The organism is Micromonospora sp. NPDC049047 (assembly GCF_040649135.1).
GTDB lineage: Bacteria > Actinomycetota > Actinomycetes > Mycobacteriales > Micromonosporaceae > Micromonospora.
Window position 1 is genome coordinate 231,245 of the sequence record NZ_JBEZEY010000005.1, and the last position, 54,123, is coordinate 285,367.

Sequence of the window (54,123 nt, forward strand, 5' to 3'; positions counted from 1 at the left end):
ACGCGTCGAAGCGGCGTAGTCGGCGCAGTTGGATGTTGCGCTGGGCGAGTGCCCATTCGTGGTGTGGGTCGATGGTGAGGGCCTGTTCGAATGCCTCGAGCGCTCGTTGGTGGTCGTACCGGTCGTCGTGCACGTAGCCGAGTTCGAGGTACGGCTGGGGTGAGTCCGGCCGTGCCTCCATTGCCTGTCGGGCGGCCTGTTCCGCGTCGTCGAAGCGGCGTAGTTGGCGCAGTTCGGTGATGCGCTGGGCGAGTGCCCATTCGTGGTGTGGGTCGATGGTGAGGGCCTGCTCGAATGCCTCGAGCGCTCGTTGGTGGTCGTGCCGGCCGTCGTGCAGGTAGCCGAGTTCGAGGTATGGCTGGGCCAGGTCGGGGCGCTTTTCGGTGGCCTGTCGGATGGCCGCCTCGGCTTCGTCGAAACGTCGTCGATTTCGCAGTTTTCTGATGCGCCAGGCGAGCGCCAATCCGTCCGCCGGATCGATCACGAGGGCTTGGTCGACAGCCGCCAGAGAGCTTTCATGATCGTGCTGATCGTCGTGCACATAGGCCAGTTGACAGTAGAGGTCAGGTGAGTCGGGGCGTCGCTCGATCGCCTGACGCGCGGCCTCCTCGGCTTCATCGATACGGTGTAACCGCCGTAGGAGGCTCACGTGCGAGGAGAGTGCCCACTCGTGCCCGGGATCGATATCGAGTGCCCGACCGAACGCCGCCTGGGCGCGTACGAGGTCGTGCTGGTCTTCGTACACGAAACCCAGTTCAACCTGCATCTGCGGCAGTAGAGGCGCTCGGGTGACCGCCTCCAGGGCGCTCCGCTCGGCCTCGGCCCACCGCCGGAGATTTCGCAGTTCGGTGGTACGCCACTCAAGCGCGTCGGTGTTGAACGGGTCGATCGTGAGGGCCTGTTCGAAGCCGGCCAGGGACTCCTCGAACTTGTAGCTCTCGTCGAGGACGTGCGCCAGCCCTACCCAGAGGCGTGGGTCCGCGGGGTTGCGGGCAAGCGCGGCCTCCGCGAGCCCCTGTGCCTCCTCGGCCCTGCCCAGAGCGGACAGCGCCTCGAGCCGCAACGGCAGGGCCGGCGGCTCCTCGTCAGTCGCTGTGCCGAGTTGTGTGATCACCGCCTCGAACTGGTAGCGATCGAGAAGGCTCCGGGCGTATTCGACCCGTACGGCGTCGGCGATCATCCCGGCTGTGGCGACCAGCGTGTCGATGTCGTCGAACCTGCGTACACAGCGCAGACCGTGCAGCAGCCACCTGAACGGCCGCGGGTCGTCCCGATCGAGCGCGTGGGCTTCGCGGAAGTACGGTAACGACTCCTCGAACCGGTACTGATCGACGAGCAGCCGTCCGGACGCGACGCGCACCAGTGGGCTCGCCGGAAACGCCGCAGCGGCCTCGGTCGCCACCGTCGCGGCGTCATCGTGGTGCCGGCCACGGCTCAGACTGGCGACCAGCCAGGCAGACAGCTCGGCTGAAGCGCCATGCCGCTCGTGGGCCTGACGGAGCACCTCGGCCGCATCGTCGGGTCGGTGCACGGCGAGTAGTACCCGCGCGCGGGCGATCGCCAGCGCGGCGGGTTCCGCGTCCCCGGTCGGCGCGGCTTCGAGCATTCGCAGCGCTTCGCTCGTCCGCCCGGAACGCCGGAGCTCGTCGACACGCCGCGGTAGGTCGTCGTCGCGCCACAGCGGGCTGTCGGTCGAGCCTGGTGCCTGCGCCGCCGCGTCGACGGGGCGTGGCTGGCGGGGCACAGCCCGGTCGAGCGGCTTCTCGGACATCAAGCAACTCCTCCGCCTGTCCCGTGCGAGGCAACGGCTAATGATTCATGCCGCCTGATCGCAGTGCTGTCGGTTACGCGACCCATCGCGGCCGGTCGCCACCGGCCACCTGCGGTCGAGGAACTACATGCGGAGCAGCGGGGTGGTTAGCTACCTGGGTGACTACCCCTGTTTCCCTCGGCACGTGGCCGACACCGGTGGAGGCCGCGCCCCGCCTCGCCGCCCGGCTGGGGCTGGCCGAACTCTGGTTCAAGCGCGACGACCTCAACGGCCTCGGCGGCGGTGGCAACAAGATCCGCAAACTGGAGTACACCTGCGCCGAGGCTCTCGCTGCCGGTGCCAGCACGGTCATCACCTCGGGTGCGCCGCAGAGCAACCACGCCCGGCTCACCGCTGCCGCCGCCGCCCGGCTCGGTCTCGGCTGCGTACTGGTGCTCGCCGGCCCGCCCGCCGAGCAGCGGCGGGGCAACCTGCTTCTCGACGGGCTCGCCGGCGCGGAGGTCGTCTGGGGTGGGGATCGCCCGCTCGCCGAGGTGGTGGCGGCCGAGGCGGAGCGGCGGTCGGCGTGGGTGATCCCGTTCGGCGGCACCGCACCCGGGTCGGTCGCTGGTTACGTGAATTGCGGCCGGGAGTTGCGGGCCCAGGTGCCGGAGATCGACGGGACCGACGTCGTGGTGGCGCTCGGCTCGGGCGGCATGATGGCCGGGTTGGTACGCGAGTTGGGGGCCGCGCGAGTGGTCGGCGTGGATGTCGGTGCCCTGCCGGACGCGCGGGCGACAGTCGCCAAGTTGCTCGACGGCGAGGTCGAGCCGGACGCGCTGCGGATCGACGGCTCCCAGGTGGGCGCCGGCTACCGCACTCTCACCGACGGCGCTCGGGCCGCGATGGAGACGACCGCACGCGAGGAGGGCGTCTTCCTGGACCCGACGTACACCGGCCGGGCGATGGCGGGGCTGCTGGCCGGCAGCTTCCCGCACGGCGACCGGGTGGTCTTCCTGCACAGCGGGGGACTGCCGGGGCTCTTCGGGCACCCCGAGGTCTAGCCGAGTAGTTCCCCATCCTGGTCCGGGCCGTGGCCGGCGCTGACTGTCGGTCACCTCGGTCGGGGACGGATGCGGTAACGGGTGGTATAACCCAGAGTCATATTCATGCCGCTGAGGTATACCGCCCGGCTACCCGCGTCAGGCGTTGGTCAGGTGCTCGGGGTGGTCGTGGACGAACTCGGCGAAGGTCCGCGGCTGCCGACCGACGATCCGGGCGACGTGGTCGTTAGTGAAATCGCCCCACCCGGAACCGTAGGCAACCCGGTACTCGGCGAGAACCTCGGCCGACCACTCGTCGAGACCCGCCTGGAGCAGGCCGTCGCGTGTCTGTTCCGGGCTCTGCGGTACGTACGTGACCGGCTGTCCGAGCGTCCGGGTGATGTCCTCGGCGGCCTGGCCCAGGTGATGCTCTCCGGCCCGGTCGGCGTGTAGATGGTGCCCTCGTGCCGCTCGGGGTTCCTGAGGATCGCCGCCCCGGCCGCGGCGATGTCCCGGACGTCGATCAGACCGACCCGGGCATCGCCGAAGACCCCGTAGAGGTGCTCTCCGGCCTTGGAGAAGAGCTGGTTCTGCTCGGCGCCGAGCTGTACCGCACCTTCCGCAGCGCACTGGGCCGGAGCGTGGCGAGCCTGCCGGCCACCGGTCACGACACCGAGGGCTGATCCGGAGTCGCCCGCCGCGCCCGCATGTGACGGCGCAGAGCGGGTACCCGGCCGTCGCGCACCAGGAGATCTCCGGTTTCACAGTCGTCACCGCAGCCGAGGAGCACCGACATGCCGACCGCCGGGAGGCCCCGACTCTCGCCGAGCGTCTCCCTGGTGCTGTTGGCGTCGATCCTGGTGTCGTTCCTGGCCGCGTCGGCCGCGCCGACCCCGCTCTACGGCACCTACCAGGAACGCTGGCACTTCTCAGCGGTCACGACCACTGTGGTGTTCGCCGTCTACGCGCTCGCCGTGCTGGCGTCGCTGCTCACGTTCGGCAAGTTGTCGGACCATGTGGGTCGTCGACCGGTCCTGGCGGTGGCGATCGCGGTGCAGATGCTCTCGCTCGTCGTCTTCATCTTCGCCAACGGCGTACCCGCGCTGCTTGTCGCCCGGCTGCTCCAGGGCCTGGCCGCCGGTGCCGCCACCGGCGCCGTCGGGGCCGGGATGCTCGACATCGACCGGGCGCGCGGCACGCTCGCGAACTCCATCGCCCCCGGCCTCGGCACCGGGAGCGGCGCCCTGCTCTCGGCGCTGCTCATCGACTTCCTGCCCGCGCCGACGCGGCTGGTGTACGTCGTCCTCCTGGTGATCCTCCTGGTCCAACTCGTCGGGGTCGCGCTGATGCCGGAGACGGTCACGCCGATGGCGGGAGCGCGCCGAAGCCTGCGCCCGGAGATCACCCTGCCGCGCGCCGTACGCGGACCGTTGCTCGCCGTCGTTCCGGTGCTGTTCGCGGTCTGGGCGCTGGCCGGCTTCTTCGGGGCGCTCGGACCGGCCCTGGTGCGCAGCCTCATGAACACGTCGATAGTGGTCGGCGGGCTGGTCCTCTTCGTCTTCGCGGTCTTCGGGTCGATCGCCGTCGTGCTGCTGCGCAACGCCGCCGCCCGGACGGTGATCGTGACCGGGATCGTCGCCCTCGTGCTTGGCATGATCGTCACGTTGGTGTCGGTGATGGCGGAGTCCGTTCCGGGATTCTTCGTCGGTCTCGCGCTCGGCGGCGTCGGCTTCGGTGGCGGATTCCAGGGCAGCCTCAAGACGATCACGCCGCTGGTGGAGGCGCACGAGCGCTCCAGCGTGCTGTCGCTGCTCTACGTCGTCTGCTACGTCGGATTCGGCCTCCCGACGGTGATCGCCGGCTTCCTGGTGGTCTACGCGGGCGGCCTGCCGCAGACCGCCGACGAGTACTCAGTGGCCGTCATCCTCCTTGCCGTGGTCGCCCTGTTCGGGGTGCGCAGGGCCAGGAGGGCCGGCTGACCGCAGGTTCAGCGATCGGGAGGGGAACGCGATGAGCCCGAAAAGCGCCATGGGCGACACGAGCATCGAGAACGTCGACGTCAAACTTGAGGTGATCGTCATCCCGGTGGCGGATGTCGACCGCGCGAAGGCGTTCTACAGGCGCCTCGGGTGGCGGCTCGACCAGACCCCGCCCGGCATCGTCCAGTTGACGCCGCACGGTTCCGGATGTTCTGTCCAGTTCGGCCCGGGGCTCACTCCGGCGGCGCCCGGGTCGGCCATGGCGTACCTGGTCGTCGCCGACCTTGCGGCGGCCCGTGACGCCCTGGTCGCCGCCGGCGTCGAGGTGGGTGGGCTCTTCCACGTCGGCCCGGACGGACCTGTCGACGGGCTCGACCCGGAGCGGCGCAGCTACGTCTCACGGGCCACGTTCCACGACCCGGACGGCAACACCTGGCTCATGCAGGAGATCACCACCAGGCTGCCGGGGCGCATCGAGGGCGGGCTGACGTCGTTCGGTTCCGCCAGCGACCTGGCGAGCGCGCTGCGCCGCGCGGCTGCCGCCCACGGCGAGCACGAGGAGCGCACCGGTAAGCGGGACGACAACTGGCCCGACTGGTACGCGACGTATCTGGTCAGCGAGCAGTCCGGGGCCAAACCGCCCGAGTGAGCCCGGAACCGGACGTCGTGTCACCCGCGTCCCCGCGACCGCCGATTCGTCAGCGCAGTCCGCGGATCAGGTTGTCGACAAGGGTGCGGGCGAAGTCCTCGGTAAGCGGCAGGTCGGGGACCAGGAGCCGGTGGTAGCAGGCACCCCAGAGTTGGTCGACGACGGATTCCCTGTCGATGTCGGCGCGCAACTGCCCACGGGACACGGCTCTGCCGAGGGTTTCCACAGCGAGTGCGCGGCGGGGGCCGGAGTAACGCTCCCGGTAGGCGGCGGCCAGGTCCGGGTCGGTCTGCGCCTGGCCGATGAGTTGGCTGATGACCCGCCCGGCGGAGGTGTCCCGGACCAGGTCGACGAAGGCGACGAGTTGGTCGGTCAGGTCGGCGACGATGTCGCCGGTGTCGGGGAAGGCCAGGGTGGGTGCGACGACTGTGAAGTAGCCGTCCAGGGCGAGCGCTCCCCGCGACGGCCACCACTTGTAGATCGTCATCCGGCTGGCCCCCGCCTGGGCCGCGACCTTCTCGATGGTGAAGCCGGCCATGCCCTCGGCCAGCAGGAGTGCTCCGGCTGCCGTGAGGATCTCCGCGCGTACCTGCTCGGCGGGGCGACGGCCACGACCACGGCGCGGTGGGGTGTGGGCGTCCGGCGTGAGTTGGGCCACTGGTCCTCCGCAATAAATGGACGCTGTGTCCACAGGATGGTTATATGGACACAGCGTACACAGCGGTGCTCGACCTCAGGGACGCGCCGCGACGGCGACCGAAGGAGACGAGAAACATGACGGCTCTACCACGGCGACGGCTGGGTGCCTCCGGGCCGGAGGTGTCGATCATCGGGCTGGGCGCGATGGGCATGTCCGATCTGTACGGGCCCGCCGACGAGGCCGAGAGCGTGGCGACGCTGCACGCCGCCATCGACGCCGGCGTGAACCTGGTCGACACCGGGGACTTCTACGGCTCGGGCCACAACGAGATGCTGATCGGCCGGGTGCTGCGCGAGCGGCGTCGGGACGAGGTGGTGCTCAGCGTGAAGTTCGGCGCACGCCGGACACCGGACGGCGGGTTCCAGGCCGCACCGTACGACGTGTCGGCGGCGGCGGTGAAGGACCGGCTGGCGTACTCATTGCGCCGGTTGGGCACCGACCACATCGACATCTACCGCCCGTCCCGGCTGAACCCGCAGGTGCCGATCGAGGAGACCGTCGGCGCGCTGCTGGAGATGCAGCAGGCCGGCTACATCCGGCACATCGGGCTCTCCGAGGTGGGCGCGGACACCATCCGCAGGGCGGCGGCCGTCGCGCCGATCAGCGACCTCCAGATCGAGTACTCGCTGCTGTCCCGGGGCCCCGAGGCCACGATCCTGCCGACGCTGCGGGAGCTGGGCATCGGGCTGACCGCCTACGGGGTGCTGTCCCGAGGGCTGCTGAGCGGGCACTGGTCGGCCCAGCGTGAGCTGCCCGGCACTGACTTCCGGGCGAACAGCCCCCGGTTCCAGGGCGAGCACCTGGCCGCGAACCTGCGCCTGGTGGAGGCGCTGGGCCGGGTCGCGCAGCGGCTGGGGGCGACCACCAGCCAGGTGGCGATCGCCTGGGTGGCCGCGCAGGGCGGGCAGATCGTGCCGCTCGTCGGCGCGCGGCGACGCGACCGGCTGACCGAGTCGCTGGCCGCGGCCGATCTGGTGCTGGACCGGGAGGCACTCGACGAGATCGAGCGGGCCGTGCCGGCCGGTGCCGCCTCCGGCGAGCGGTACGCGGCGCAGATGATGGGCATGCTCGACAGCGAGAAGTGACGGGAAGGTCAGCCGATTTTCGCCCTGTACCGGTCCCAGGCGCGGACCAACTGCATCCGGTTGTGGATGCCCAGCTTGTGATAGATGGAGCGGAGCTGCGTGTCCACGGTGTGGAAGGAGACGAAGAGGGTGTCGGCCGCCTCCTTCTTCGTGGCGCCGGCCGCCAGCACCTCGGCCACCCGTTCCTCGGCCGGGGTGAGCGTGCCGAAACCGGTCCGCTGCGGCTCGTCGGTCGACGGCCGGTGCCGTGGGGTGGCGGCGAGTGCCACGCACCGCCGGTCGGCTGTCGCCTGGTCGCCCGGTGCACCGATGCGGGCGTAGAGCGCGGCTGCCTCGTGCGCGGCATCCCACGCCTCGGTCCGGCGCAGCCGAGGACTGTTCGCCAGGTCGAGCAGCGCGTCGGCGAGCGCCGGCCGGGCGCTGGTCGTGCGCAGCCCGTCGACCGCCGAGCGCAGCGCGTCCGGGTCACGATCGAGCAGGCCCCTGGTCTGCGCGGCCAGCGCGCGCCAGAGCGGGACCGGTGTACGGGTGGCCACCAGCTCGACCAACTCGGTGACCCGGCGGGCCGCCCGGGTGTCGCCGACGGCCATCGCCGCGCGCACCAGTCGAGGGCCGAACTGCGGCACGGGCAGCAACTGTCGCACCGACCGGTGCAGGTCAGCGACGACTCGGTCGAGCAGTCGCGCCGGCGCACTGAAAGCGGGGTCGCGGACCGCGACACAACACGCCACCGTCCACGTCGTACTGTCCGGCCACCGTCTCGGCCCGAGGCACGGGCGCAGGACGGCGCGGGCGGCGTCGTGGTCGCCACCGCGGTAGCGCACCTCGGCGATTACCGCGACCAGCAGGGCACGCACCTCCGGGCTGAGGTCCGTCGAGTCCGACCCGAGCGCCGTGACAGCCAGCGCACCCGCTTCGGGCAACTCTCCCACCGCGACCATCCGTAGGCAGTCCAGCGCGGTCAGGCTGCCGCTCGCCTGGGTGCCGGGCCACGTCGTCTCGTCCGACGACGTCGCGCTCCGCGCGTCCTGGTGTCGGCCCAGGCCCAGGTGCACAAGGATCCGCTCTGCCCGGATGGCGATGGCGTCGCGCCGTGCCACCCGGACATCCGGGTCCAGAGCCGCGAGCACGGCGTCGGCCCCCGGGAGGTCGCCGTACGACAGCGACCGAGCCGCCCGACCGAGCGCGAGGTGGCGACCGGATGAGCTGTCACCCGATGCCGCGTGCGCGGTGCCCGCGTCGCGGAGCAGGGCATCGGCGTCCGGATGGCCGATACGCGAAGCCACCGCGGCGATCATGGCCAGCAGAGTGCACCGGCTCCGGTGGTCCAGGCCCTGGTCGAGCGTCTCCCGCAGGCCAGCGAGGGCAACCGACGGTTGCTCCCGGGCGGCGACCTGCGCCAGTCGCCCGAGCACCTCGGCCCGGTGGTGGTCGCCGTGCCGGTGCTCGGCGATCTCCGCCGCCAGGACGCGCAGCGCCGCAGTCCCGCCCCCGGCGAGCCGGAGTTGGTCCGCCGTGGCGAACAGCGAACGCCGGCGTTGCTCGGCGTTGGCGAGATCGTCAGCCGGGAACGTGCCGGCGTCGAGGGATGATTCGGACAATGGCGTTCTCCCGGTGGTGACCCGGCGCGTCGACATGCGGTCCTGCGACCGAGCCTAACCACGGCGTCCGGAGCGGGCGAGCAGATCGACGAACCGGCCCGATTGCGCTGGATGGCCCGTGGCGTCCTCTATCTGACCTGTGGTGATGGCGCGATCACGGGATGCGACGACGGCGGTCGGGACCCGATCATCGAGGGTATGACCCCATCGACCCAGCTTCCCGGCCGGCACCGACTCCGGGTCGTACTGCTGGCGCTCGTCCTCTTCGCCAGCACCGGGGCGGGTGGTCACGCTCCGCCGTGGACCCGCCTGGTGCTGGGGGCGACCGCGGTAGCGATTCCGCTCGCGATAGGAGTCCAGTACGGCTGGATCGGGGTGCGTGCCCTGCTGGGGCTCTCGTCCCGGTTCCGGCCGCGCGGCGGATCCGTTCCCGCGCCCGGTCCGATCCAACCCGAGTGAGGAGTCAGCGACCATGGCGAACCCCGATCCCCAGCCGCGGCGCGGCGATCAGGGCGGGCCGCCCTTCGCGGGCCGCAATGTCGAACTCGAACGGCAGAACCCCGATCTGTTGGTGCCACCGACCACCGACAGCCGGCTGGTGCCCAATCTGAAGTTCTCGTTCTCCCAGGCGCACACCCGGGTGGAGAAGGGCGGCTGGACCCGTGAGGTCACCAACCGCGACCTGCCCATCGCCACCCAGTTGGCAGGTGTCCAGTTCGGCCTGGAGCCGGGCGCGTACCGGGAGATCCACTGGCATCAACAGTCGGAATGGGCGTACGTGCTCAGCGGTAGTTGCCGGATCAGCGCGGTCGACCATGAGGGACGCAACTTCATCGAGGACGTCAAGGCCGGTGATCTGTGGTTCTTTCCGCAGGGCGTGCCCCACAACATCCAGGCGCTCGCCGACGGCTGCCAGTTCCTGCTGGTCTTCGACGACGGCGGCTTCTCGGAGAACAACACGTTCCTGCTCAGCGACTTCTTCGCCCACACGCCTCGGCACGTCCTGGCGAAGAACTTCGGTTGGACGCTTGAGCAGTTGGAGAACCTGCCCGAGCGGGAGAAGTACATCTTCCAGGGCGACGTTCCACCGCCCCTGCAACAGGACCGCGTGGTCAGCCCCACCGGCGACATCCCGCGCAGTTTCAAACACCGGATGACCGCCCAGACACCGCAGCGTTTCCGGGGCGGAACGGTCCGGATCACCGACTCGACCAACTTCGCGGCGTCCGTGACCACCGCCGCCGCCCTGGTGGAGGTCGAGCCCGGTGGGATGCGTGAGTTGCACTGGCATCCCACCACCGACGAGTGGCAGTACTACATCTCCGGAACCGGTCGGATGGGTGTCTTCGCGTCGCAGGCCGCCGCCCGGACGTTCGACTTCCAGGCCGGCGACGTGGGCTACGTGCCATTCGCGTACGGCCACTACATCGAGAACACAGGTGACGAACCGCTGGTGTTCCTGGAGATGTTCCGGCATCCGCGCTTCGAGGACATCTCGGTGATGCAGTGGATGGCCAACACGCCCCACGAGATCATCGCGGACACGATAAACGTGCAGAAGTCGCTCGTCGACGGGTTGCCGACCACCAAGCAGGTGGTGATCTGACCGCGTCAGGTCCGGCCGTCCAGGCAACGGACGGCCGGACCGGCGGGTCAACGTCCGACGGGCGCCGGCGAGGTGGGCGCCTGGGCGGGTCGCCGGCGTCGAGACACCGCGCCCACGGCGACGTCGATGACGAGGAAGGCGAGCAGGGTGAGCCCGAACAGGGGCAGCGCCCAGCCGATCGCCACGGTCACCGGTACGCCGATCAGCAGTGCCCAGAGCGGGAGCCCGCGTACGCCGCCTCGGGCCGGCGGGGTGCCGGCGAGGGCGCGTCGGCCGGTGCGGGTGGGTCGGCGTTGCCACCACATCCGGTAGCCCCAGCCGATGACGCAGAGCAGTCCGAGCGCCAGCGCGGCGAGCAGGATCTGATTGACCAGGCCGAAGAGCAGACCCATGTGGGCCTGGACGCCGAGACCGCTCAGTTTGGCAAGCAGGGGCCAGTCGGCGAAGTCGCTACGGGCGGTGACAGTGCTGGCGGCCGGGTCGACGGCGACGCGGTCCTTGGCGACCGGCCAGGCGTTGTCGACCTGCGTGACGGTCCAGGCGAGGCCCGGCTCCGGTGCGGGGACGATCTCGACCGGCCCGGAGAGTCCCGCTTCGCGGGCGACTGTCAGGACCCGGTCGAAGGCCGCCGACTCGACAGTTCCGCCCTCGCCGGCGTCACCGTGGTGGTGACCGCCGCCCGCCTCGGCGGGGACGGCGGTGAGGCTTGTGGAGATCTCCGGCGTGCGGGCACTGAGCGCGTCGAGGCCGGAGGTGAAGTTCGCGCCGGCGTAGCGGGACCAGGTCAGGCCGGTGGCAGAGAGGAAGAGCAGGCCAACGGCGAGCCAGACGCCGGTGGTGGCATGCCAACCCCGGGTACGGCGAACGCCCCGGCCCGAGGAGAGGTCGGGCACGAGCAGGTGCCGGGCGGTGGCTCGGGCGGTGCCGCGTCGGCGCCACCAGAGCATGACCCCGCCGAGGGTCATCACCCACAGCCAGCTCGCGGCCAGCTCGGAGTAGTGCTCGCCCACCGTGCCCAGGTGCAGGTGGCGGTGCAGGTCGTCCAGCCACGTCGCGGCGGGCGTGGAGCCGAACCAGGTGGTGAGCTGCCCCTGGGACTCGGCGGTGTACGGGTTGACGTAGACGGTGTGCTGCTTCTCGCCGAGTTCCGGCAGGGAGAACACCACCTTGGTGGTCCGGTCGCCGTCACCGGGCTGCACGGCGCTGATGATGCCGGCCGGGTGCGCGTTCCGGGCGGCCCCGACCTGTTCGGCCAACGGGAGCTGACGTTCACCCACCTCAGTGACGGTCAGTTGGTCGCCGTAGAGCATCGCGTCGAGCTGCGGGGTGGTGGTGTAGGCGAGCCCGGTCAGCGCGGCGACCACCAGGAACGGGGCGACGAGGATGCCGGCGTAGAAGTGCAGTCGCAGCAGCAGCGCGCCGAACGGTGACGTGCGCCGGGGCGGGCGGGCGGTCTCCGCGGGTGTCGTTGGTGGTGGCGTCGCCGCGCCGGACAAATCGGTAAGAGACATGGTGATCCGATCGGATGGGTAGGGAAGCACACGAAGGCCCTTCCCGTACTGGTCTGGTCGCCCGGTGGTGTGTCGCGTCGGCCCTCTTTGGTAGTCGGGCCACCGGGGCTGCCGGTTCCCGACCAGGTGGAGGGTCCAGTCCCCGAGGTCAGGGCTGGTCGGGCTCGCCAGCGCGGCCGGGCACGGCGGCCCGCCGCCACCGCAGTCCGGCCGCCACCGCGACGAGAACGGCCAGCGCGGCACCCGCGACGAGGACGCCGGCACCCGGGCCGCCGCCGCTCTTCACCGCCGCGATGGCGGACGGGGTGACCGCCGACGTGCCGACGCCGGCAACCGGCGCTGCGCTGGACGTGGGGTCGGCCACAGTGAACGGGTACGACCCCTGGACCGGGTGCCCGTCGGTGGAGACGACCCGGTAGGCGACCGTGTACCTGCCGTTGGGCAGCGTGTCGGTCACCGGGACCGTGCTCCTCGCCCCGGTGACCACCGGCTCGCCGGTGGCGAGCTTCCGGCTGGCGGTGTCGGTGAGCACGATGGTCGTGAACGTGGGGTCCAGCCGTTGCAGGAATTCGAGGACGATCTCGGTCGGTGCGCTCGGTACTGTCGCGTCCCGAGCCGGCGTCGAGGACTTGAGCGAGTTGTGCGCCCAGGTCGGGGCGGCCGGGATGAGCAGCGCCACGACGACGGCGAGCACCGCCGCGCCGAGCCGGACGGCGGTGGGGTGGAGTGGCCGTACGCGCCTGCTGCGGTCTGCGGTTGGCGCGGTCATCCGAGCACCTGCTCGCCGATCCAGCCACCCGGTGGACATCCGGGTGGGACGGCGAAGACGGCGGACCCGATCGGCGTGGTCCATTCGTTGAGCAGGTCCCGCTCGGCCAGCCGGCGTTGGATGGGCAGGAACTGCCGGGCGATGTCGGCCTGGAACGAGGTGAAGATCAATCCGCTGTCGGCGTGACCCTCGGCCGTCGGCACACCGTCGTAGTTGTAGGGCCGGCGCAGGATCTTCAGCCGGTCGTCGGTGACTCGGGCCCGGGTGAGGTGGGAGAAGTCGGGGATGACGGTGAGCCCGTCCGGGCCGGTGGCGGCGAAGTCGGGCTCGTCGTGTTCGACGGTGCCGGTCAGGGGGGCGCCGGTGTCGAGCCGCCGCCCGATGGCGAGTTCGCGATCGTCGCGCCCGAGCAGGTCCCAGGTCTCCATGTTCATGCTGATCCGCCGCACCACCACTGTGCTGCTGTCGCGAAGCCACGCCGGGCCGTCCGGCACCCAGAGGGCGGTGTCCAGCGGGGTGCCGGGCCGGGGGTTGGCGGTGCCGTCGAGCTGGCCGAACAGGTTGCGTTGCGTGTGGCCGCCCGGCTCGACGCCGGGGCTGCGCCGGAAGCCCCGCTGGACCCACCGGACGGTGGCGAAGGGCCGGCTGTCCTTGAGAAGCACTCGTTGGGCGTGGGCGACGGTCACCGCGTCGTCCGCGCAGATCTGCACCAGCAGGTCGCCGCCGGACCAGGCCGCCTGGAGGCGGTCGACGCGGAACGATGGCAGGTCGCTGACCGAGGCGGGCCGCCGATCGTCGACACCGGCGGCCCGGTACAGGCCGGGGCCGAAGCCGAAGGTCACGGTCAGCCGGGCCGGCAGCAGCCCGAGTTCCGCCTCGGTGTCGGCCAACGCGGGCTGGCCCTGGGTGAGCCGGACCGCGTCGTCGGTGAGCAGACGCAGCATCCGACCCAGCGCGGCCCGGTCGGTGCCGGCCCGCAGGGTCAACGCGACGAATGCCGCGTGCGCCTGCGGCTCGGTGGCGACCCCGGCCTGCCGGGCACCGTGAAACGGCTCGACCAGGCCGCCGACGCCCGCCACCGGCGTGGTGTCGGCAGCCGTCTGTGGTTGCCCGCCGTCGGTACGGGTCGCGGTGATGGTTGCCGCGCCGGTCACGGCGCCGCCGACGGCCAGGGCCCCGCCGGTGAGCAGGCCACGCCTGCTCACCGGTCGGACCTGTGACATCTCGGTCACGATGCCGGGCTCATGCTCATCCCCGGCGTCGCGCTCGTGCCGGGCATGGACTCGCCGTGCCCGGGGGCGTAGCTCTCCTGCGCGCCGGTGAACGGCTTGGCCACCGCGCGGAACTGCTGGGTCCGGCCATCGGCGAAGGTCAGGGTGAAGGTCAGCTCGTCGCCGGCCTGGACTGGCCTGGTGAGGTCCATCAGCATCAGGTGATCGCCGCCGGGCTCCAGCGCGTGCGTGCTCTTCGCCTTGATCACGACGCCGCCCTGCTTGGCCTGCATGACCATCTTGCCGTCCTTCATGGCCATCTCGTGCAGCTCCATCGGCGACACCGAGGTCGCGGCACCGGTCACCGTGACATCGCTGTCGCCGTCGTTGACCAGGGTCCCGAAGGCCGCCGTCATCCCCTTGTCGGCGGCCTTCACCCACGGGTCACGAATGCCGAGCACAGCGGCGTCCGGGTTGGCCGACGTCGACGCGGACGGACTGGCCTGCCCGGTCGACGGGGCGTCGGACGAGTCGCAACCAGCGACGCCCACCGCCAGGATCGCGGCGGTGAGGACGATGGCCGAGCGGCGTGAACCGAGCGGGCTGGTGGTGCGCATGTGTTCTTCCTCCGATGATCGCTGCTGGCTGGATGGTCGGCCGCGACGGGGAGAAAGTTCCGGTCTCAGGGCACGTTGATCGTGAACTCGGCGGTGTGCACCTTTCCGGCGATCTGGAAGTCGAAGAAGGCCCGGAACCGGCCCGAGCTGGGGGCGGTCAGCCAGAACTTGACCGACCCGTCGACCAGCTCCGGCTCGGGATGGACGTGCACGTACCCGAGGTCGCCCTCGCGGACGACGACCAGGTGCCCGAAAGCGCCGAGGTACGGCTCCACCTGCGCGGGTGTGGTCGGGCCGGCGCTGACCTGGAAGAACATCGGCGCCGTCACCCCCACCGTCGGAGTGCCGTTCATCGACACCGCGTACCGCCCGGCCGTCGCCTGGGCCTGCGCCGGCGGCAGCGCCGTCGGGGTGTGCGTGCCGGGCACTGTGTGGTCGACGCCCAGCACGAGAGGCAGCTGCGTGCCGTTGGCCGCGGTCACGGAGAAGTCGGCGTAGACGCGGTAGCCACCGGGTCGGGCCAGCGTCAGGGGGACGCTCCAGGTGCCGTCGGACGCCATCGTCGGGTGCAGGTGCTGGTAGCCGGACAGGTCACGGCCGACCACGATCAGGTGCAACGGCTTGTCGTGGACGACCGCGAAGCGGGTCGCCGGCTGCCGGTCGGTCCCGACGATGCGGAACCGGTAGTCCGCGCGTACCCCAGGCGGTTGGGACCGCTCCAGCGGTTGCAGGGTGTACCCGCCGGCGCTGACCATGGTCCCGGTCGCCAGCGTCTCGCCCGTCGCGGTGTCACCCCGATGTGTGTGCGGCCCGGTACCCGCCGGGTGTTGGTGCCCATCGGCCGCGGACACCGCCTGCTCGGAGGCGGACGGACCGCCCGCCGGTTGCCGGGCGTTGTCCGCCCGGCCCTGGTCGCCGGTGCCGATGCGGGCCAGCCCGAACCCGGCCAGCAGGGCGAGCACCAGCCCACCGACGAGCAGCGCCAGGTGGGCGTTGCTCAGCCGGGACCCGGGTGCCACGGCGGCCAGGTCCGTGTCGGACCGAGGTCCGGCATCGACAGCCGATCCGTCGTCAGTGGTGGCGCGGTCCGTCGCTGCCTGATCGGCCGGCGTCGGATCGGCAGCGACGCCCGTGCGGGCCGCGACGACCGTGTTGCTCTTGCGCGCGGCCGGCCCGGTGGTGGGTCGCCTCTTGTCGCCCGCGGCCTGCGCAACGCCGCCGGTCGCCGCGCCGGCCTTGCCGGTGGCCGTCGTGCGAGCGCTGGCCCGGCCAGTGCCCGCCTTTCCTCCGCCGGCCTTGCCCCCGCCGGTCCTGTTCGTGGTACGGGCACCGCCGCCGCGTCGACCGGAGGCCGCCGGCGAGGTACGGCCCCGGCCCGTGGGCTTGCCGGTGGAGGCCGTTCGGCGACGCCAGAGGACGAATCCGGCCGCCGCTCCGGCCGCCGCGATCGCCGCCGCCCAGCCGGCCCAGGTCGGTACTCCGGAACCACTCTCGTCGGTCGACCCGCTGGGCGGGCCCGCCGCCGCCCCGGACGCCGGGGTCACCGGCTCAGCCGAGGTGGTCGGCACCGCCGACGCCTGCCCGGATGACCCTTGCTGCTCGGTGGCGGCCACCAGCGCCGGGTCCGGTTGGTTCGTCGGAGGGCTCCACCCCTTGGGTGCGGCCGTCACCCGTCCGTCGTAGCGGAAGGTCAGGGTGCCCCGCACGGTGTCGCCGTCCGAGGCGACCGACAGGTAGCTGACCGAGTACTGCCCCTTGGCCGGCAGGTGGGTGACGGCCACCGTCGCCGGGAACCCGGTCGTGTACTCCCGTGGCTCGAACTGCCCGTTGACCAGGAAGTACTCCCGTACCGGCTTATCGAGAGGCGTCGGCTCCCCATACGACCAGCCGTTGTCGACCCGGATGCCACCCGGCGCGGTGACCGTGAAGAACGCGTTGGCAGCGGCCTTCTCGGTGAAGAAGAGCTGCACCGACGTCAACGGCTCGCGCACCGTGGCGCCACCCGCCGGCGTGGACATGGCGAGAGTCCCGTGAGCCGCGGCGGATTGGGCGGACACGAGGAGGGCGACCGCCGAGGCGAGGAGGAACGCGAGGAGGCCCGAGACCACCCGCCCGCAAGTCTGGGGGAGACGACGCATCTGCATATCCTCACCGCCGCGAGACTTTTTCAATAGGTGGCGATCTTCTTCCTCAAATCACAGAAGTCGACGATGAGGACGCGCGCCGCCGCAGCGGGACGCCCTGGTGGACACATTCCCTGGCCAGCTATGCTCCGGGCGGCGCTGGTTCGCCCCGTCGTGACCGGCTGGGCGTCGTAAGAGGGAACCCGGTGAAAATCCGGGGCTGCCCCGCAGCGGTGAGTGGGAACGAACGTCGTCATCAGCACTGGGCCGTCGGCCTGGGAAGCGACGGCCAGTAGGAGACCGGCACGACCGGTCAGGCCCGCGAGTCCGAAGACCTGCCAACGTCGCGTACACAACCGTGTGCGCCGCCGTCGGCCTCGCGGGTGGGCTGAGCGGGTGACGTGCCGTACGTCGGCGCGTCCTCGTCAGCGTGTCCGCGTTCCCGTGGTGTGGTTTCCCGAGGGACGGACTGCCGCTGTGCACGACACCGCCACGATCGCCGGCCGAGCGCCGTCGGCGTCGCACCTGACCCTGTCGCAGATCATGGATCAGCACCACACGAACCTGATGGGTACGGTGCACGGCGGCCGGATCCTCAACCTCATCGACTCGGTGGCCGGGGTGGTCGCCGCCCGGCACTCGGACGGGCCGGCGGTCACCGCCGCGATCGACGAGACAGCGTTCCTGCGCGCGGTGCGGGTCGGCGACGTCGTGCACGTCGACGCCCGGATCACCTGGGCCGGCCGCAGCTCGATGGAGGTCGCGGTCAAGGTCACCGCCGACCGGTGGGACCGGGCGGTGCCGCCCACCGACGTGGCCACCGCGCACCTGGTCATGGTCGCGATCGACGACGGGCAGCCGCGGACCGTGCCGCAACTGCTGCCGGAGACCGACGGGGACCGGCGGCGCTACCGCGAGGCGGAGATCCGCCGCGAGCACCGGCTGGCCCTGCGCCGGGCGCTGCTCGACGGCGCCGACGAGGGCTGAGGCGGGCTCGGACTGCCCGTGGCTGTGCTCAGGCGGACAGGTGACGGAAAGTCCGCCCCGATCCTGGTGTTCGACGCCTGGGAGCACGCCTACTACTTGCAGTACCGCAACGTCCGTCCGGACTACGTAGACCGGCTGTGGAACCTGGTCAACTGGACCGACGTCACCTCCCGCTTCGACGCCGGCCGCGCCGCCACCCCGAAAATCTGATCCGGCGTGTCCGGGTACACCCCCGAGGCCGCGGAGATCGTCCAACGCGCCGCCGGGGTCATCGCGGCAAAACACCGAGGTGACCTCGTCGGCGCCGAGGCGCTGATGTCGGCGTTCGGCTCCGAGCAGGCCCGTACCCTCGGCTTCTACCTGCTCGCGGACCTCGCACTCGGCCTGGTCAAAGCACAGAGCGGCCAGTCCATGGACGATCTGGTCCGGGAACTGTCCCTGCTTTTGGCCGACACGGCCCAGTCGCCTCCGGTCTGACGGTCCGCTGGGTCCCGCCGACAGCGGGACCCAGCGGACGTCGCGGCGCCGAACCCTGCGCAGTCGAGGAGCCGGCCGATGTGCCTGCAGCTCAATCACGCGGGTCGCTGCCGATACCGCCCGCCGCGGCGCGCCGCTTGGATAGCGTCTACGTGATAGTTCGATCACGAAGGGTGTGACCTGTCATGCGCGCTGTGGTGCTGCGGGAGTTCGATACTCCGCTGACCGTCGAGGAGATCGACCAGCCCATTCCCGGGCCGGGACAGGTGCTGGTCCGGATCGTCGCCAGCGGGGTCAACCCGCTCGACACGAAGATCCAGGCAGGGAAGGCCGCGCACGCGCGCATCCAGCTGCCCGCGGTGCTCGGCCTGGACCTCGCCGGCGTCGTCGCGGCGGTCGGCGCGGAGGTGACCGACTTCGCGCCGGGCGACGAGGTGTACGGACTGTGTGGTGGCGTCGGCGACCTGCCGGGTTCACTCGCCGAGTATGCCGCCGTGGACGCCCGACTCCTGGCCCGCAAGCCGAGGACACTCTCGATGCGGGAGGCCGCCGCGTTGCCGCTGGCGGCGATCACCTCCTGGGAGGGCCTTGTCGACCGGGCCGGGGTCCGCGCCGGGCAGAAGGTGCTTGTGCACGGTGGCGCCGGCGGCGTCGGTTACGTGGGCGTCCAACTCGCCAAGGCGCGCGGCGCCGAGGCGTACGCCACGGGCGGCCCGGCGAGCATGCACCTGATCGAAAGCCTGGGCGCGGTGCCGATCGACTACACCTCGACAAGCGTCGAGGAGTACGTGCAGAGGTACACCGGGGGCGAGGGGTTCGACGTCATCGCCGACAACGTGGGCGGGGCGACCCTCGACGCGTCGTTCGCGGCGGTGCGTACCTACCACGGGCACGTGGTCAGCGCGCTGGGCTGGGGGTCACACTCGCTCGCCCCGCTGTCGTTCCGGGGAGCGACCTACTCCGGGGTGTTCACCCTGCTGCCGATGTTGACCGGGCGCGGCCGCGACCACCAGGGCGACATCCTGCGGGAGATCGCGGCGCTGGCCGAGGCAGGCGCCCTACGTCCGCGACTGGACCCACGACCGTTCACACTCGACACGGTCATGGACGCCCACCGACTGGTCGCCAGCGGCACCACCAACGGGAAAGTGGTGGTGGACGTCGCCGGCTGAACAGAGCCGATCGTTCACACCGAAGAGGTCGCTGGTTCGATACCGTCATCGCTCACGCAGGTCAAAGGCCACTTCCCGGCTTCGGGAGGTGGCCTTTCTGCTTGCGTACAGCAGCTAAGTACAGCAGTTCTCGTCAGCGACTCAGGGAGTCGCCGAGGCGCGCGGATTCAGGGAGCCGGCATAGCGGCCGGTGCGATCGGGAGCCGGCGGGACGTGGCCCACATCAAGGGCAGGAAGGCCGTGGGGCATCTCCAGAGTCGAGTCAGCGATCCGGCAGGAGGGCCGCGCTGGCGTGCTCGACGAGCGCCAGAGTAGCACCGGGTACCGACACGTCAACCGGCCGTGACCCCTCGCGCGAGGGGTGGGACGGACGACTGCCGGCCGTGCTGCCGGCCTGTCGGGTCTCAGGACCTGCGTGACAGATCAGTCTCGGGACGTGGGTGACACGTCCGGCTAGACGATCTTCGTTTCAGGGTAGCTGTTCAGGGCTCGGGTGGCCGCTCGTGACGTCCTAGGATCGGCGGGTGCTGGCTGACGAGGAACGTCTTCCGCAGTTTGCTTATCACCCGGATCCGGTGGGGACGGGTTCGATCGTGGCTGCTGAGGTGGTGTGCGCGTGTTGTCGGCGGCGGCGGCCGTTCACGTATGTCGGCCCGGTCTTCGCGGTGGAAGAGCTGGCCAGGGCGCTGTGCCCTTGGTGCATCGCGGACGGCCGGGCGGCTGGGATGTTCGACGCGCAGTTCACCGACACGAGCTGGCGGGTTCCGGACGACGTGCCTGCCGACGTGACCGAGGTGGTTCTCCGCCGGACGCCCGGCTTTCTGGGGTGGCAGCAGGAGCAGTGGATGCACCATTGCCGCGACGCGGCGGAGTTCCATGGCTTGGTCGGGGCGAACGAGTTGGCTGCCTTTCCTGACGCGCTGGAACACCTGCGGCTGGAGTTGGCCGGGTCTGGTTGGTCGGCCGATGACAAGGACTGGTATCTGCAAGCGCTGAGCAAGGACGGCCCGGTCACCGCCTATCTCTTCCGCTGCCGGCACTGTGGCAGTCACCTCGCATACTCCGACTCGACCTGACCGCCTGTTTGCTGTCGCGGGGGCTCCGGCTTACGGACCTTGAACCGGGCGATCGGTTTGACGGTGGTGCGCGGGACTTCGGTGAGGAGCTGGTCGCCGTCGTGGACGCGGAAGGGTGGTGTCGGCGGCTTCGACGGTGAGCGTTCGGCCAGCGTGGGCGATGCCGACGTGGATGCGTTGGCCCGCGATGACCAGGGCTCCTCGGCAGCTGACGCGGCGTTCGACCCGCACGGGTTCCGGGTTCGGGGTGGGTGGTGGTCCAGCGGGGCGGGCGTCGCGGATGCTGGCGGTCTCGGCTGGTGTTAGGGGGTTGGGCAGGAGGCATCGCTCGACGCGATGCGGTCGGCGGCGTGCGGCTCTTTGCCTAACCGGGCATGCGGTGCGTGGTGAGGTCCGGCGCGGATACTGGCGGGGTGAAGGAGCAGGAGCAGACGACGGAGTTGACCCGCTGGACCATTCACGGTGAACGGGTGGTTGACGACTCCCGGCGGGCGCAATTGAGCATCGCCGAGGTGGAGTTGCCCGACGGAATTCGTTTCGAGCAGTACGTGATCCGGGCTCCCCGGTCGGCCATGGTCGCCGTGGTCGACGATCAGCAGCGTCTGTTGTTGATGCGGCGGCACCGGTTCGTGTTCGACCGGTGGGTGTGGGAGTTGCCCGGCGGTTACGTCGATGGCGAGGAGCAGCCGGCGCAGTGCGCGGTGCGGGAGGTCGAGGAGGAGACCGGCTGGCGGCCTCAAGGGGTGGAGCCGTTGCTGACCTTCCAACCGTGGGTCGGCACCGCCGACGCCGAGAATCTCCTGTTCCTGGCTCGTAAGGCTGAGCACATCGGCGCACCCTTGGACGTGAACGAGGCGGAGCAGGTCGCGTGGATTCCGCTCGACGAGGCGTACGGGCTGGTGTCCCGGGGTGAGATCGTCGGTGCCGGCACGGTGATCGCGGTGCTGGAGCTGGTCGCGCGCAAGGCCCGGGGAGAGCTGTGACGCTCAGCGTCGGGGACCGAGGGTGGCGTCGATATGGCCGGTGAAGTGCCGGACGGCGGGTAGTCGCCGGTGCGGAGCGAGTTGGGTTTGCAGGTTGCGGAGGTAGCCAACGGCTCTCGCGGAGCGGAGCTGAGTGGTCAGGGTCAGGGCTTCCGCGCCGATGGCGCAGGCTCGGTCGGGATCGCCCTGCTGGGCGTGGACGCTGGCGAGCAGGGCGAGGTTGAAGGCTTTGCCGCGTACGTAGCGGTTGTCCATGCGTAGGGATCGAGCGGCGAAGCGTTCGGCGTGGGTGTTGCGGCCAAGGGCGTGGAAGCAGTGGCCGAACTTGGCCGACAGGTACGCCTCGTCGAAGTAGCTGAGCCACTGGGGCTCGGTGCTGCGGTCGGCTCGGTCGAGGGCTTGTTCCGCCTGGTGCAGTGCGGCGGCGCAGGCCCGTTCGTCGTTGGCTTTGGCCAGGGCGTGAGCTTCCATGACGTGGGCTTCGGCGGTCAGGACGGGGATCCCGGCGCGGCGGGCGGTCTGGCCGGCGGCGCGGGCGAGGTCGAGGCCGGTGGCGGTGTGGCCGAGGTAGGTGGCCTGGTGGCTCATCGCCGCGAGGATCTCCGCGCCGAGACTGTCGTCTCCGGCCGCGTGGGCGAAGTTCAGGGCGAGGGTGAGATACCGCTGGGCGATGCCGTGCTCGGCGGTGTCGTACGCCTGCCATCCGGCGAGTTGGGCCAGTTCGGCGGCAGCGCTGAGCAGTCGCTGGCCGGTGTGGTGGTCGTAGCGGCAGTCGGTGAGCAGCGGGGCAACCTCCTGGTGGAGGTAGCGGGACACGGTGTCGCGGGCATGGCCGCCGCCGTACTGGTTGTCCAACTGGCGGTAGGTCGCGGTCATCGCGCGGATGGTGTCAATCTCGGGTTGACCGACGGTGTTGCGGCCGGATTGGGTGACCGGGGCCGGGTCGGGTGCGGTGAACCAGCGCAGCGCCGGCAGGGTGTAGCCGGCGGAGCTGAAGGCCACCTGCCGGAGTACGTCTCGACGGTTCACGTCACCTCGCCAAAGCTCTGCGGCACTGCGTACGTCCTCCTGCCAGGTCCGGTGAACCGGCTCGCCGGGGGTGCGCCGGTCGGGGCCGGTGGGTGGTGCGGCCTGGCGAGGTACCAGGCCCATCGTGGTGCGCGCCTGGTCGGGCATTCGGCATCCGTCGGCGATCCGCTCCAGGACGTCGATCGAGGTGACCTTGCGTCCGGCCATGATTCGGCTGACGTAGCCCTGTTCCAGCCCGACAGCCGCCCCGATCCGGCTTTGACTCGCCCCGGTGAGACTGGTGATCCAGCGGAACAGACCGCCGATGTCGCGAGCGGCCAGCACGGTCAACACCTCGCCGTGCGACCACGCATCCTCCGGAACCCGAAGCGGATCGAGCAGCACGGCAACTCCCAGCGTCGCGTTTCGACTACTCAAGGTGTTCAGATCGACAGCCTAGGGCGACCATTCGCACTGGTCGAGCCGTCCCATGTCACCGTGACATGACCGCTGGCCATGGAACGGCTCACCGCCGGCCGGGATGGTCGGCGCATGTCCTTCAATGTCGACAACCCGCCCGAAGAGCCGCCCGCCGACTGCCAGCACCGTCTGTTGTGGCGGTTGGCCCGCGCTCTCTGGGAGGCTCACCGGCCCGACAGCGCCGGCTTCTGCGTGGCCACCGGCTGCTGGCACACGAACCAACGCGACCCCTGCCGGCTGGCCCAACTCGCCCAGGAAGGGATGCGGACCGCGTGCGGCGAAGCCACCCCCGCGTCGCCACCCTGGATCGCCGTCACCCGCGAGCGCCTAGCGGCCGGGGACATCGACCCCGTGGACGCCGTCGCCGAGACCCTCTGGCACCACCGCCACGCCCGCAGGGCAGGGCGGTGACCGATGGGAGCCATCTACACCTCGACGGCCTTTCGGGAGTACGCAAAAGCGCAGGTGGCCCATGCGGACATCCTGCTGACCAAGCACGCCGAGTCGGCCCTGAGCCTGTGCCGCTGCGGCCGACTCCACCCCTGCGACGAACACCGCCACTGGCTGGAGATGCGCACCCACTTCAGACAGTTCCTCGTCGACGAGCAGTACAGCAGCGAAGTACAGCAACTTTGCCCACCGAACCCGACCCGAAGCGACCCCAGCACGCCGTACGACCTCGGATGACACCCGATCGGACCGGCTCGCCGAGAGTTCACACCGAAGAGGTCGCTGGGCCGATACCAGCATCGCCCACGTAGGTCAAAGGCCACTTCCCGGGTTCGGGAGGTGGCCTTTCTACTTGCGTACAGCAGCACTATCATGATCGGCGTGGTGGCGCCCAACATTTTGGCTGAGGTGCGGTTGGGGCCGCAGCATCGGCCTACCGGGTTCACCCGTCACTACTACGGCTACGCCGACGGACACCGTGTCGAGGTGCCGCACCCAGTGATCTTGCGCATCGCGCAGTACGACGGCGATGAACCACGGGCCTACCTGTTCTACTGCGACGACAGCGGCGAGGAGATGACCGACACCTTGCACGACTCCGTTGCTGAGGCCATGGAGCAGGCCACGGCGGAGTTCGGTGTCCAGCGATACGACTGGGACCTCGGGCAATAGGAATAGGCCGGGCGCTTCCCACTACCGCATCGTCGTCGACGGCAACGGCGACAGAACCGGCCCGGACGAAGGCAGCCACCGACAGTCGAGCGCGCACGGTCGACCGAGGCCGCAGACCTGAACGGACATCGCCGGACGAGGTGCCCAGAACTCATAAGCGAGGGGGCAGGAGCCCGCGGGGCCCCAAGATCATGCCGTTTCCAGGCTGTCAGAGGTGACGCTTCCTCGGCTGGCTTCGGTGAGCATCCTGCGGCCGGGTGACGAGAAGTTCCACTACAGCGACGGTTCCCACAAATGGATCGCACCGAACCCCGACTACGACCAGGAGGTCTGGTACGACTGGAAACTCCCAGGTCGGGGAGCTGCGGGCGCGGTGGGCCGGTTTGAGGCTATGTGCCAGCAGGCGTCGCGTGCATCGGTCAGCTGTTCTGGGGTGATGCCCGCAAGGGTTCTGGAGAGTTGGCCGGCTCGTTGGCGCATCGCTTGGAGGCGCTGGGCCGGGTCGCGCAGCGGCTGGGGGCGACCACCAGCCAGGTGGCGATCGCCTGGGTCGCCGCGCAGGGCGGACAGATCGTGCCGCTCGTCCGCGCGCGGCGACGCGACCGGCTGACCGAGTCGCTGGCCGCGGCCGATCTGGTGCTGGACCGGGAGGCACTCGACGAGATCGAGCGGGCCGTGCCGGCCGGTGCCGCCTCCGGCGAGCGGTACGCGGCGCCGATGATGGGCATGCTCGACAGCGAGAAGTAACGGGAAGGTCAGGGAGTCCCCGCCAGACGCGGTTACGGGTCGTTCGGCTTGGTCTTGGCGAATCCCAGGCTTCAGCGCTGGCCGACCCACACCATTACGCCGTTGTGCTCGAAGACTGGCTTCGTTTCGGGGTCGATCGCGAAGTAGGTGAGCGTGAGATCGGCAGGATCGATGACGCGCTGCCGTTCACGAGCCTTGTACAACCGCAGTCTCATCACGCCTCTAGTCTTCGGGCCCTTCGCCAGAGACGAGCCGGGTCTCGTGCCACGCCCTTCCGGCGGCTGCTTCAGCCTCATCGCGCTGCTGTGGCTGAGCTTGAGAGCGGTCGGTCGGTTCAGGCTCTGCCTCGTATCGGCATGAGCAGGTCGATCCGGTCGTGACGGCGGTAGTGCTCGATGTTGGGGCGGGCGTCGTCTGGGTCTCCGGAGCGCCGCAGCTGTTCGAAGGTCGGGGTCAGCAGGGCGTAGGCGGCAGGTTGGGGACCACGCACGGTCGCGGTCAGGTATTGACCTCCTGGCACGACGCCTGATTGCAGGCCGAGTCGGTCACTGTCGTCGCCAGCTCGGATCTGGACGCAGCAGCGGTAGATGCCGGAGTTGTCGAACACGCCGAGGAATGTGCGCCCGCGCAGCGACCCGAGCAGGGTCTCCAAGTGGTCCCAGGCTGGCCCGATCTCGTCTGATCCGTCTTTGGCAGCCACGAACATGACCGGCGTCGCGATTCGCTCGACTCGCCTGAGCGGTAGTTCCATCTGCGGCTTTCCTCCGGCGTGTGGTCCGTGTTGCGTAGAAGCTACTCACCGCCTCTGACATCGCGGGTCCCGTGCGTCAGGTTCCTGTGGGCCGCCTCAAAATCTTGATACCTTCCGCAGTCGGATCCCGAGATCTACCGTTCGGTGAATGTCGCCATCGACATGCTCGCCGAGATCGGGCCAGGTCTGAAACGCCCGCTGGTCGACACGGTGCAGGGTTCGAGAGGCCCGATCTACGCTCCGGCCGTCAGTCCGAGGTCCGGATCTGCTCCAGGCGCGTCAGAGGTTCCCGGAGGTACTCCATGAGCTCCCGCAGCGCGTCCTTCTCCGCCGTGGTGATCACGACGTCCTCCTCCGACAGGGCGCCGACGAGCGTCGTGATCGCGTGGTCCCAGGCGCCGGCGCCTCTGGCCATCAGGACCATCGACCGGTACTTCGGGCTGATCTTGGGTGCGACCTGGTCGATGATCCGGGGGCTGAGCCATACGTAATCGTTGACTTCCATGGGTCTTCCGTGGGTTCGGTGGCTAGGCCGGTGGGTTGGTCTTCGTGGTGCCGGACGGGAAGAGCTTCTTGCCGGCCAGGGTGGACGAAGGCTTGTGGTTGCCATTGCCCAGGCCGTCGCCGTCCCAGGGGTTGGTCTTCTTGGGCGCCTCGGGCTCGGATGTGTCGGCGCCCTTCGGGCGGCCCTCCTCGGCGCGCTTGATGCCGTGCTGCTGGGCTGGTCCCACGCGTCCCGGCGAGCGGTCAGACAGGCGTGGAACTCACGCCGGAACGCCGCCAGCCGGCCGACCCCACCGTTCGTCCCGGCATCGTGCACTCTGATCACCAGACAGCCCTTGGTTTGCGACTTCTTCCCTGGACAAGAGGAATGATCGAAGAAGGGCTGTCTCCATGATCAGTCGGGGTCGATGCCACCGCCCCGCAGGTTAAAGATCAAGCTAGGCTCTCCACGTACAGGCGCGCCAGGAGTGCCGCCGCCTCGACCGGATCCCTGGTCTGCAAGAGGCACTCGCTGTCCGGGGTGCGACGGCTGAAAACGGAGTACCAGCCGTCGGACCCGACCGCCACGGTCGGCCGCCGCCCCTCCGCCGGAATGTCCAATATGTGTGGGCCAGGCCCCGGCACCAGTGTGTTCAGGGGTGTCCGAGGGTACGCCGACCGCAGCACCGGTTCGGCGTACGCGGCTTGAAGCAGAGGCCAGAAGGCGGAGGAAAGCCAGCTTCGCGCTTCGTCGTGTGGTGGCGCATGTTCGTCGAGCAGCATCTGCCACACGGTTTCGGGCGGTAGCTCCTGGGCGGCATCTTCAACCGGCTCCGTCACGAGGGAGTAATGCCCAGTGCCAAACGGTTCTGCTGCACCAGCAGGTGACAGGTGTAGTCACGCGGCCTGACTGGCCGGTGGGTGCATGATGGTCTCGAATTCAACAGGGGCCAAGCGGTAAGCAGCGGCTGACCGGTCGCCAACTGACGGAGGAACCGCCGGCCGGTGCGGGCTCATGCCGGCCGGGGCTTCGCGTGCGACGGCCCGATCCGTTGACGGCCGGCGAGCAGCGGAACGAGTGCGAGCAGTTGGACGCCGGCGACGACGAAGACGATCTGCCGTGCCGTGAGGTGGGCGGCGAGTAGCCCGGTGGCGGCGGCGCCCAGTGCGTAACCGCCGGTTTTGATACTGGCGCCGGTGGCGACGATCTGGGCGTAGCGGTGGGCAGGTGTGCACTGTTGCCGGATCGCCATGGTGGCCGCGAGGACGGGACCGCTCGCGAGTCCGGCGAGTGCGGCGAAGGGCAACGCGAACCACAGGGTGGGTGCGGCAGCGATGGCGGCCACGCCCGAGCCGTGGCAGACCAGCGCCCCGATCAATGCCGTGCGGGGTTGGACGCGGATGAGCAGGCGCGCGGACGCCAACGAGCCGATCAGGGCGCCGAAGCTGATCGCGGTGAGTATCCAGCCACCGTGCTCGGCCGGGTAACCGAGTTGGAGTGCGAGCAGGGGCAGCGTCACCGGCAGCAGCCCTTGCACGGTGTGGCTGAGAGTTGTCGTCATTGTCGTCGCGCGCAGCAGTGGTTCTCGCATGACGAGCCGGACACCGTCGCGCAGGGCGGCCGGCAGAGATTCCCTGCCGTCGCCTTCGGCGGCTGCCGTGCTGGGGTTCGGCATCGGTGCGCTGAGGATGAGTGCCACGCCGATGGCGGCGATGGCGGCGACGCTGGCGAGCGCTGCCCCAGCGCCAGCGGTGCTGGCGATGGCGGAAGCCAACGCCGGTCCTCCGAGACCGGCGATGTTGTAGCTTGCGGCGTCCGCGGCGTTGCCGCGCGGCAGTCGGGCCGGTGGGAGGACCTGCGGCAGGATGCTGCTGTAACCGCCCGTCAACACGGGTGCGGTAAGTCCGGCGAGGAGACCCAGCGCGATGAGCAGGATGTTCGGCGACCGACCTGCCAGGACCAGCACCCCGGTGAGTGTCGCGGCAAGGATGAGCTGATTGGCGATGAACAGGGGCCGCTTTGTCCGCAGTTTGTCGAGTAGTGCGCCGAGGACCGGACCGGTGAGCAGAGTCGGCAGTGCGAAGGCGGCAACCACCAGCCCTGCGAGTCGAACGTCATCGGTGCGGGCGATCACGACAAGTGTCACGGCGATTCCCGCCGCCGAGTCAGCGAGGCGGGACAGGGTGGCTGCGGCCAGCAGGCGTGTGGCCGCGCCTCCCAGGCGACCGTCGGCGACAACGTCGGTAACGGTTTGCATGGTTGGTACCGTAACAAGGTGAGCGCAGAGACGCGATTCGAATCCACTCGCTGGGCTCGCCTGGCGGTTGCGTTGGTGAACACCGCTCCTGGTGAGCGGCACGGTGACTTCCTCACGACGCCGACGCAGCTCCGGGACCTGCTGGTGGCCTTCGGCGAACCCGAGCCGGTCACGGTCCGCGACGCGGACCTGGTCGACGCCCGGGCGGCCCGATCCGATCTGGCCCGGGTCTTCGCCGTCGCCGGTGACGAGCAACAGATTGTGGAGCGACTGAACGAGCTGCTCGCCCGCACCGCACGCCCGCGGCTCGTCGGCCACGGCGAGCTGCCGCTGCACCTGCATGTCGACGCACCCGGATCAACATGGGGTGGATGGTTGGTTGCCTCCGGAGCGATGGGGCTGAGCATCATGGTCGCCGAACACGGAGTTGACGTGCTGGCGGAATGCGCGGCCTCCCGGTGCGTGCACGCGGTTCTGCGCTACGGCCCCGGACCGGCCCGCCGTTACTGCGATGCCTCCTGCGCGAACCGCTCGCGCGTGGCCGCCCACCGCGCCGCCCGCGCCACCTCAACAGCAGGCAACGGCGGGCAGAAGGATGGTCCGCGAAGCGCGCCTTCTGCCCCTACTGCGGGTCCCGGTGTAACGTGACCTGACCAGGCCGGTCAGCCCGCACTACGAGTCGTCTCGGCCCTGCCAGGTCGTCACACACGCCTCGTTGCCCTCGATATCCGCGAGCACCCAGAACGCGGGAGCACCAGACGCGGACACGAGTAGGCCACCTGCCGTCAGCGCCGCTTCGATCCGCCGTGGCGCCTCGTCGTGCGGAACACAGATGTCGAGGTGGATGCGGTTGCGGTCCGGGCGAGGCTGATCCATCTGCTGGAACCACAGCGCCGGACCCTGCCCGACCGGGTCGACGATCGGATCCTCGGGACCGTCGGCTCCCGCCTCGTCCGTGTAGCCAAGCACGGCCTTCCAGAACGGCCGGACCGCTGCGATGTCGAGCGCGTCGAGAGCGATCTCCACGAGCTGGACCGACCGCGGCGCTGCCGTACCAATCTCAGGCTCTGTCCGTAGTCCGACGTCCCGCACGGCGTCGGAAAGCCGATGAGCGAGGTCGATATCGCAAGCGGTAACCGCCGCCTGATCCAACGACTGCAGGGTCAAGACCATCCGGTCTGACCGGATATCAGCGCGTAGGTGGCCATCGGCGTCGCTGCCGCACGCCGCCACCACGCGCGCCGCCACCTCGGCGGCCTGAGCCAATGAGCCGACCGGGACCGACGTGCGCAACGCGCCGAGCAGATATCGCCATCCCTTGTCGCCTACCGCGTCCGAGGCCGCCTGCCGACTCAGTGGCTGTTCCATGCCGGCATCCTCACATGCGCCACCGACGAGTTCGCCGCCGCGGTGCTGGTGACTGCCTGACGTGGATCCTCGCACCAGGACTCCAGCCAGTCGGGATCCACGCGTCAACTCCGGGATTGCGCCACGTCAGGGCAATCGCGTTGGCTGCGACGTGTCGTACGACAACTCGTGGAAGGTCGCCGAAGGTTTCGGGAATCGCGCTGCCGTGCGTCGTGGTGGGTGAGTCCCGCGTCAGCGTCCCCGGCGATCGGCATCGACAAGCACCACCTCCAGCCGGCGTGGGCCGTGCACACCCTCGACCCGGTTCAACTCGATGTCGCTCGTCGCCGACGGGCCCGAGATCCAGGTCTGGGGCGCGCGCCTGTCGAGCCGGGTCAGCGCCTCCGGCAGTAGGCCCACCACCTGATCGGCGCGGACGACGCAGATGTGCCGGTCGGGCACCAGGGTGAGCGCTCGCCGTCCCTGCGTCGGGCCGGCGTCGAGGATGATCGTGCCGGTGTCGGCGACCGCCACGGCGCAGCCGGTGAGGACCGCGTCCATGGTGTCAAGCTCGGCCGGTGTCAGCGGGGGAGCGTCGCGGTGCACCCGCCCGGCGTGGCCGACCAACCAGTCGGCGGGGACATCGGTGGGCACGGCGAGCCGGTCGACCTCGGCCAGCAGACCGGCCAGGGCGGCAAACCCACTGTGGACGGTCGCCCGGTAGTCCACCAACCGGTCGACGAGGACCTCGACCAGGTCGGGGCGGTCGTCGGCCCGCCGGTATCGGCGGGGCACCGGCACCGGCGGTGGGTTGTCGGCCAGGGCCGTGCGCAGCCGCGCCAGGATCTCGTCACGCGCGCTCACTGCTGCTCCCACCACTCGCGGAAGGTCTGCGGCGCGGGCAGCGGCAGGTCCCGCGACCGGGTCCACGCCGACGCGGGCCAGGGCAGCCGGCGCAGCGTCCGGGCGCCGGTGCGTTTTTCGCGGTACGCGCCGAGCGGTCCCGCGCCGGTGCGGGCCAGCCGCAGGGCGGCGGCCCAGCGCCGAGGGCTGCGCATCACCCAGGACAGGACGCGCATGGCTGTCCGTTCCGCCACCGGGTGCGGGGCCTGCTGGCGGAGGTGGACCAGGATCTCCGGAATGTTGATCTTTACCGGGCAGGCGTCGTAGCAGGCGCCGCAGAGCGTCGACGCGTACGGCAGGGAGGCGTTGTCGGCCACGCCGGTCAGCTGCGGCGACAGGATCGCCCCGATCGGCCCCGGATACACCGAGCCGTACGCGTGCCCGCCGGCCCGCTCGTACACCGGGCAGACGTTGAGGCACGCGGAGCAGCGGATGCAGGACAGCGCCGGCCGCCCCACCGGGTCGGCGAGCACCGCGGACCGGCCATTGTCGACGAGCACCACGTGCACGTCCTGCGGGCCGTCCCCGGGGGTGACGCCAGTCCACATCGAGGTGTACGGGTTCATCCGCTCGCCGGTCGAGGAGCGCGGCAGCAGTTGCAGGAAGACCTCCAGGTCGGTGAAGGTCGGCAGCAGCTTCTCGACGCCCACCACGCTGATCAGCGTCTCCGGCAGCGTGAGGCACATCCGCCCGTTGCCCTCGGACTCCACCACCACCAGCGTGCCGGTGTCGGCGATGGCGAAGTTGGCACCGGACACGGCGACCCGGGCCGAGAGGAAACGCCGGCGCAGGTGCGCGCGGGCCGCCTCGGCCAGGGCGGCCGGCTCGTCGCTGAGGTCGGCCGGCGCGTCCGGCATGCGCCGCTTGAAGATCTCCTGGATCTGGGTCCGGTTGTAGTGGATCGCCGGCACCAGGATGTGCGAGGGGCTGTCGTCGCCGAGCTGCACGATCAGCTCGGCCAGGTCGGTCTCGTACGCGGCGATCCCGGCCGCCGCCAGGGCCTCGTTGAGCTCGATCTCCTGGGTGGCCATCGACTTGACCTTGACCACCTCGTCGGCCCCGGTGGCCCGGGTCAACTCGACAACGATCCGGCAGGCCTCGGCCGCGTCCCGGGCCCAGTGCACTGTGGCGCCGGCAACGGTGGCGGATGCCTCGAACTGCTCCAGCAGCTCCGGCAACCGGCGTTGGACGTCCGCCTTGATCGCGGAGCCGGCGTCGCGCAGGGCCTCCCAGTCGGGCACCTCGTCGACAACCCGGGCGCGTTTGCCGCGGATGGTGCGGGTGGCCCGGTGCAGGTTGGCCCGCAGTTGCTGGTCGGCGACTGCCGGCTTCGCCATGGTGGGGAAGGGCAGTGGCGTGCGGATCCGTCCGCCTCCGGTGGCCGGTGCGACCTGGCTGTTCACGAAGGGGCCCCGGTCGCGGCGAGGATCTCGGCGTAGTGCAGGGCCCGTACGCCCGAGCGGTGGCGGTCGAGGCCACCTCCGATGTGGGCCAGGCAGGAGTTGTCGGCGGCGGCGAGCACGCGAGCGCCGCTCTCGCGGACCCGGGCGCACTTGTCGGTGAGCATCGCTGTGGAGACGTCCGGGTTCTTCAGAGCGAACGTGCCGCCGAAGCCGCAGCACTCCTCGGCGTCGCCCAGCTCGACCAGGTCGATCCCGCGTACCTGGCGCAGCAGTGTCAGCGGCCGGTCGCCCAACCGCAGCAACCGCAGGCCGTGGCAGGTGGGGTGGTAGGTCACCGGCTCCGGAAACTCGGCGCCCACGTCGGTGACGCCGAGGACGTCGATGAGCAGCTCGGACAGCTCGTAGGTGCGGGCGGCCACCGACGTGGCGGGTGGGTGCATCCGGGGGTACTGGTCGCGGATCATCGCGGTGCACGACCCGGACGGCACGACGACGGCGTCGTACCCGTCGAAGGCGTCGACGTAGTTGCGCACCATCGGCATCGCCTCGGCCCGGTAGCCGGTGTTGGCGTGCATCTGCCCGCAACAGGTCTGGCCGGTCGGGAAGTCGACGGTGTGGCCGAGCCGGCGCAGGATGCGGGTGACAGCGATGCCGGTGGCCGGGTACGCGATGTCGTTGACGCAGGTGATGAAGAGGGCTATCCGCACGGCGGCTCCTCGGACGGGTCGGGGCGGGTCACACCGGGTCGTGCGGTGCGCCGGGGGCGGGAAGCTGGTCGAAGGCGGGCAGGTGGCGCTCCCGGGCGGCGGTCAGGTGCGCCCGCATCGCCTCGGCGGCGGCGTCGGAGTCGCCCTCGGCGATGGCGGCGGCGATGCGTTGGTGCTCGGTGTTGGTGTCCGGAGCGCCGGTGACCGGGAAGTACAGCCGGTGCAGGTGCAGGTGCGGGTGCAGCCGGGTGATGCTGTCCCGCAGCAGTGGGCTGCCGGCGACCTCGGCGATCAGGTCGTGGAAGGTGGCGTCCAGCGCGGTGAAGGCGGCGTGCCGGCGATATCCGTCGCCGGCCTCCACGTCGATCGTCGTCGCCGCCTCGGCGCTGATCCGTTGCCGCTGCTCGGCGGAGGCGTGTGCGGCGGCCCGGCCGGCGGTGGCGCCCTCCAACAGCAGGCGAACCTCGAAGAGGTCGTCGAACTCGGCGCGGGTCAGCAGGGGCGTGGTGGAGTAGCCGGACAGCGGGCGTTTGCGGACCAGGCCGTCGGCCTCCAACCGGGCGAGCGCCTCGCGCACCGGGGTGGGGGAGACGTCCAGCTCCCGGGCGAGAGCGTCGATGTTCACCCGCTCGCCGGGAGTCAGGATGTGGTCCATGACCAGGGTCTTTATCGACTCGTACACGTCCTCGGCGAGGGTGAGCCGACGGGCGGGACGGAGTCGGCCCTCGCGAGCTTCCTGCTGGGCCATCTCGTCTCCTCAACAACCCCTTGACTGTGTTCGTGTGAGCGAGTACACACTAGCAAAGCAACATCCTATAGGAAATAGGCTCGCCCGCCGCCGTCTCACCCCACCACCCGCGAGGAGACGAACATGTCGCGCACGATGTTGTCCCGGATCGGCTCCGGCCTCACCGTTCTGGCTCTCGCCAGCACCACTGTGGCCTGCACGAAGAAGAGCGACACCACCGACACCGAAGCCGGGGGTCGGGAGCCAGGGCAGGTCAAGGTCGCGCTCGTCCCCGGCGGCTCACACCCGTACTTCCAGCCCTGGAGGGACGCCGGGGCCACCGCCAAGTCGGAGCTCGCGCTCGGCGACGTGACCTTCAACGAGACGGCCGGCTGGGACCAGACCAAGCAGAACGACGTGCTCAAGTCCCTGGCCGCGCAGGGCTACAACGCCTTCGGGGTCTTCGGCGTCTCGCCGGACAACATCAACTCCACCTTCGAGGACCTCAAGCGGCAGGGCTTCCCGGTCGCCTCGCTGGCCTCCTGCCCCGCCGGGGCCAACAAGGCCGACTTCTGCCTCTCCACCGACGTCGAGGTCGCCGCGTACAAGGGCGCCAAGGCCGCCATCGACGCGATGGGCGGCCAGGGCAACCTGGTGCACCTGACCGGCAACAAGGTGGACTCCAACACCCAGCGCCGGATCCAGGGCGTGGAGAAGGCGGTCGGCGAGACCGGCGGCAAGGTGGTGCTCGTGCAGAGCGTCACCGACATCGACAAGGACCTGCAGAGCGCCCAGAAGGCGGTTGCCGACCTGCTCGCCGCCAAGGGTCGACAGATCCAGGCCATCGTGAACACCGCCTACAACCCGGCGGTCGCCTCCGCCGAGGGGGTCCGCCAGTCGAAGCTCCCCATCAAGGTCGTCGCCATCGACGACGACCCGATCGTCATCGACGGGATCCGTGGCGGGTCGGTCGCCGCCACCGTCCTGCAGAACCCGGTCGGTCAGGCCCGCGTCGGCTCGTACGCGCTGATGAAGCTCAGCGGCGGCTGCACCATCTCCGAGCCCGGGGTGACCATCGACTCCGGCTCGTTCGTGGTGACCAAGGACAACCTGGACGGCTACGAGAGCGACCGCACCGCGACCACCGAGGAGCTGAAGAAGAAGTTCGACGGCAACCTCCTCACGTGCAACTGATGTCGACGATCACCACAGCCGAGGCGTACCTCGTCGACATCCCCGTCGAGACCGTCCGCACCGACGCGGTGCAGGCGTTCCTCAAGCAGGAGACGGTCTTCGTCGAGCTGCGCACCACCGACGGCGGGCACGGCACCGGTTACTCGTACACGATCGGGACCGGCGGCACCGCGGTGCTCGCGCTGCTGCGCGACTACCTGTTGCCACACCTGGTCGGCCGGGACGCGACCCGGGTGGAGGCGATCTGGCGTGACCTGCACGCCGCCACCCGGGCCACCGCCGTCGGCGCCATCACCTCGTTGGCGCTGGCAGCCGTCGACACCGCGCTGTGGGATCTGCGCGCCCGCGCCGCCGGCCTGCCCCTGTGGGTGCTGGCCGGCGGCGCCAAGGAGCGGATCCCGCTGTACGACACGGAGGGTGGCTGGCTGCACCTCACCGAGGACGAGCTGGTCGCCGGCGCGAAGGCGTCCCAGGCGGCCGGCTGGCCCGGCGTCAAGCTCAAGGTCGGCAAGCCCGACCCGGCCGAGGACGCCGCCCGCATCGGCGCGGTCCGGGCGGCCCTCGGCGACGGCTTCGACGTGATGGTCGACGCCAACCAGTCACTGACCGCCGCCGAGGCGATCAGCCGAGCCCGGCTGCTGGAACCGCACCGGCTCGCCTGGTTCGAGGAGCCGTTGCCGGCCGACGACGTCGCCGGGCACGAGCTGCTCGCCCGCGCGACAAGCATCCCGGTCGCGGTGGGCGAGTCGATGTACTCGATCGGCCAGTTCGCCGAGTACCTGCGTCGCCAGGCCGCCGGCATCGTCCAGGTCGACGTCGCACGGATCGGTGGCATCACCCCGTGGCTCAAGGTCGCGCACCTGGCCGAGGCCTGCAACGTGGTGGTCTGCCCGCACTTCCTGATGGAGCTGCACGTGAGCCTCTGCGCGGCGGTCCCGAACAGCCGCTATGTCGAGCACATCCCGCAACTGCGCGCGATCACCCGGACCGAGATCGCGATCGTCGACGGTCACGCGCTCGCCCCCGGCGAGCCGGGCCTCGGCATCGACTGGGACCGCGACGCGATCGAGGACAGGAGGGTGGCGTGAAGACGCAAACCGCGCCGGAGGCCCCGTCGGCCCCTCCGGCCGCCGAACCCAGGCCGCCGACCCGGGCCCTGCCGGTCTGGGCGAACCCCCGGCTGGGCCTGGTCATCGTCATCGCCGTGCTTGTCGTCCTCTTCTCGTCGCTCACCCCCGCGTTCCTCAACCCCAAGCTCACCCTGGCGCCGCTGCAGGCCGACATCAGCGTGTACGCGGTGGTCGGTCTCGCCCAGCTCGCGGTGCTGTCGCTCGGGCACATGAACATGGCGGTCGGTCGGATGGCAGCGCTGTCCACCTTCGCGATGGGCCTGGCGTACGACCGGCTCGGCGTACCCCTGCTGGTCGGGCTGCTCGTGGGCCTCGTCGTCGGTGCGGGCATCGGCGCGCTCGCCGGCCTGCTGATCGCCAAGACCGGTGTCAACTCGTTCGTGGTGACCCTCGCGCTCGACTTCGGGCTGCTGGGTCTGGTCACCATCCTCTACACCTGGGCGACCGGCGGGGTGTCGTTCGCTGTGCAGCCGAGCGGGCTGTCCGCCCTGCGCTTCGACACCTTCGCCGACTACTGCATGGGCGAGGTCTGCGGCCCCCGGATCCCCCTTGTCGTGCCGATCGCGGTGGTGGCGGCGCTCGGCGTCGGGTTGCTGTTCCGGCGCGCCCGGCTGGGCCGGGAGATCCTGATGACCGGCTCCAACACCGTCGCCGCCGAGTTGTCGGGCATTCCCACGCACCGTCGGGTCGTCGCCGCCCACGCGTTGAGCGGGCTGCTCGCCGCGCTGGCCGGCTTCCTGCTCGCCGCCAACAACGGTGCGTTCTCCGCGAACATCGGGGAGTCGTTCCTGCTGCCGTCGTTCCTGGCACCGGTGCTCGGTGGCACGCTGCTCGCCGGTGGCGCGGTGAGCGTCCTCGGCACCGCGCTCGGCGCGACCCTCACCCAGGTCATCTACAAGGGCCTCAACCTGCTCCAGTTCTCCCTGGAGGAGCTGAAGCTCTACATCGGACTGGTCCTGCTCGCGGCGCTGTCGCTGGACCGGCTCCGAGCGGTGATCGCCGAGCGAAGGGCGGTGTCGAGCTCATGAGGAGCCTGGTCCGGACCAACGAGTTCACCCTCGCGGTGATCGCCGCCGTCGGGTTCGCCGCGCTCGCGGTAGCCACCGACTTCAACCTGCTCACCGCCGGCACCCTGGACGCGTTCCTGCGCTTCCTCGCCCTGCCGATCGTGATCGGCCTGGCCCAGCTGGTGGTGCTCGCCGTCGGCCAGATGAACCTCTCGGTGGGCGTACTCACCGGGTTCTGCGCGATGGCCTCCGGCTGGCTGATGATCGACGCGGGCCTGCCCGCCCCGGTCGCGGTGCTCGCCGCGTTGGCCCTCGGTGCGGCCGTCGGGCTGGTCAACGGCCTGTTGGTGATCTTCACCCGGATCAACGGGTTCATCGTCACCCTCGCCACCATGACGATCCTGGAGGGCCTGCGGTACGGGGTGAACGGCACCGGCACCTACCAGGGCTACTCGCCCGGGCTGCGGGAGTTCGGGCAGGCATCGGTGGCCGGGGTGCCAGTGGTGTTCCTGCTGGCAGTCGTCGTCGCCGTCGCGGTCGCGCTCTTCTTCCGGCGTACCGTGCCCGGGCGGCACCTGCTCGCCTCCGGCGGCAACCCGTTCGCGGCCCGGCTGTCGGGCATCTCCAACGACCGCGCGCTGGTGCTGGCCCACACCCTGTCCGGGCTGCTGGCCGGGTTCGCCGCGGTGATCGTGGTGGCCGCCTTCGGCTCGGTGAACGCCTCCATCGGCGACGACCTGCTGCTGCCCAGCTTCGCCGCGCCGATCATCGGCGGGGTGGCCCTGGCCGGCGGGATGATCAGTGTGACCGGCACGGTCCTGGCGGCCTTCCTGGTCCGCCTGGTCGACGTCAGCCAGTCGCAGTTCGACATCAACAGGCGGTGGGTGGACCTCATCATCGGCGCTGTCGTCCTCGGCGCGGTGCTGCTCGGACAGTTCCGCGACAAGCTCTCCGGAGGTCGGCGATGAGCGTCGTGTTGTCCGCCGAGAACCTGGTCAAGACGTTCCCCGGGGTGCGTGCCCTGGATGAGGCGACGCTGGCGGTGACCGCCGGCAGCGTGCACGCGCTGCTCGGCGAGAACGGTGCCGGCAAGAGCACCCTGATCAAGATCCTGACCGGGGTGTACCGGCCGGACGGCGGGCGACTGCGGCTGCCCGGGCCGGACGGGGACCTGCGTACGGTGCAGCTCGGCAATCCGCAGGACGCGCAGCGGGCCGGCATCGGCGTGGTGCACCAGGAGCGGAACCTGATCCCCGCGTTCAGCGTCGCGGAGAACATCTGCCTGCAACACCTGCCCCGCCGCGCCGGTCTGCTCGACCGGGAGGCGCTGCGCGTCGAGGCACGTAGGTGCCTGGACCTGCTGGACCTGGACCTGGACCCCGACCTGCCGGTGTCCCGGCTGTCGGTGGCCCAGATGCAGTTGGTGGAGATCGCCAAGGCGTTGTCGGCCGACTCGACGGTGCTGCTGCTCGACGAGCCGACCGCGTCGCTGACCAACGACGAGGCCGACCGCCTCTACGGGATCGTGCGTCGGCTGTCCGAGCGGGGTCACGCGACGGTGCTGGTCAGCCACAAACTGGAGGAGGTCTTCGCCGTCGCCGACACGGTGACGGTGCTGCGCGACGGGCGCAGCGTCGCCGAGGCCGAGCCCCTCGCCGACCACACCCGCGAGCAGATCGTCGACCTGATGGTCGGCCGGGCGTACCAGCAGGTGCACCTTCCCGACCGCACAGTCGACGCGGACGCCGAACCGGCGCTGGCGCTCGACCACGTCGCCACCACCGCCGGCCACCACGACGTCACACTCGCCGTCCGCCCCGGTGAGATCCTCGGCCTGTACGGGCTTGTCGGCGCGGGCCGCAGCGAGCTGGCCAAGGCGCTGCTCGGCCTCGATCGGATCACCGCCGGCGAGGTGCGGGTGCACGGACGGCCGGCGCGGATCCGGGACGTGGGCGACGCCCTGCACCGGCACCGGATCGGCTACGTCACCGAGAACCGCAAGGAGGAGGGCCTCTTCCTCGACCAGACCGTCGCCCGCAACACGGCCGTCACGGTGTGGCGCCGACTGGCCCGGCTCGGGCTGGTCCGGGACCGGGGTGAGCGGGCGCTTGTCGACGAGTACGCCGACCGGCTCGGCATCCGACTCGCCTCGCCCGGTCAACTCGCCGGTCAGCTCTCCGGCGGCAACCAGCAGAAGGTCAGCCTGGCCAAGTGGTTGGCTGCCGAATGCGACGTGCTCATCATCGACGAACCCACAGTCGGCATCGACGTCCGCACCAAGGCGGCCTTCCACGAGTTGATCGCCGGCCTCGCCGCGCGGGGCATGGCCATCCTGCTGATCTCGTCGGACCTGCCGGAGATGGTCACCCTCGCCGACCGGATCGCTGTGATGCGGGAGTTCGCCATTGTCGGGGAACTGGACAACGATCACGACTACGACCGGATGAGCCAGTCGGTGATCAGGTTCATCCACGACGGACAGGGGGTGGTCGCGTGAGGGCCACCGAACGGGTGACGGTGGGGCGTACCGACGTGGTGGTGACCCGGCTCGGGCTCGGCCTCGCCCCGATCGGTGGGATGTTCGACGCCGTCGGTGACGACGTCGCCCACGCGACGGTCGCGGCGGCCTGGGACCTCGGGCTGCGCTCTTTCGACACCGCCCCGCTCTACGGCTGCGGGCTCTCCGAACGGCGGGCAGGGGCGGTCCTCGCCGAGAAGCCACGCGACGCGTTCACCCTCTCCACCAAGGTCGGTCGGTTGCTCGTCCCCGGTGGTGACGACGGGCAGGAGTTCTGGGCCGAGCCGACCGACCTGACCCCACGGTTCGACTTCTCCGCCGCCGGGGTGCGCCGCTCGCTCACCGAGAGCCTGGCCCGGTTGGGGCTGGACCGGATCGACATCGCGCACCTCCACGACCCGGACGACCACCTCGCCGAGGCGATCACCGAGGCGTACCCGGTGCTCGCGCGGCTGCGGGAGGCCGGCGAGATCGGCGCGGTCGGCGCGGGGATGAACCAGGCCCCGGCGCTCGTCGAGCTGGCCCGGGCCGGGGACTTCGACTGCTTCATGCTCGCCGGCCGGTACACGCTGCTGGACCAGTCCGGCCTCGACGAGCTGCTGCCGCTGTGCCAGGAGAGGGGCATCTCGGTCCTCGCCGCCGGTGTCTACAACTCGGGGCTGCTGGCCGACCCGAGGCCGGGCGCACCCTACGACTACGCCCCGGCTGACCAGGCGTTGCTCGACCGGGCCACCGCGATCCGGTCGGTGTGCGAGCGGCACGGCGTGCCGCTGCGGGCGGCGGCGATCCAGTTCCCGTTCGGCCACCCGGCGGTCGCCAGCGTGGTGGTCGGTGCCCGGAACCCGGAGCAGGTCGCCGACAACGTGGCGATGGTCGAGTGGGAGGTGCCCGGCGCGTTGTGGGCGGACCTGAAGGCCGAGGGTCTGCTGCCGAGGGAGGTGCCCACGCCGTGATCATCGACGCGCACCACCACCTGTGGACCGCCGACTACCAGTGGCTCACCGCGCTGGACCTGTTCGGCCCGCAGCGGTTGATGGCCGGCTCCGACTGGCCCGTCTGCGAGCTCGTCGCCACGTACGACGAGGCGTGGACGGCGCTGCACGCCTGCCTGGGTGAGCTGTCGCCGGACGAGCGGACCGCCGTACTGGCGGACACCGCGATTCGTACCTATGCACTGGAGGTTGGTTCGTGAAGTTCATGCGCGTCGGGCCCGTGGGGCGGGAACGCCCCGTGCTGTTCACCGACGGAAGGCACGTCGACCTCTCGTCGCTCACCGCCGACATCGACGGGGACTTCCTCGCCGGGGACGGTGTCCAACGGGTCCGCGAGGCCACCGACCTGCCCGAGATCGACATCACCGGCCAGCGGGTCGGCGCGCCGATCGCCCGCCCCGGGGTGGTGCTCTGCGTCGGGCAGAACTACGCCGCGCACGCCGCCGAGTCGGGCGCCGAGCCACCGACCGCGCCGATCATCTTCTACAAGGCGCCCAACACCGTCGTCGGCCCGTACGACGACGTGCTGATCCCGCGCGGCTCCACGAAGACCGACTGGGAGGTGGAGTTGGCGGTGGTGATCGGCAGTCGGGCCCGCTACCTCGCCTCCCCGGCCGACGCCCTCGCGCACGTCGCCGGTTACACCCTCTCCAACGACGTCTCCGAGCGCGACTTCCAACTCGCCGTCTCCGGCGGCCAGTGGTCGAAGGGCAAGTCCTGCGAGACGTTCCAACCGCTCGGTCCGTGGCTGGTCACCCCCGACGAGATCGACGACCCGCAGGCGTTGCGGCTGCGCTCCTGGGTCAACGGCGAGCCCCGACAGGACAGCAGCACCAAGGACATGGTCTTCGATGTGGCGTACCTGGTCTGGCACCTGTCCCAGTACACGGTGCTGGACCCGGGCGACGTCATCAACACCGGCACGCCACAGGGGGTGGCGCTCTCCGGCCGGTTCCCGTACCTGGCCGCGGGCGACGTGATGGAGGTCGAGATCGACGGCCTCGGCCGGCAGCGCAGCACCCTCGGCAGCGCCTGATGGCGGTGATCACCTCCGTCGACACGTACGACATCCGGTTCCCGACCTCCCGTGACCTCGACGGATCCGACGCGATGAACCCCGACCCGGACTACTCGGCCGCGTACCTCGTGCTGCGCACCGACGACGGCCCGGACGGGCACGGGTTCACCTTCACCATCGGGCGGGGCAACGACGTCTGCCGGGCGGCGATCGAGGCGCTGGTGCCGTACGTGGTCGGCATCGACCCGGACACCGTCGACCTCGGCGCGTTCGCGCGCTCGCTCACCCAGGACTCCCAGCTGCGCTGGCTCGGCCCGGAGAAGGGTGTGATGCACCTGGCCGCCGCAGCGGTGATCAATGCGATGTGGGACCTGGTCGCCAAGCGGGCCGGCAAACCGGTCTGGCGCTACCTCGCCGACCTGACCCCCGAGCAGATCGTCGACCTGGTCGACTGGCGCTACCTCACCGACGCCCTCGCCCCCGACGAGGCGTTGGAGATCCTGCGCGCCGCCCAGCCGGGTCGGGCCGAACGGGCCGCCGTGCTCGCCGAGCGGGGCTACCCCGCGTACACCACGTCGCCCGGCTGGCTCGGCTACCCGGACGACAAGGTGATCCGGCTGGCCAAGCAGGCGGTGGCCGACGGGTTCACCCAGATCAAGCTGAAGGTGGGCGCGGACGCCGCCGACGACGTACGCCGCCTGAGGATCGCCCGCTCGGCGGTCGGCCCGGACATCCGGATCGCCGTCGACGCCAACCAACGCTGGGACGTCGCCGAGGCGGTCGCCCGGATGCGGGAACTCGCGCCGTACGACCCGTGGTGGATCGAGGAGCCGACCAGCCCCGACGACGTGCTCGCGCACGCGGCGATCCGTTCCGCACTGTCGACGAGCGCGCCGGACGGCGGGCCGATCCGGGTCGCCACCGGCGAACACGTGGCGAACCGGGTGGTGTTCAAGCAGTTGTTGCAGGCCGGAGCCGTGGACGTCGTGCAGATCGACGCGTGTCGGGTGGGCGGCGTGAACGAGAACGTCGCGATCCTCCTGCTGGCCGCGAAGTACGGCGTACCGGTGTGCCCGCACGCCGGGGGAGTGGGCCTCTGCGAGCTGGTGCAGCACCTGTCGATGTTCGACTTCGTGGCTGTGTCCGGCTCGACCCGTGACCGGGTCGTCGAGTACGTCGACCACCTGCACGAGCACTTCGTCGACCCGGTGGTGATCAAGAACGGGCACTACGTCGTGCCCACCGCCCCCGGCTTCTCCGCCACGATGCGCCCGGAGAGCCTCGCCACGTACGCGTACCCCGACGGACCGGCCTGGGTCTGACGGGCTCGACCGCACGGCCGTCCTGACGGCGGTGCGTCACCTACTCGGAATGGGAGAGAAGCATGCGGTGTGACGGCCTCGTAGCAGTGGTGACCGGCGGTGCCTCGGGAATCGGAGCCGCCTGCGTGCGGGCGTTCCTGGACGCCGGCGCCCGGGTGGGCGTGCTGGACCTGGACGTCTCGGGCCTGCCCGAGGACCCCCGCGTCCACGGTGTCCGGGCCGACGTGGCCGACCGGTCGTCGCTGGCCGCTGCCGTCGCCTCGGTCGCCGAGGCGTTCGGCGGCGTCGACATCCTGGTGAACAACGCCGCTGTCTCAGCGGTCGGCACCGTGGAGGAGGACGACGACGAGCAGTGGAGCAGGGTGCTCGACGTCAACGTCTCCGGCGTCGCCCGCACCAGCGCCGTCGCCCTGCCGTACCTGCGCCGGTCGTCGTCCGCCGCGATCGTCAACATCTCCTCGATCGCGGCGACGGTCGGACTGCCCCGCCGCGCCCTGTACTCGGCGTCGAAGGGCGCCGTGCACGCCCTCACCCTCGCCATGGCCGCCGACCTGGTGACCGAGGGGGTCCGGGTCAACTGTGTCGCCCCGGGCACCGTCGACACCCCGTGGGTGGCCCGGCTGCTCGCCGGGGCGGCCGACCCGACGGCGGAGAAGCGGCAGCTCGCCGCCCGCCAGCCGACCGGGCGCCTGGTGACCGCCGACGAGGTGGCCGCCGCCGTCGTCTACCTCGCGTCGCCCGCGACCGGGTCGGTGACCGGCACCTCGCTGGCGGTGGACGGCGGTATGTCCGGCCTGCGGCTACCCGCGCCCGCCAAGGGCAAATCGGGCGCGTGACATGATTGCGCGATGGGGAAACAGCAGGACGTCGGCGCAGCCGACCAACACGGCGACACCGGCACCACCGCCCACCGTCCGATCGGTGGCGACGCTGACGCTCGGCTGGCGCTCGCTCAGGACCCCAGCACGCCACAGATGACACTGATCGACCTGGCCTCCGACCCGTCGGCAGTGGTCCGCAAGACCGTCGCCGGTCGGCCCGACGCACCCGCGCAGGCCCTGCGGCCGCTGACCAGGGACCAGGATCGTCAGGTCCGGGAGGCGGTGGCGAGAAACCCCGCCACCTCGATCGCCAACCTGATGCGCCTGGTCAAGGACGCCGACCGCTGGATCCGCTGGGCGGTCGCCAGCAACCCGTCCTGCGACGAGTCGATCCGCCGGGCCATGTCCGAGGCATCGGACAAGGAGCTGCGCGGCCTGCTCGCCGAGCGGCGGGACCTGGAGCCGGAGTTGGCCGCCAAGCTGACCGGGGACGTCTCACCCGAGGTACGGGAACGACTCGCCACCCACACCCACCACCCCGACGTGATCACCACCCTGCTGGCCGATCGCACCGCCCGCGTACGCAAGGGGGTCGCCCGCAACCCGCGGACCACCGCCGCACAGCGCAGCGCACTCGCCGCGGACCCGGTGGTCGACGTCCGCGCCGCGCTGGTCCGTTCGCTTGAGCTGGACGAGGCGGACCTGGACCGCCTTGTCGACGACCGCTCGGTGCAGGTCCGACTGGCGATGGCGACCTCCGAGGTCGTCCCGCAGCACATTCGGCAGAAGCTCACGAGCGACCCCGACGAGATGGTGGCCGCTGCCGCCCGGGACTTCCGGCCGGGCTCCGGCACCGCCTCAGCGGTGCGGGCCCCCCGCATCGGTCACCGGCCCTCCGCCACCGGCCCGGGCCGCCGGGGCAACACCGGCCGCTAGGGCCGAGGCTGCCCCTCACCGCCGCTTGTCATGATCAAGTGATGGAAAGTAGGTCAGGAAGAGTCCTGCGACCTACTTTTCATCACCTGATCATCGTCCACATGTCCCGACGCGTCCGGTTTCCGCCCGAGCGTTGGAATTCCTCCGCGTGACCGGGGCCGAGCTGGGCCCGGGCCGGTGAGCATCGGCGAGCCCTTGCGCGCCGGGTGCTGGGCAGCGTCCCGACCGCCACCCTGGACGTGCTGGACGCGTTGCGCGGCGACGGGCATCCGCTGGCCCTCATCAGTAACGCCACCTCGGACACTGCCGAAGCATGGTCGCAGGGCCCGCTCGCCCAACGGTTCGACGTCACGGTCTTCTCCTGCGAAGTCGGGCTGGCCAAGCCCGACCCGGCGATCTATCGCCTTGCCGCCGAGCGCCTGGGTGTCAGTCCGGCGGAGTGCGTCTTCGTCGGGGACGGCGCGGACGCTGAGCTGGCCGGCGCGGCGGCGGTCGCTATGACCGTCTACCGGACCACGGAGCACAACGACACCGACCCGCGTTGGGGCGGACCGGCTTTCGCCACCCTGGGCGACCTGCCCGCCCTACTCCAAGCACCCTTCACGGTCAGGGAGCCGTCCGGCGCGCACACGTCGGCATGAACCCTCGGCCACCAGCGACCTGAACCCGGACCCCCGGCCGCTGGCCGCGAGATCGGCGCAGGTCATCGCTCCCGTTCCAGCTCGGCCAGGAGGGCGCCGACCCGGGCCCGGATGTCGTCGCGGACCTGCCGGACGACGTCGATGGGTTGTCCGGCCGGGTCGGTGAGTTGCCAGTCCTCGTAGCGCTTGCCCGGAAAGACGGGGCAGGTGTCGCCGCAGCCCATGGTGACGATGACGTCGCTGGCTTCCGCGGCGTCCCAGGTGAGACGGACCGGAGTCTGGTCGGTGATGTCGACGCCGACCTCGCGCATGGCCGCGACGGCGACGGGGTTGAGGTGGTCGGCGGGTTCGCTGCCGGCGGAGCGGACCTCGACTGTGTCACCGGCGAGGTGGCGTAGCCAGCCGGCGGCCATCTGCGAGCGGCCGGCGTTGTGGACGCAGACGAACAGGACGGAGGGCTTGTCACGCATCGCGGGTGGTCTCCTGCGGTAGTCGGGGCATGAGCACGGCGTCGGCAGCGCGCCCGGCACCGGGATACCAGGCGGCCAGCGCGGCGACGGCGAGCAGCCCGCCGACGAGCTGGGCGATCACGAAGCCGGGCACCGAGGTGGGGGCGATGCCGGCGAAGGTGTCGCTGACGGTCCGGCCGATGGTGACGGCGGGGTTGGCGAACGAGGTGGACGAGGTGAACCAGTACGCCGCGCCGATGTAGGCGCCCACGGCAGCGGGTGCGACCGAGGTGCGTCCGCTGCGGGCGAGGGCGAAGACCAGTACGACGAGGCCGGCGGTGGCGACGACCTCGGCCAACCACAGGTTCGCGCCCGTGCGGTCGGTCTCCGACCAGGCGACGGCCGGCAGGTCGAACATGAGGTTCGCCAGGATGGCACCGCAGATCGCGCCGGTGGCCTGTGCGGCGGCGTAGGCGGCGAGGTCCGGGCCGGCCAAACCCGTTCCGGTACGTCGGCCGAGCCACCAGTCGACGGCGGACACCACGGGGTTGAGGTGTGCGCCGGAGACCGGCCCGACCATCAGGATCAGCGCGCCCAGGGCGAAGGCGGTGGCGATCGCGTTCTCCAGGAGCTGAAGCCCGACGTCGCCGGGCGACATCCGCGCTGCGGCGATGCCGGAGCCGACCACGGCGGTGACCAGCAGTGCCGTGCCGGCGAACTCGGCCGAGGCACGCCGGGCGAGGGTGAGCCTCACCCGTCGACAGCAGTGGTCGTGACGGGCAGGTCGAGGAGCGCGCCGAGCTGACGGAATGCCTCGGGCCTGACCCGGTACCAGACCCAGGTGCCGCGACGCTCGGAGTCGACCAGGCCGGCTTCCCGCAGCACCTTGAGATGGTGGGAGATGGTCGGCCCGGACAGGTCGAACGCCGGGGTCAGGTCGCACACGCACATCTCCGGCACCGAGGCGATCATCGACATCAGCCGCAGCCGGACCGGGTCGCCCAGGGCCTTGAACATCGGCGCGACCACCGCCGCCTGCTCGGCCTCAAGGGGGCGGACCGCCAACGGGGGGCAGCAGGCGACCGCTTGGAGGTCCACTACCGGCATTGTCTGCTTCGACATTTCTCTACCTTGACAGACGTCAAAACAGGGTGCAACAGTGGGGTTGATTCGAAGTTCATCTAGACAGCAGTGCGGTGTCCACCAGCAGGAGGCATTCCATGTCCCGTGTCCAGCTCGCCCTTCGCGTCTCCGACCTCGAAGGATCGATCGTCTTCTACTCGAACCTGTTCGGCGTCGAGCCGGCCAAGCGCCGCCCCGGCTACGCCAACTTCGCAGTGGAGAACCCGCCTCTGAAGCTCGTACTCATCGAAGGTGAGGCCGACCAGCCCACGGTCATGGACCACCTGGGGGTGGAGGTGCCCTCCACCGCCGACGTCAACGCGGCCACCAGGCGTCTCACCGATTCCGGGCTCATCACGCTCGAGGAGAACGACACCGAATGCTGCTACGCCCTCCAGGACAAGGTGTGGGTGCACGGCCCCGGCAACGAGCCCTGGGAGGTCTACACCGTCAAGGCCGATGCCGACACCCTCGCCAAGGCGGGTGCCGAGGAGTGCCGCTGTGGCGAGTCGGCCGGCGGTGAAGCCGCCCCGCGCTGCTGCTGAGCGGCGCAGGTAGGACTTCTTCGCGTCAGGCCCCGCCGCGTGGGCGATGAACGCGCCGTTGCTCCTACGGGCGCCGGGTCACGCCGGATCCGGTAGTCGGATGGTGCAGAGCGTGCCCCGACCCGGCTCGCTCGCCACCTCGATCGTGCCGCCGTGCGCCTCGGTCAGGTGGCGGGCGATCGCCAGGCCGAGCCCGCTGCCGCCGGTCACCCGACTGCGCGACTCGTCGGCCCGCCAGAACCGGTCGAAGATCCGCGGTAGGTCGGCCGCAGCGATGCCGCTGCCGGTGTCCCGTACGGAAATGGTAGTGCCGTTCGCGCCGACAGTCACCGAACCGCCGGGCGGGGTGTGCTGGATGGCGTTCGAGATCAGGTTGCCGACCACCTGTCGCAGGCGTACCTGATCGGCGTGCACCACCGGATCGCCCACGACGGTGAGTTCCAGGCGCACCCCGGCCGCGAGCGCGCCGCCCCGGTGGCTGTCGACCACGTGCGTGAGCACGTCCCGCAGGTGGGTCGGCTCCGGGTTGATCCGCAGCGTGCCCGCGTCGGCGGCCGCGAGGTCGCCGAGATCGTCGATGATGTGCTGCAGCAGCAGCGCCTCCTCGTGCAGCAGCGCCAGCAGTTGGGCGTCGGTCGGGGCCAGGTCGTCCTGGGCCGCCTCCAACCAGGTACGGATGTTGCTCAGTGGGGTACGCAGCTCGTGCGCCACATCGTTGACCATGGTTCGGCGTTGTGCCTCGGCCCGTTCCCGGCGTTGCGCGGAGTCGTTCAGGGCGCGCGCCAACCGGCCGATCTCGTCGCGACCGGACACCGGGGCGGGCGTGCGCAGGTCGGCCGCGACGGCGAGGTCGCGCAGCGGTCGCACCAGGCGCCGCCCGACCAGGACGGTCGCCGCGACGGTGGCGAGCAGGATTGCGCCGGTGACCGCCACGATCCGTCCGATGCTGCCGTCGGACAGGCTCAGCGTGGTGCGGCCGGTGCCGGGTGCCGTGACGAACAGCAGTGCGCGGGGCGCCACGTACGGCCGGAGTTGGGTTCGGCGCCCGGATTCGATGCAGCCCTGCACGACGCCGGCCGGCCCGGCCGGCTTGAGCAACGACGGCGGCTTCACCTCGATGTCCTCGTGCGCGGTCCGGACGACCGCTGAATCGCCGAGATATGCGGCGAAGGTCGGCGTGATGCGCAACTGGTTGGCGCGGTCGCCGAGGCTGAGACAGCGGGCGGTCAGGGTGGTGAGCGTCTGGAGCGCCTTCCTCTCGGCGGGACTGACCAGGCTGTCGAGCTCGAACCCACAGCCCTCGGTGACGGACCGGGTCAGTGGCCGCTCGGCCTCGGCGCGCACGGTGGTGAGGACGACGCTCGGGCGGCCGGTCTTCGCGGTCTCGATGACGCCGTCGTAACCCATCTTGTTGAAGCAGGTCAGGGTGTTCTTGGCCACCTCGCTGAGCACGTACCGGTCTTCGGCCGGCACGACGTACGGTCCGACGGCCCGCTCGTCGATGTGCTCGGTGCCGCCGGTCAGGCCCAGGTCGACCTGGAGTGGATCGACCACTGCCGAAGGCCGGATGGTCCGCAGCGCCGACCCGGCCTGCGAGTCGAGGATGATCTTGTGGTCGTCGGTGGTCAGCGTGATGCGCCGGCCCAGCTCCGCGGCGCGCGCGTGCACCAGGTCGGCGGCCCCGGACCAGTCGTGGTGGGTGGCCGCGTACCCGACAAGCGCCTGGTAGACGGCCCTTTCGTCGGCGACAGCGCCGCCCTGCTCGTAGTTGATCGCGCGGGTGGTGGTCGTCGCCGCCAGCCAGGCGGTAGCCGAGATCGCGGCCAGCGCGATCACCACGGAGGCGACGAGCAGCCGGGTCACCAGGCTGTGCCGCAGCGGCACCCGGTCCCTGCTCACGGCGTCGGGCCCGCAGTGAGCTTGTAACCCACACCGTGCACGGTGAGCAACTGCTGGGGACGTTTCGGGTCGTCCTCTATCTTGCGGCGCAGGTTCAGCACGTGGACGTCGATTGTGCGTTCGGTCGAGCTGCGGTCGATGCCACGGGTGTGGTGCAGCAGTTGCGCCCTGGTGAAGACCCGGTCCGGCTGCTCGGACATGGCGGCCAGGATGGCGAACTCGCCACGGGTGCACTCGATCCGCTCGCCGTCGACGGTCACGTGGTGCCCGACCGGATCGACGCTGAGCCGACCGGCCCGCCGGATGCCCCGGGCGGGGCGCTCGGACGCGCCCCGGGACGCGCGGCGCAGCAGGGTGCGGGTGCGGGCCACCAGCTCCCGAGGGCTGAATGGTTTGGTCAGGTAGTCGTCGGCGCCGAGTTCCAGGCCGAGCAGCAGGTCACTCTCGGTGCTGCGCGCGGTGAGCATGAGCACCAGGACGTCCGACTCCTGCCGCAGCGTGCGGCACACCTGCAAGCCGTCCAGTTCCGGCATCATCACGTCCAGGATCAGCAGGTCGGGCCGGTCCCGGCGGGCGGCGTCCAGCGCCGCCCGTCCGTTGTGCACCACGATCGTCTCGTGACCGGCGGCCACCAGGTAGCGGCGGATTCCCTCCGCGTGCCGCGGATCGTCGTCAGCGACCAGGACCATCGCACACATGCCGGCGATGATAGGTCGCCGGTGCGGCACCGCACCGATTCCCGGCCCGACCTGACAGATTCCTAACGACAGCTCAGACGCTGGACAGCGACTCGGTGGGGTCGAGCGCCGCCGCCCGCATCGCCGGATAGACCCCGGCCAACACCCCGATGACCAGCGCACCGCCCAGCCCGGCGGCGACCGCCGCCGGTGGGATGGTCACCGGCCAGTGCTGGAGGGCGGCGTAGCCCGCGACGGCCACCGCGCCGGCCAACACCCCGGCTGTTCCGCCGAGCGCCGACAGCACTATCGACTCGGTGACGAACTGGATGCGCACCTGGCCCCGGTTCGCGCCCAGAGCCCGGCGAAGGCCGATTTCGCGGCGCCGCTCCAGCACCGAGATGTACATCGTGTTGGCCACCCCGATGCCGCCGACGAGTAACGCGATCCCGGCCAGCCCGAGCAGCAGTGAGCTGAAGGTCTGCCGTACCGCCTGCTTGGCGGCGAGCCCGTCCGAGGGGCGACTGACAAACACGTCGCTCGGGTGCTCCGGGTTCGCCGTCGCGGCCAGGACCGAGCGCACCGCCACCACCTGGGCGTCGGTGGTCTGCACATAGATCCGGGTCGGATGCCCGTCGAAGCGCAGCCAACGGGTGGCCGCCGTCCAGCCGATCATCGCCGATCGGTCGATCTCCGGCGCGAGTGGCACCGGGTCGAGGATGCCGATCACGCTGAACCGCTGCCCGCCGAGGTGGACCTGAACCGGCTGGGAGAGGTTGACGGTGGTGAAACCGAGCCGCTGGGCGGCGACCGAGCCGAGGACGACCGTCGGCAGGCGTTCCATCGCGGCATCCAGGAAACGGCCGGAGCGGACCCGGCCGTCGATCGCCGCCAGCAGGTTCGTCCTGGTGGCGACAACCGCTATCGCGTTGTAGTCGCCAGGGCCGGTCCGGTCGGAACGGGCGACGTTCAGCCCGAAGTCGGCGGTCGCGCTCGCCACCGTCACCGGCGCGATCCGGGACACCATGTCCACCGACTCGACGGGCAGTGTGACAGGTGGCTCGCGGTTGGGCGCCGGAGTGACCTGTAGTCGGTTGGTGCCCAGGGCGGCCAGCTTCTCCTCGAGCGCCCGCTGACTCGACGCGGGGATCCCGGTGACCAGGACCAGTGTGGCGATGCCGATGGCGATGCCGAGCGCCGACAGCGCGGCGCGCGCCGTGCGCGTGCGGATGCCGAGCAGGCCCAGAGCGACCAGGTCGGCCGGGGCCAGCCGGACCGGTGCGGCGTCCCGGTCCACTCTCGCCGCGTGACGGGTACGCCTCATGCTGACGCACCGCTCACCGCGGAGTCGGACACCAGGCGGCCGTCCAGGATGCGGAGCTGTCGGGGCACCCGGGCGGCGACCTGGTGATCGTGGGTGATCAGCGCGATTGTGGTCCCGCCCCGGTTCAGCTCGGTCAGCAGGTCGAGCACTGCCGAACCGGTGGCCACGTCGAGCGCCCCGGTCGGCTCGTCGGCCAACACCAGCGCGGGCTGGTTGACAAGCGCCCGGGCGATCGCCACCCGTTGGCGTTCGCCGCCGGAGAGCGCCTGCGGGTGGTGGTCGGCGCGGTGGGCCAGGCCGACCCGATCCAGTGCCGCCAGGGCCCGCGCCCGACGGTGCCGGCGGTGTACGCCGGCGTAGAGCAGGCCGGTCGCGACGTTCTCGGTAGCGGTGAGCCCATCGGTGAGATGGAACTGTTGGAACACGAAACCCAGCCAGCGGCCGCGCAGGCTGGACAGCTGCCGGTCGGACATGGTGGTGACGTCCCGCCCGCCGAGCAGCACCCGGCCCTCGGTGGGCCGGTCCAGCGTGCCCATGATGTTGAGCAGGGTGGACTTGCCCGACCCGGATGGCCCCAGGATGGCCACGAACTCCCCAGCGTCGATCCGTAACGAGACGTCGCGCAGCGCCGTCACGTCCGCACCGTAGCGCCGGGTGGCGTTGTCGATCTCCAGCACCGGGGTCACGACGTCGTCACCACCCGGGTACCGACGGTGATGCCGGTACCGGTGATCTGCACCATGCCGTCGGCGAACAGGCCGACCTCCACAGCGGTCAGGGCGCCGTCGGAGATCTGGACGCCGTAACCGCCGCCGCTGAGCGCGAGCAGCGCACCGACCGGAACGGCGAGTACGTTGTGCTCGGTGGTGCCGGTGAACCGGACCTCGACGGTGCCCGAGCTGATGTTCTCCAGCGCCGCGGCGTTGTCCACCGCGACGACGACCTGCACCTTCGGGCCCTCCGGGCCCGGATCGCCGCCGTCCGACGAGCCGGCCTGGACGTTGCTGCTCACCGAGCTGATGGTGCCGCCTGTGTGCGAGCTGTCCGGGAGCGTGATCTGCACCTGCTGCCCGGCCCGGAGGTCGTCGGCCCGGCTCGCGTCGATCTCGACGGAAACCACCTTGGTCTGGTCGCTTATCGCCATCAGGTTGCCGGTGGCGTCGTCGCCGAGCTGCGCCGACGCCACGCCCACCCGCACCGCACCGGGCAGCACCAGTATGTCGCCGAGTGTCACGGTGCCGGTGGCCGGACGGATCCCCCTGGCCGCCTGCCAGCGTTTCACGGCGTCCTTGAGCGATCGGGTGAAGACGGCGTCCTGGCTGGTCACGACGGTCTGGTACGCCCCCGCACCGGAGGCTGTCGGCGTCGAGTCCGGCCTGTCGGCCTCCCCGTGAGCGTCCTGGTCGTTCGTGGCCGGTGGCGGCCCGCCCTGGACGGTCACCCGGCTTCCCGGTGCGGGTTGGGACCCGATCCGATAGTCGAGCGCCCGGAGGTTGTCGGCAAGCACCTTGACGTCGCGGCCGACCATGCCGACCACGTCGATGTCGCGGAACATCGGCGACGACCCGTAGAAGAGGGTCACCGGCCGGTCGCCGGATCGGTACAGCGTGTCGCCCCGGGCGATGGTCGTGCCCGGCTGGGGCAGCCAGGTCAGCACCCCGGGCGCGACACCACGCAGGGCGCGCTGCCTGCGGTAGCCGACAGTGCCACTCTCGGTCCAGTAGTCGGAGAGGTCGGTGCGGACCACCTCGGCCGTGGCCACCGTGGACGTGGCCGGCGGGGCGGCCCGGGAGTCACTGCCGCCGCTGGCGTGCACGGCGTAGACCACGCCGCCCAGCGCGAGCGCGCCGAAAATCATGCTGATGAGAGTTCTCGTCCGCACTGTCTGTCACTTCGCCGTGAAGGCCGAGATCTCGCACTGACGCTGGATCTCCATCCCCGCGTCGCTGTTCGCCTTCTCGAGGTTGGCCTTCGTCTCCGGCGCGACCCAGATACCGGCGTTGTCGGTGCCCGGTTGCCGGATCTCCATCGACAGGCCGTGGTTCCGGACGCACTGCAGCTGCTCGCGGAGGTCGTCGGCGAAGTTCGGGTTCTGGTGCGGGTCGAGTTCCGGAGCGGCAAGTGGCTCCTTGTCGGCGCAGGCGTCCACGGCCGGCTGATACTTCTTCGTGTCCTTCTTGTAACTGAGCAGCGGGCCGCCGTTTCCGTTCGCCGCCGGTGCCGAGGGCACACCGTGCTGCGTCCAGCAGGCGTAATAGGCGCCGTAGAGGCGGTCGACCTCCTGTTTGGTAGCGCCGAGAGGGAGTTGGCGGTCGGCGCCGCTGTTCGAACCGGCCGGGCCGGCACTCGCCGACGTGGTCGCGCCCGGGACCGCGGCCACCTGCGGCCCCGACCCCGCCTCGTCGCCGCCGCAGGCCGCGAGCGACAGCAGCAGGACCGCCACGCCGGTCATCTTCACCTTCGCGTTTCGCATGCCGGTCAGCCTGGTCGCCAGATGTCAGCTATTCGTTAGCCGCGCAGGCGGTTCTTCGACGTGGCTGGCGGGCCCCTCGCGTCCGCAGTCGTGGCCCCGGTGTCGGCCGCGGTGCGGCGGCGGTGTCAGCCAATCGGGGAGTCCCGGGAACTTTTCCGGACCGGAGGCCGACCACCAGAGTGCGCGGCAGAGCGGCGCGAACCGACGACGGCATCTCGGCATAGAGGAGCGCCCGTGGCACCAAGGACGGTGGTCTGTGCGCAACGGCGCCGCTGACGACGACCAGGTGACCCGCTGGGCGCAGCAGGCCGGCCGGGGCGACCGGCAGGCCGCCACGGAGTTCGTCCGGGCCCTGCAGGACCAGGTCTGGCGGTTCGTGTCGCACCTGGCCGGGCCGGGTGAGGCCGATGACCTGACCCAGGAGACGTTCCTGCGGGCATTCCGCAACCTGCCCGGCTTCGCCGGGCGCTCGTCGGCGCGTACCTGGGTGTTCACCATCGCGCGGCGCGTCGCCGTGGATCACGTCCGGACGGTGGTCGCCCGGCCACGGTTGGCGTCGGTGCCGGACTGGCAGGCGGCGGCCGAGGCCGCCGGTGCGATCACCGCCAGCGCCGACGAGCGGGTCAGCCTCCAGCAGGTGGTCGCCGGTCTGAGCCGGGAGCGGCGGGAGGCGTTCGTCGCCACCCAGGTCCTCGGCCTGTCCTACGCCGAGGCGGCGGACGTCTGCCAGTGCCCCGTCGGCACCATCCGTTCCCGGGTCGCCCGGGCGCGGGAGGATCT

At 70.7% G+C, this 54,123-nt stretch carries 61 protein-coding genes, 1 pseudogene and 1 riboswitch (1 of these 63 running past the window's edge); of the genes and pseudogenes, 33 read left to right on the top strand and 29 right to left on the bottom strand.

The window, feature by feature from the left end:
• A partial coding sequence (locus AB0B86_RS10915; RefSeq protein WP_357417464.1) for a tetratricopeptide repeat protein occupies positions 1–1,771 on the bottom strand: 1,771 nt, incomplete at its 3' end.
• A gap of 158 nt (positions 1,772–1,929) precedes the next feature.
• Between AB0B86_RS10915 and AB0B86_RS10920 the strand changes: the two genes are divergently transcribed.
• The 5 genes from AB0B86_RS10920 to AB0B86_RS10940 all read left to right on the top strand — a co-directional run bounded on the left by AB0B86_RS10920 (position 1,930) and on the right by AB0B86_RS10940 (position 5,421).
• Complete coding sequence (locus AB0B86_RS10920; protein WP_357401984.1) at positions 1,930–2,814, top strand: pyridoxal-phosphate dependent enzyme; 885 nt, start codon at positions 1,930–1,932, stop codon at positions 2,812–2,814.
• Between the two features lie 105 nt (positions 2,815–2,919).
• Positions 2,920–3,246 carry a hypothetical protein gene (locus tag AB0B86_RS10925; protein ID WP_357417470.1) on the top strand — a complete coding sequence of 109 codons (327 nt, stop codon included), beginning with the start codon at positions 2,920–2,922 and terminating at the stop codon, positions 3,244–3,246.
• Positions 3,247–3,257: 11 nt separating this feature from the next.
• Positions 3,258–3,476, top strand: coding sequence for a hypothetical protein (locus tag AB0B86_RS10930; protein ID WP_357417473.1), 219 nt, complete (start codon positions 3,258–3,260; stop codon positions 3,474–3,476).
• 111 nt (positions 3,477–3,587) lie between these two features.
• Entirely contained in the window at positions 3,588–4,772 is a 1,185-nt protein-coding gene (locus AB0B86_RS10935) for an MFS transporter (RefSeq protein WP_357417475.1), read from the top strand.
• Between the two features lie 31 nt (positions 4,773–4,803).
• A complete protein-coding gene (locus tag AB0B86_RS10940; protein WP_357417477.1) occupies positions 4,804–5,421 on the top strand; it encodes a VOC family protein in 618 nt (205 codons plus the stop codon).
• 49 nt (positions 5,422–5,470) lie between these two features.
• On the opposite strand, the gene AB0B86_RS10945 is transcribed toward AB0B86_RS10940, so the two are convergent.
• Complete coding sequence (locus tag AB0B86_RS10945; RefSeq protein ID WP_357417480.1) at positions 5,471–6,079, bottom strand: TetR-like C-terminal domain-containing protein; 609 nt, start codon at positions 6,077–6,079, stop codon at positions 5,471–5,473.
• Positions 6,080–6,195: 116 nt separating this feature from the next.
• On the opposite strand from AB0B86_RS10945, the gene AB0B86_RS10950 reads away from it, so the two are divergent.
• A complete protein-coding gene (locus tag AB0B86_RS10950) occupies positions 6,196–7,206 on the top strand; it encodes an aldo/keto reductase (RefSeq protein ID WP_357401974.1) in 1,011 nt (336 codons plus the stop codon).
• A gap of 8 nt (positions 7,207–7,214) precedes the next feature.
• On the opposite strand, the gene AB0B86_RS10955 is transcribed toward AB0B86_RS10950, so the two are convergent.
• A complete protein-coding gene (locus tag AB0B86_RS10955; RefSeq protein WP_357417483.1) occupies positions 7,215–8,807 on the bottom strand; it encodes a helix-turn-helix transcriptional regulator in 1,593 nt (530 codons plus the stop codon).
• A gap of 198 nt (positions 8,808–9,005) precedes the next feature.
• Here AB0B86_RS10955 and AB0B86_RS10960 point away from each other — a divergent pair, with 198 nt between their 5' ends.
• Positions 9,006–9,266, top strand: coding sequence for a hypothetical protein (locus AB0B86_RS10960; protein WP_357417485.1), 261 nt, complete (start codon positions 9,006–9,008; stop codon positions 9,264–9,266).
• 13 nt (positions 9,267–9,279) lie between these two features.
• A complete protein-coding gene (locus AB0B86_RS10965; protein ID WP_357417488.1) occupies positions 9,280–10,413 on the top strand; it encodes a cupin domain-containing protein in 1,134 nt (377 codons plus the stop codon).
• Between the two features lie 47 nt (positions 10,414–10,460).
• On the opposite strand, the gene AB0B86_RS10970 is transcribed toward AB0B86_RS10965, so the two are convergent.
• The 5 genes from AB0B86_RS10970 to AB0B86_RS10990 form a co-directional block, all read right to left on the bottom strand.
• Positions 10,461–11,924 carry a PepSY domain-containing protein gene (locus AB0B86_RS10970; protein WP_357417490.1) on the bottom strand — a complete coding sequence of 488 codons (1,464 nt, stop codon included), beginning with the start codon at positions 11,922–11,924 and terminating at the stop codon, positions 10,461–10,463.
• 148 nt (positions 11,925–12,072) lie between these two features.
• Entirely contained in the window at positions 12,073–12,693 is a 621-nt protein-coding gene (locus tag AB0B86_RS10975; RefSeq protein ID WP_357417492.1) for a copper resistance CopC family protein, read from the bottom strand.
• Positions 12,690–13,916, bottom strand: a complete 1,227-nt coding sequence (locus tag AB0B86_RS10980) for a Dyp-type peroxidase (protein WP_357417494.1) — start codon at positions 13,914–13,916, stop codon at positions 12,690–12,692. Before AB0B86_RS10980 ends, AB0B86_RS10975 begins: the two co-directional genes overlap by 4 nt.
• Before the next feature lie 5 nt (positions 13,917–13,921).
• Positions 13,922–14,521, bottom strand: a complete 600-nt coding sequence (locus AB0B86_RS10985) for a copper chaperone PCu(A)C (protein WP_357417496.1) — start codon at positions 14,519–14,521, stop codon at positions 13,922–13,924.
• 65 nt (positions 14,522–14,586) lie between these two features.
• Positions 14,587–16,659, bottom strand: a complete 2,073-nt coding sequence (locus tag AB0B86_RS10990) for a copper resistance protein CopC (protein WP_357417498.1) — start codon at positions 16,657–16,659, stop codon at positions 14,587–14,589.
• Positions 16,660–16,787: 128 nt separating this feature from the next.
• Positions 16,788–17,002, top strand: a riboswitch (cobalamin riboswitch).
• A 119-nt stretch (positions 17,003–17,121) separates the two neighbouring features.
• Here AB0B86_RS10990 and AB0B86_RS10995 point away from each other — a divergent pair.
• From AB0B86_RS10995 to AB0B86_RS11020, 6 genes and pseudogenes are all read left to right on the top strand, one after another.
• Complete coding sequence (locus tag AB0B86_RS10995) at positions 17,122–17,631, top strand: acyl-CoA thioesterase (RefSeq protein ID WP_357417500.1); 510 nt, start codon at positions 17,122–17,124, stop codon at positions 17,629–17,631.
• Between the two features lie 57 nt (positions 17,632–17,688).
• Positions 17,689–17,841 (top strand): annotated as a pseudogene (locus tag AB0B86_RS11000) (Fe-Mn family superoxide dismutase); the annotation flags it as partial.
• A gap of 6 nt (positions 17,842–17,847) precedes the next feature.
• On the top strand, positions 17,848–18,108 hold the full coding sequence (locus AB0B86_RS11005; RefSeq protein ID WP_357417502.1) for a superoxide dismutase: 261 nt from the start codon (positions 17,848–17,850) through the stop codon (positions 18,106–18,108).
• A gap of 185 nt (positions 18,109–18,293) precedes the next feature.
• The gene (locus AB0B86_RS11010) at positions 18,294–19,280 is read left to right on the top strand and encodes a zinc-dependent alcohol dehydrogenase family protein (RefSeq protein ID WP_357417504.1); all 987 of its coding nucleotides are present in this window, start codon (positions 18,294–18,296) and stop codon (positions 19,278–19,280) included.
• A 524-nt stretch (positions 19,281–19,804) separates the two neighbouring features.
• Positions 19,805–20,356: a CbrC family protein gene (locus AB0B86_RS11015; RefSeq protein WP_357417506.1), complete on the top strand. Its 552-nt coding sequence runs from the start codon at positions 19,805–19,807 to the stop codon at positions 20,354–20,356.
• 374 nt (positions 20,357–20,730) lie between these two features.
• Complete coding sequence (locus AB0B86_RS11020; protein WP_357417508.1) at positions 20,731–21,339, top strand: NUDIX hydrolase; 609 nt, start codon at positions 20,731–20,733, stop codon at positions 21,337–21,339.
• Positions 21,340–21,342: 3 nt separating this feature from the next.
• Here the strand turns inward: AB0B86_RS11020 and AB0B86_RS11025 are convergent, their stop codons facing one another.
• Complete coding sequence (locus tag AB0B86_RS11025) at positions 21,343–22,752, bottom strand: helix-turn-helix domain-containing protein (RefSeq protein ID WP_357417510.1); 1,410 nt, start codon at positions 22,750–22,752, stop codon at positions 21,343–21,345.
• A 147-nt stretch (positions 22,753–22,899) separates the two neighbouring features.
• On the opposite strand from AB0B86_RS11025, the gene AB0B86_RS11030 reads away from it, so the two are divergent.
• From AB0B86_RS11030 to AB0B86_RS11045, 4 genes are all read left to right on the top strand, one after another.
• Positions 22,900–23,238 (top strand): hypothetical protein, encoded by a 339-nt coding sequence (locus tag AB0B86_RS11030; RefSeq protein WP_357417512.1) that lies wholly within the window; start codon positions 22,900–22,902, stop codon positions 23,236–23,238.
• A 3-nt stretch (positions 23,239–23,241) separates the two neighbouring features.
• Positions 23,242–23,514 carry a hypothetical protein gene (locus AB0B86_RS11035; protein WP_357417514.1) on the top strand — a complete coding sequence of 91 codons (273 nt, stop codon included), beginning with the start codon at positions 23,242–23,244 and terminating at the stop codon, positions 23,512–23,514.
• A 135-nt stretch (positions 23,515–23,649) separates the two neighbouring features.
• Positions 23,650–23,949, top strand: coding sequence for a hypothetical protein (locus tag AB0B86_RS11040; RefSeq protein WP_357417516.1), 300 nt, complete (start codon positions 23,650–23,652; stop codon positions 23,947–23,949).
• A 393-nt stretch (positions 23,950–24,342) separates the two neighbouring features.
• Positions 24,343–24,696, top strand: a complete 354-nt coding sequence (locus AB0B86_RS11045; protein WP_357417518.1) for an aldo/keto reductase — start codon at positions 24,343–24,345, stop codon at positions 24,694–24,696.
• A 71-nt stretch (positions 24,697–24,767) separates the two neighbouring features.
• Here AB0B86_RS11045 and AB0B86_RS11050 read toward each other — a convergent pair whose 3' ends face one another.
• The 6 genes from AB0B86_RS11050 to AB0B86_RS11075 all read right to left on the bottom strand — a co-directional run bounded on the left by AB0B86_RS11050 (position 24,768) and on the right by AB0B86_RS11075 (position 28,188).
• Entirely contained in the window at positions 24,768–24,914 is a 147-nt protein-coding gene (locus AB0B86_RS11050; protein WP_357417521.1) for a hypothetical protein, read from the bottom strand.
• 116 nt (positions 24,915–25,030) lie between these two features.
• Complete coding sequence (locus AB0B86_RS11055) at positions 25,031–25,348, bottom strand: hypothetical protein (protein ID WP_357401951.1); 318 nt, start codon at positions 25,346–25,348, stop codon at positions 25,031–25,033.
• 346 nt (positions 25,349–25,694) lie between these two features.
• Positions 25,695–25,952, bottom strand: coding sequence for a hypothetical protein (locus AB0B86_RS11060; protein ID WP_357401949.1), 258 nt, complete (start codon positions 25,950–25,952; stop codon positions 25,695–25,697).
• A 22-nt stretch (positions 25,953–25,974) separates the two neighbouring features.
• Positions 25,975–26,178 carry a hypothetical protein gene (locus AB0B86_RS11065; protein ID WP_357401947.1) on the bottom strand — a complete coding sequence of 68 codons (204 nt, stop codon included), beginning with the start codon at positions 26,176–26,178 and terminating at the stop codon, positions 25,975–25,977.
• 205 nt (positions 26,179–26,383) lie between these two features.
• Positions 26,384–26,713, bottom strand: coding sequence for a DUF6193 family natural product biosynthesis protein (locus AB0B86_RS11070; protein WP_357417613.1), 330 nt, complete (start codon positions 26,711–26,713; stop codon positions 26,384–26,386).
• Between the two features lie 230 nt (positions 26,714–26,943).
• Positions 26,944–28,188 carry an MFS transporter gene (locus AB0B86_RS11075; protein WP_357417524.1) on the bottom strand — a complete coding sequence of 415 codons (1,245 nt, stop codon included), beginning with the start codon at positions 28,186–28,188 and terminating at the stop codon, positions 26,944–26,946.
• 18 nt (positions 28,189–28,206) lie between these two features.
• Here AB0B86_RS11075 and AB0B86_RS11080 point away from each other — a divergent pair, with 18 nt between their 5' ends.
• The gene (locus AB0B86_RS11080) at positions 28,207–28,836 is read left to right on the top strand and encodes an ABATE domain-containing protein (RefSeq protein WP_357417527.1); all 630 of its coding nucleotides are present in this window, start codon (positions 28,207–28,209) and stop codon (positions 28,834–28,836) included.
• 24 nt (positions 28,837–28,860) lie between these two features.
• On the opposite strand, the gene AB0B86_RS11085 is transcribed toward AB0B86_RS11080, so the two are convergent.
• The 5 genes from AB0B86_RS11085 to AB0B86_RS11105 form a co-directional block, all read right to left on the bottom strand.
• On the bottom strand, positions 28,861–29,556 hold the full coding sequence (locus AB0B86_RS11085) for a VOC family protein (protein WP_357417529.1): 696 nt from the start codon (positions 29,554–29,556) through the stop codon (positions 28,861–28,863).
• 231 nt (positions 29,557–29,787) lie between these two features.
• Complete coding sequence (locus AB0B86_RS11090; protein ID WP_357417531.1) at positions 29,788–30,399, bottom strand: LUD domain-containing protein; 612 nt, start codon at positions 30,397–30,399, stop codon at positions 29,788–29,790.
• Entirely contained in the window at positions 30,396–31,775 is a 1,380-nt protein-coding gene (locus AB0B86_RS11095) for a LutB/LldF family L-lactate oxidation iron-sulfur protein (RefSeq protein WP_357417615.1), read from the bottom strand. The genes AB0B86_RS11090 and AB0B86_RS11095 overlap by 4 nt, the downstream gene beginning before the upstream one ends.
• A gap of 62 nt (positions 31,776–31,837) precedes the next feature.
• Positions 31,838–32,548, bottom strand: coding sequence for a (Fe-S)-binding protein (locus AB0B86_RS11100; protein ID WP_357417533.1), 711 nt, complete (start codon positions 32,546–32,548; stop codon positions 31,838–31,840).
• A gap of 28 nt (positions 32,549–32,576) precedes the next feature.
• The gene (locus tag AB0B86_RS11105; RefSeq protein WP_357401929.1) at positions 32,577–33,296 is read right to left on the bottom strand and encodes a GntR family transcriptional regulator; all 720 of its coding nucleotides are present in this window, start codon (positions 33,294–33,296) and stop codon (positions 32,577–32,579) included.
• A 123-nt stretch (positions 33,297–33,419) separates the two neighbouring features.
• Between AB0B86_RS11105 and AB0B86_RS11110 the strand changes: the two genes are divergently transcribed.
• The 12 genes from AB0B86_RS11110 (at position 33,420) to AB0B86_RS11165 (ending at position 44,854) form a co-directional block, all read left to right on the top strand.
• Entirely contained in the window at positions 33,420–34,469 is a 1,050-nt protein-coding gene (locus AB0B86_RS11110) for a sugar ABC transporter substrate-binding protein (protein WP_357417534.1), read from the top strand.
• The gene (locus tag AB0B86_RS11115; RefSeq protein WP_357417618.1) at positions 34,469–35,557 is read left to right on the top strand and encodes a mandelate racemase/muconate lactonizing enzyme family protein; all 1,089 of its coding nucleotides are present in this window, start codon (positions 34,469–34,471) and stop codon (positions 35,555–35,557) included. The genes AB0B86_RS11110 and AB0B86_RS11115 overlap by 1 nt, the downstream gene beginning before the upstream one ends.
• Entirely contained in the window at positions 35,554–36,627 is a 1,074-nt protein-coding gene (locus AB0B86_RS11120) for an ABC transporter permease (protein ID WP_357401925.1), read from the top strand. The genes AB0B86_RS11115 and AB0B86_RS11120 overlap by 4 nt, the downstream gene beginning before the upstream one ends.
• On the top strand, positions 36,624–37,574 hold the full coding sequence (locus AB0B86_RS11125; RefSeq protein ID WP_357401923.1) for an ABC transporter permease: 951 nt from the start codon (positions 36,624–36,626) through the stop codon (positions 37,572–37,574). The genes AB0B86_RS11120 and AB0B86_RS11125 overlap by 4 nt, the downstream gene beginning before the upstream one ends.
• Positions 37,571–39,103 carry a sugar ABC transporter ATP-binding protein gene (locus AB0B86_RS11130; protein ID WP_357401921.1) on the top strand — a complete coding sequence of 511 codons (1,533 nt, stop codon included), beginning with the start codon at positions 37,571–37,573 and terminating at the stop codon, positions 39,101–39,103. Before AB0B86_RS11125 ends, AB0B86_RS11130 begins: the two co-directional genes overlap by 4 nt.
• Positions 39,100–40,077 carry an aldo/keto reductase gene (locus AB0B86_RS11135; protein WP_357401919.1) on the top strand — a complete coding sequence of 326 codons (978 nt, stop codon included), beginning with the start codon at positions 39,100–39,102 and terminating at the stop codon, positions 40,075–40,077. Before AB0B86_RS11130 ends, AB0B86_RS11135 begins: the two co-directional genes overlap by 4 nt.
• The gene (locus AB0B86_RS11140; RefSeq protein WP_357417538.1) at positions 40,074–40,316 is read left to right on the top strand and encodes an amidohydrolase family protein; all 243 of its coding nucleotides are present in this window, start codon (positions 40,074–40,076) and stop codon (positions 40,314–40,316) included. The genes AB0B86_RS11135 and AB0B86_RS11140 overlap by 4 nt, the downstream gene beginning before the upstream one ends.
• A complete protein-coding gene (locus tag AB0B86_RS11145; protein WP_357401915.1) occupies positions 40,313–41,152 on the top strand; it encodes a fumarylacetoacetate hydrolase family protein in 840 nt (279 codons plus the stop codon). Before AB0B86_RS11140 ends, AB0B86_RS11145 begins: the two co-directional genes overlap by 4 nt.
• Positions 41,152–42,456 carry an L-fuconate dehydratase gene (locus tag AB0B86_RS11150; RefSeq protein WP_357401913.1) on the top strand — a complete coding sequence of 435 codons (1,305 nt, stop codon included), beginning with the start codon at positions 41,152–41,154 and terminating at the stop codon, positions 42,454–42,456. The genes AB0B86_RS11145 and AB0B86_RS11150 overlap by 1 nt, the downstream gene beginning before the upstream one ends.
• Positions 42,457–42,518: 62 nt before the next feature.
• Positions 42,519–43,292, top strand: a complete 774-nt coding sequence (locus AB0B86_RS11155) for an SDR family oxidoreductase (RefSeq protein ID WP_357401911.1) — start codon at positions 42,519–42,521, stop codon at positions 43,290–43,292.
• 12 nt (positions 43,293–43,304) lie between these two features.
• Complete coding sequence (locus tag AB0B86_RS11160; RefSeq protein ID WP_357401909.1) at positions 43,305–44,213, top strand: hypothetical protein; 909 nt, start codon at positions 43,305–43,307, stop codon at positions 44,211–44,213.
• 206 nt (positions 44,214–44,419) lie between these two features.
• Entirely contained in the window at positions 44,420–44,854 is a 435-nt protein-coding gene (locus AB0B86_RS11165; protein WP_357401907.1) for an HAD-IA family hydrolase, read from the top strand.
• Positions 44,855–44,916: 62 nt separating this feature from the next.
• Here the strand turns inward: AB0B86_RS11165 and AB0B86_RS11170 are convergent, their stop codons facing one another.
• Genes AB0B86_RS11170 through AB0B86_RS11180 form a run of 3 tightly spaced genes read right to left on the bottom strand, consistent with a single transcriptional unit; the run spans position 44,917 to position 46,425 of the window.
• The gene (locus AB0B86_RS11170) at positions 44,917–45,324 is read right to left on the bottom strand and encodes an arsenate reductase ArsC (protein ID WP_357417543.1); all 408 of its coding nucleotides are present in this window, start codon (positions 45,322–45,324) and stop codon (positions 44,917–44,919) included.
• A complete protein-coding gene (locus AB0B86_RS11175) occupies positions 45,317–46,057 on the bottom strand; it encodes an aquaporin (RefSeq protein ID WP_357417545.1) in 741 nt (246 codons plus the stop codon). Before AB0B86_RS11175 ends, AB0B86_RS11170 begins: the two co-directional genes overlap by 8 nt.
• Entirely contained in the window at positions 46,054–46,425 is a 372-nt protein-coding gene (locus AB0B86_RS11180; protein ID WP_357417547.1) for a metalloregulator ArsR/SmtB family transcription factor, read from the bottom strand. The genes AB0B86_RS11175 and AB0B86_RS11180 overlap by 4 nt, the downstream gene beginning before the upstream one ends.
• A gap of 98 nt (positions 46,426–46,523) precedes the next feature.
• Here AB0B86_RS11180 and AB0B86_RS11185 point away from each other — a divergent pair, with 98 nt between their 5' ends.
• Positions 46,524–46,970 (top strand): ArsI/CadI family heavy metal resistance metalloenzyme, encoded by a 447-nt coding sequence (locus tag AB0B86_RS11185; RefSeq protein WP_357401899.1) that lies wholly within the window; start codon positions 46,524–46,526, stop codon positions 46,968–46,970.
• A gap of 78 nt (positions 46,971–47,048) precedes the next feature.
• Here AB0B86_RS11185 and AB0B86_RS11190 read toward each other — a convergent pair whose 3' ends face one another.
• From AB0B86_RS11190 to AB0B86_RS11215, 6 genes are all read right to left on the bottom strand, one after another.
• Entirely contained in the window at positions 47,049–48,869 is a 1,821-nt protein-coding gene (locus tag AB0B86_RS11190) for a HAMP domain-containing sensor histidine kinase (protein WP_357401897.1), read from the bottom strand.
• Positions 48,866–49,567 (bottom strand): response regulator transcription factor, encoded by a 702-nt coding sequence (locus AB0B86_RS11195; RefSeq protein ID WP_357401895.1) that lies wholly within the window; start codon positions 49,565–49,567, stop codon positions 48,866–48,868. Before AB0B86_RS11195 ends, AB0B86_RS11190 begins: the two co-directional genes overlap by 4 nt.
• 73 nt (positions 49,568–49,640) lie before the next feature.
• The gene (locus AB0B86_RS11200; RefSeq protein WP_357401894.1) at positions 49,641–50,870 is read right to left on the bottom strand and encodes an ABC transporter permease; all 1,230 of its coding nucleotides are present in this window, start codon (positions 50,868–50,870) and stop codon (positions 49,641–49,643) included.
• Entirely contained in the window at positions 50,867–51,556 is a 690-nt protein-coding gene (locus AB0B86_RS11205; protein ID WP_357401892.1) for an ABC transporter ATP-binding protein, read from the bottom strand. Before AB0B86_RS11205 ends, AB0B86_RS11200 begins: the two co-directional genes overlap by 4 nt.
• Positions 51,553–52,728: an efflux RND transporter periplasmic adaptor subunit gene (locus AB0B86_RS11210; RefSeq protein ID WP_357401890.1), complete on the bottom strand. Its 1,176-nt coding sequence runs from the start codon at positions 52,726–52,728 to the stop codon at positions 51,553–51,555. The genes AB0B86_RS11205 and AB0B86_RS11210 overlap by 4 nt, the downstream gene beginning before the upstream one ends.
• Before the next feature lie 30 nt (positions 52,729–52,758).
• Positions 52,759–53,343 carry a hypothetical protein gene (locus tag AB0B86_RS11215; RefSeq protein ID WP_357417553.1) on the bottom strand — a complete coding sequence of 195 codons (585 nt, stop codon included), beginning with the start codon at positions 53,341–53,343 and terminating at the stop codon, positions 52,759–52,761.
• A gap of 256 nt (positions 53,344–53,599) precedes the next feature.
• Here AB0B86_RS11215 and AB0B86_RS11220 point away from each other — a divergent pair, with 256 nt between their 5' ends.
• Positions 53,600–54,123, top strand: partial view of a sigma-70 family RNA polymerase sigma factor gene (locus AB0B86_RS11220; protein ID WP_357401886.1) — the 5' portion only. It continues 55 nt past the right edge of the window; the window shows 524 of its 579 coding nt (coding positions 1–524); its start codon is at positions 53,600–53,602; the stop codon falls past the right edge of the window.

Bases quoted from the DNA above. Each gene is read 5' to 3' on its own strand.
- AB0B86_RS10940 (WP_357417477.1), top strand. From the start codon at position 4,804: ATGAGCCCGAAAAGCGCCATGGGCGACACGAGCATCGAGAACGTCGAC.
- AB0B86_RS11115 (WP_357417618.1), top strand. From the start codon at position 34,469: ATGTCGACGATCACCACAGCCGAGGCGTACCTCGTCGACATCCCCGTC.
- AB0B86_RS11060 (WP_357401949.1), bottom strand. From the start codon at position 25,952: ATGGAAGTCAACGATTACGTATGGCTCAGCCCCCGGATCATCGACCAG.
- AB0B86_RS11215 (WP_357417553.1), bottom strand. From the start codon at position 53,343: ATGCGAAACGCGAAGGTGAAGATGACCGGCGTGGCGGTCCTGCTGCTG.
- AB0B86_RS11155 (WP_357401911.1), top strand. From the start codon at position 42,519: ATGCGGTGTGACGGCCTCGTAGCAGTGGTGACCGGCGGTGCCTCGGGA.
- AB0B86_RS11070 (WP_357417613.1), bottom strand. From the start codon at position 26,713: ATGCTGCTCGACGAACATGCGCCACCACACGACGAAGCGCGAAGCTGG.
- AB0B86_RS11085 (WP_357417529.1), bottom strand. From the start codon at position 29,556: ATGGAACAGCCACTGAGTCGGCAGGCGGCCTCGGACGCGGTAGGCGAC.
- AB0B86_RS10990 (WP_357417498.1), bottom strand. From the start codon at position 16,659: ATGCGTCGTCTCCCCCAGACTTGCGGGCGGGTGGTCTCGGGCCTCCTC.
- AB0B86_RS10970 (WP_357417490.1), bottom strand. From the start codon at position 11,924: ATGTCTCTTACCGATTTGTCCGGCGCGGCGACGCCACCACCAACGACA.
- AB0B86_RS11200 (WP_357401894.1), bottom strand. From the start codon at position 50,870: ATGAGGCGTACCCGTCACGCGGCGAGAGTGGACCGGGACGCCGCACCG.
- AB0B86_RS11095 (WP_357417615.1), bottom strand. From the start codon at position 31,775: ATGGCGAAGCCGGCAGTCGCCGACCAGCAACTGCGGGCCAACCTGCAC.
- AB0B86_RS11030 (WP_357417512.1), top strand. From the start codon at position 22,900: ATGTCCTTCAATGTCGACAACCCGCCCGAAGAGCCGCCCGCCGACTGC.
- AB0B86_RS11075 (WP_357417524.1), bottom strand. From the start codon at position 28,188: ATGCAAACCGTTACCGACGTTGTCGCCGACGGTCGCCTGGGAGGCGCG.
- AB0B86_RS11020 (WP_357417508.1), top strand. From the start codon at position 20,731: ATGCGGTGCGTGGTGAGGTCCGGCGCGGATACTGGCGGGGTGAAGGAG.
- AB0B86_RS10985 (WP_357417496.1), bottom strand. From the start codon at position 14,521: ATGCGCACCACCAGCCCGCTCGGTTCACGCCGCTCGGCCATCGTCCTC.
- AB0B86_RS11125 (WP_357401923.1), top strand. From the start codon at position 36,624: ATGAGGAGCCTGGTCCGGACCAACGAGTTCACCCTCGCGGTGATCGCC.
- AB0B86_RS11040 (WP_357417516.1), top strand. From the start codon at position 23,650: ATGATCGGCGTGGTGGCGCCCAACATTTTGGCTGAGGTGCGGTTGGGG.
- AB0B86_RS10935 (WP_357417475.1), top strand. From the start codon at position 3,588: ATGCCGACCGCCGGGAGGCCCCGACTCTCGCCGAGCGTCTCCCTGGTG.
- AB0B86_RS11110 (WP_357417534.1), top strand. From the start codon at position 33,420: ATGTCGCGCACGATGTTGTCCCGGATCGGCTCCGGCCTCACCGTTCTG.
- AB0B86_RS11105 (WP_357401929.1), bottom strand. From the start codon at position 33,296: ATGGCCCAGCAGGAAGCTCGCGAGGGCCGACTCCGTCCCGCCCGTCGG.
- AB0B86_RS10925 (WP_357417470.1), top strand. From the start codon at position 2,920: ATGCCGCTGAGGTATACCGCCCGGCTACCCGCGTCAGGCGTTGGTCAG.
- AB0B86_RS11035 (WP_357417514.1), top strand. From the start codon at position 23,242: ATGGGAGCCATCTACACCTCGACGGCCTTTCGGGAGTACGCAAAAGCG.
- AB0B86_RS11010 (WP_357417504.1), top strand. From the start codon at position 18,294: ATGCGCGCTGTGGTGCTGCGGGAGTTCGATACTCCGCTGACCGTCGAG.
- AB0B86_RS11160 (WP_357401909.1), top strand. From the start codon at position 43,305: ATGGGGAAACAGCAGGACGTCGGCGCAGCCGACCAACACGGCGACACC.
- AB0B86_RS11210 (WP_357401890.1), bottom strand. From the start codon at position 52,728: ATGATTTTCGGCGCGCTCGCGCTGGGCGGCGTGGTCTACGCCGTGCAC.
- AB0B86_RS11195 (WP_357401895.1), bottom strand. From the start codon at position 49,567: ATGTGTGCGATGGTCCTGGTCGCTGACGACGATCCGCGGCACGCGGAG.
- AB0B86_RS11185 (WP_357401899.1), top strand. From the start codon at position 46,524: ATGTCCCGTGTCCAGCTCGCCCTTCGCGTCTCCGACCTCGAAGGATCG.
- AB0B86_RS11150 (WP_357401913.1), top strand. From the start codon at position 41,152: ATGGCGGTGATCACCTCCGTCGACACGTACGACATCCGGTTCCCGACC.
- AB0B86_RS11130 (WP_357401921.1), top strand. From the start codon at position 37,571: ATGAGCGTCGTGTTGTCCGCCGAGAACCTGGTCAAGACGTTCCCCGGG.
- AB0B86_RS10960 (WP_357417485.1), top strand. From the start codon at position 9,006: ATGACCCCATCGACCCAGCTTCCCGGCCGGCACCGACTCCGGGTCGTA.
- AB0B86_RS10980 (WP_357417494.1), bottom strand. From the start codon at position 13,916: ATGTCACAGGTCCGACCGGTGAGCAGGCGTGGCCTGCTCACCGGCGGG.
- AB0B86_RS10975 (WP_357417492.1), bottom strand. From the start codon at position 12,693: ATGACCGCGCCAACCGCAGACCGCAGCAGGCGCGTACGGCCACTCCAC.
- AB0B86_RS10950 (WP_357401974.1), top strand. From the start codon at position 6,196: ATGACGGCTCTACCACGGCGACGGCTGGGTGCCTCCGGGCCGGAGGTG.
- AB0B86_RS11170 (WP_357417543.1), bottom strand. From the start codon at position 45,324: ATGCGTGACAAGCCCTCCGTCCTGTTCGTCTGCGTCCACAACGCCGGC.
- AB0B86_RS11180 (WP_357417547.1), bottom strand. From the start codon at position 46,425: ATGTCGAAGCAGACAATGCCGGTAGTGGACCTCCAAGCGGTCGCCTGC.
- AB0B86_RS10965 (WP_357417488.1), top strand. From the start codon at position 9,280: ATGGCGAACCCCGATCCCCAGCCGCGGCGCGGCGATCAGGGCGGGCCG.